General features: G+C 72.0%; 57 protein-coding genes and 1 riboswitch (2 of these 58 only partly in view). Of the genes, 24 read left to right on the top strand and 33 right to left on the bottom strand.

Translation table 11 applies throughout. The features are described from left to right. Window positions 1-8: the 5' end (the start) of an ABC transporter ATP-binding protein gene (locus tag MMF94_RS23735; protein ID WP_241039354.1), read on the bottom strand. 760 nt of this gene lie to the left of the window's left edge; the window shows 8 of its 768 coding nt (coding positions 1-8); its start codon is at window positions 6-8; the stop codon falls past the left edge of the window. Next, window positions 1-789 carry an ABC transporter permease gene (locus MMF94_RS23730; RefSeq protein WP_241039353.1) on the bottom strand — a complete coding sequence of 263 codons (789 nt, stop codon included), beginning with the start codon at window positions 787-789 and terminating at the stop codon, window positions 1-3. Before MMF94_RS23730 ends, MMF94_RS23735 begins: the two co-directional genes overlap by 8 nt. Then, window positions 786-1,826 carry an ABC transporter substrate-binding protein gene (locus MMF94_RS23725; RefSeq protein WP_241039352.1) on the bottom strand — a complete coding sequence of 347 codons (1,041 nt, stop codon included), beginning with the start codon at window positions 1,824-1,826 and terminating at the stop codon, window positions 786-788. The genes MMF94_RS23730 and MMF94_RS23725 overlap by 4 nt, the downstream gene beginning before the upstream one ends. Beyond that, window positions 1,818-1,930: riboswitch (TPP riboswitch) on the bottom strand. Its footprint overlaps the gene before it by 9 nt. 143 nt (window positions 1,931-2,073) lie before the next feature. On the opposite strand from MMF94_RS23725, the gene MMF94_RS23720 reads away from it, so the two are divergent. Then, the gene (locus MMF94_RS23720; RefSeq protein ID WP_241039351.1) at window positions 2,074-2,676 is read left to right on the top strand and encodes a DUF1989 domain-containing protein; all 603 of its coding nucleotides are present in this window, start codon (window positions 2,074-2,076) and stop codon (window positions 2,674-2,676) included. A gap of 214 nt (window positions 2,677-2,890) precedes the next feature. On the opposite strand, the gene MMF94_RS23715 is transcribed toward MMF94_RS23720, so the two are convergent. The 4 genes from MMF94_RS23715 to MMF94_RS23700 all read right to left on the bottom strand — a co-directional run bounded on the left by MMF94_RS23715 (window position 2,891) and on the right by MMF94_RS23700 (window position 7,534). Further along, window positions 2,891-4,093: an ROK family transcriptional regulator gene (locus MMF94_RS23715; RefSeq protein WP_241039350.1), complete on the bottom strand. Its 1,203-nt coding sequence runs from the start codon at window positions 4,091-4,093 to the stop codon at window positions 2,891-2,893. Further along, the gene (locus MMF94_RS23710; protein WP_241039349.1) at window positions 4,090-5,568 is read right to left on the bottom strand and encodes a sugar ABC transporter permease; all 1,479 of its coding nucleotides are present in this window, start codon (window positions 5,566-5,568) and stop codon (window positions 4,090-4,092) included. The genes MMF94_RS23715 and MMF94_RS23710 overlap by 4 nt, the downstream gene beginning before the upstream one ends. Beyond that, complete coding sequence (locus MMF94_RS23705; RefSeq protein ID WP_241039348.1) at window positions 5,568-6,341, bottom strand: ATP-binding cassette domain-containing protein; 774 nt, start codon at window positions 6,339-6,341, stop codon at window positions 5,568-5,570. Before MMF94_RS23705 ends, MMF94_RS23710 begins: the two co-directional genes overlap by 1 nt. A 77-nt stretch (window positions 6,342-6,418) precedes the next feature. Next, window positions 6,419-7,534 (bottom strand): sugar ABC transporter substrate-binding protein, encoded by a 1,116-nt coding sequence (locus MMF94_RS23700; RefSeq protein WP_241039347.1) that lies wholly within the window; start codon window positions 7,532-7,534, stop codon window positions 6,419-6,421. Window positions 7,535-7,821: 287 nt separating this feature from the next. On the opposite strand from MMF94_RS23700, the gene MMF94_RS43410 reads away from it, so the two are divergent. The 3 genes from MMF94_RS43410 (at window position 7,822) to MMF94_RS23690 (ending at window position 11,057) form a co-directional block, all read left to right on the top strand. Beyond that, window positions 7,822-8,961: a CocE/NonD family hydrolase gene (locus tag MMF94_RS43410; RefSeq protein WP_277398804.1), complete on the top strand. Its 1,140-nt coding sequence runs from the start codon at window positions 7,822-7,824 to the stop codon at window positions 8,959-8,961. Then, window positions 8,852-9,526, top strand: coding sequence for a CocE/NonD family hydrolase (locus MMF94_RS43405; RefSeq protein ID WP_277398806.1), 675 nt, complete (start codon window positions 8,852-8,854; stop codon window positions 9,524-9,526). The genes MMF94_RS43410 and MMF94_RS43405 overlap by 110 nt, the downstream gene beginning before the upstream one ends. A gap of 283 nt (window positions 9,527-9,809) precedes the next feature. After that, window positions 9,810-11,057, top strand: coding sequence for a glycosyltransferase (locus MMF94_RS23690; RefSeq protein WP_241039346.1), 1,248 nt, complete (start codon window positions 9,810-9,812; stop codon window positions 11,055-11,057). A 27-nt stretch (window positions 11,058-11,084) separates the two neighbouring features. Here MMF94_RS23690 and MMF94_RS23685 read toward each other — a convergent pair whose 3' ends face one another. The 4 genes from MMF94_RS23685 to MMF94_RS23670 form a co-directional block, all read right to left on the bottom strand. Continuing rightward, window positions 11,085-11,399: a nitrile hydratase accessory protein gene (locus MMF94_RS23685; protein WP_241039345.1), complete on the bottom strand. Its 315-nt coding sequence runs from the start codon at window positions 11,397-11,399 to the stop codon at window positions 11,085-11,087. A gap of 5 nt (window positions 11,400-11,404) precedes the next feature. After that, a complete protein-coding gene (gene nthA, locus MMF94_RS23680) occupies window positions 11,405-12,031 on the bottom strand; it encodes a nitrile hydratase subunit alpha (RefSeq protein ID WP_241039344.1) in 627 nt (208 codons plus the stop codon). Further along, complete coding sequence (gene nthB / locus MMF94_RS23675; RefSeq protein WP_241039343.1) at window positions 12,028-12,786, bottom strand: nitrile hydratase subunit beta; 759 nt, start codon at window positions 12,784-12,786, stop codon at window positions 12,028-12,030. The genes nthA and nthB overlap by 4 nt, the downstream gene beginning before the upstream one ends. Window positions 12,787-12,938: 152 nt before the next feature. After that, window positions 12,939-13,463, bottom strand: a complete 525-nt coding sequence (locus MMF94_RS23670; RefSeq protein ID WP_241039342.1) for a DUF1097 domain-containing protein — start codon at window positions 13,461-13,463, stop codon at window positions 12,939-12,941. Window positions 13,464-13,617: 154 nt separating this feature from the next. Between MMF94_RS23670 and MMF94_RS23665 the strand changes: the two genes are divergently transcribed. Both MMF94_RS23665 and MMF94_RS23660 read left to right on the top strand, forming a co-directional pair. Further along, window positions 13,618-14,571, top strand: a complete 954-nt coding sequence (locus MMF94_RS23665) for a GlxA family transcriptional regulator (RefSeq protein ID WP_241039341.1) — start codon at window positions 13,618-13,620, stop codon at window positions 14,569-14,571. 232 nt (window positions 14,572-14,803) lie between these two features. Continuing rightward, a complete protein-coding gene (locus tag MMF94_RS23660) occupies window positions 14,804-16,684 on the top strand; it encodes an AfsR/SARP family transcriptional regulator (protein ID WP_241039340.1) in 1,881 nt (626 codons plus the stop codon). Window positions 16,685-16,771: 87 nt separating this feature from the next. Here MMF94_RS23660 and MMF94_RS23655 read toward each other — a convergent pair whose 3' ends face one another. Further along, entirely contained in the window at window positions 16,772-17,647 is an 876-nt protein-coding gene (locus MMF94_RS23655) for an EamA family transporter (protein WP_241039339.1), read from the bottom strand. 287 nt (window positions 17,648-17,934) lie between these two features. Here MMF94_RS23655 and MMF94_RS23650 point away from each other — a divergent pair, with 287 nt between their 5' ends. After that, on the top strand, window positions 17,935-18,120 hold the full coding sequence (locus MMF94_RS23650) for a DUF7455 domain-containing protein (RefSeq protein ID WP_241039338.1): 186 nt from the start codon (window positions 17,935-17,937) through the stop codon (window positions 18,118-18,120). 99 nt (window positions 18,121-18,219) lie between these two features. Here the strand turns inward: MMF94_RS23650 and MMF94_RS23645 are convergent, their stop codons facing one another. After that, window positions 18,220-19,932, bottom strand: a complete 1,713-nt coding sequence (locus tag MMF94_RS23645; protein WP_241039337.1) for a DEAD/DEAH box helicase — start codon at window positions 19,930-19,932, stop codon at window positions 18,220-18,222. A gap of 259 nt (window positions 19,933-20,191) precedes the next feature. Here MMF94_RS23645 and MMF94_RS23640 point away from each other — a divergent pair, with 259 nt between their 5' ends. Continuing rightward, window positions 20,192-21,877: a PHA/PHB synthase family protein gene (locus MMF94_RS23640; protein ID WP_241039336.1), complete on the top strand. Its 1,686-nt coding sequence runs from the start codon at window positions 20,192-20,194 to the stop codon at window positions 21,875-21,877. A gap of 15 nt (window positions 21,878-21,892) precedes the next feature. Here MMF94_RS23640 and MMF94_RS23635 read toward each other — a convergent pair whose 3' ends face one another. Together MMF94_RS23635 and MMF94_RS23630 are read right to left on the bottom strand one after the other, a co-directional pair. Next, window positions 21,893-22,555, bottom strand: a complete 663-nt coding sequence (locus tag MMF94_RS23635) for a class I SAM-dependent methyltransferase (RefSeq protein ID WP_241039335.1) — start codon at window positions 22,553-22,555, stop codon at window positions 21,893-21,895. Between the two features lie 10 nt (window positions 22,556-22,565). Continuing rightward, entirely contained in the window at window positions 22,566-22,814 is a 249-nt protein-coding gene (locus tag MMF94_RS23630; RefSeq protein WP_241039334.1) for a DUF3039 domain-containing protein, read from the bottom strand. Window positions 22,815-22,824: 10 nt separating this feature from the next. Here MMF94_RS23630 and MMF94_RS23625 point away from each other — a divergent pair, with 10 nt between their 5' ends. Continuing rightward, on the top strand, window positions 22,825-23,784 hold the full coding sequence (locus MMF94_RS23625; RefSeq protein WP_241039381.1) for a pseudouridine-5'-phosphate glycosidase: 960 nt from the start codon (window positions 22,825-22,827) through the stop codon (window positions 23,782-23,784). Next, complete coding sequence (locus MMF94_RS23620; RefSeq protein ID WP_241039333.1) at window positions 23,781-24,662, top strand: carbohydrate kinase family protein; 882 nt, start codon at window positions 23,781-23,783, stop codon at window positions 24,660-24,662. Before MMF94_RS23625 ends, MMF94_RS23620 begins: the two co-directional genes overlap by 4 nt. On the opposite strand, the gene MMF94_RS23615 is transcribed toward MMF94_RS23620, so the two are convergent. The 3 genes from MMF94_RS23615 to MMF94_RS23605 form a co-directional block, all read right to left on the bottom strand. Further along, the gene (locus tag MMF94_RS23615; protein WP_241039332.1) at window positions 24,649-24,963 is read right to left on the bottom strand and encodes a DUF3099 domain-containing protein; all 315 of its coding nucleotides are present in this window, start codon (window positions 24,961-24,963) and stop codon (window positions 24,649-24,651) included. The genes MMF94_RS23620 and MMF94_RS23615 overlap by 14 nt on opposite strands. Before the next feature lie 160 nt (window positions 24,964-25,123). Continuing rightward, a complete protein-coding gene (locus MMF94_RS23610) occupies window positions 25,124-25,552 on the bottom strand; it encodes an ArsR/SmtB family transcription factor (RefSeq protein ID WP_241039331.1) in 429 nt (142 codons plus the stop codon). Window positions 25,553-25,575: 23 nt separating this feature from the next. Then, complete coding sequence (locus tag MMF94_RS23605; protein WP_241039330.1) at window positions 25,576-26,166, bottom strand: HhH-GPD-type base excision DNA repair protein; 591 nt, start codon at window positions 26,164-26,166, stop codon at window positions 25,576-25,578. A 44-nt stretch (window positions 26,167-26,210) separates the two neighbouring features. On the opposite strand from MMF94_RS23605, the gene MMF94_RS23600 reads away from it, so the two are divergent. After that, entirely contained in the window at window positions 26,211-27,713 is a 1,503-nt protein-coding gene (locus MMF94_RS23600; RefSeq protein WP_241039329.1) for a DUF7782 domain-containing protein, read from the top strand. Continuing rightward, on the top strand, window positions 27,710-28,135 hold the full coding sequence (gene dtd / locus MMF94_RS23595; RefSeq protein ID WP_241039328.1) for a D-aminoacyl-tRNA deacylase: 426 nt from the start codon (window positions 27,710-27,712) through the stop codon (window positions 28,133-28,135). The genes MMF94_RS23600 and dtd overlap by 4 nt, the downstream gene beginning before the upstream one ends. Before the next feature lie 110 nt (window positions 28,136-28,245). Here dtd and MMF94_RS23590 read toward each other — a convergent pair whose 3' ends face one another. Together MMF94_RS23590 and MMF94_RS23585 are read right to left on the bottom strand one after the other, a co-directional pair. Beyond that, window positions 28,246-28,647: a hypothetical protein gene (locus MMF94_RS23590; RefSeq protein ID WP_241039327.1), complete on the bottom strand. Its 402-nt coding sequence runs from the start codon at window positions 28,645-28,647 to the stop codon at window positions 28,246-28,248. Between the two features lie 95 nt (window positions 28,648-28,742). Beyond that, a complete protein-coding gene (locus MMF94_RS23585) occupies window positions 28,743-29,168 on the bottom strand; it encodes a helix-turn-helix domain-containing protein (RefSeq protein ID WP_241039326.1) in 426 nt (141 codons plus the stop codon). A 159-nt stretch (window positions 29,169-29,327) separates the two neighbouring features. On the opposite strand from MMF94_RS23585, the gene MMF94_RS23580 reads away from it, so the two are divergent. The 4 genes from MMF94_RS23580 to MMF94_RS23565 all read left to right on the top strand — a co-directional run bounded on the left by MMF94_RS23580 (window position 29,328) and on the right by MMF94_RS23565 (window position 33,978). Next, on the top strand, window positions 29,328-30,635 hold the full coding sequence (locus tag MMF94_RS23580) for an alpha/beta fold hydrolase (protein ID WP_241039325.1): 1,308 nt from the start codon (window positions 29,328-29,330) through the stop codon (window positions 30,633-30,635). 173 nt (window positions 30,636-30,808) lie between these two features. Next, complete coding sequence (locus MMF94_RS23575) at window positions 30,809-31,864, top strand: sigma-70 family RNA polymerase sigma factor (RefSeq protein ID WP_241039324.1); 1,056 nt, start codon at window positions 30,809-30,811, stop codon at window positions 31,862-31,864. A gap of 100 nt (window positions 31,865-31,964) precedes the next feature. Continuing rightward, entirely contained in the window at window positions 31,965-32,888 is a 924-nt protein-coding gene (locus MMF94_RS23570) for a succinylglutamate desuccinylase/aspartoacylase family protein (RefSeq protein WP_241039323.1), read from the top strand. 130 nt (window positions 32,889-33,018) lie between these two features. Then, window positions 33,019-33,978, top strand: a complete 960-nt coding sequence (locus tag MMF94_RS23565; protein ID WP_241039322.1) for an isoaspartyl peptidase/L-asparaginase — start codon at window positions 33,019-33,021, stop codon at window positions 33,976-33,978. Here the strand turns inward: MMF94_RS23565 and MMF94_RS23560 are convergent, their stop codons facing one another. Further along, window positions 33,979-35,460, bottom strand: a complete 1,482-nt coding sequence (locus tag MMF94_RS23560) for an aldehyde dehydrogenase (protein WP_241039321.1) — start codon at window positions 35,458-35,460, stop codon at window positions 33,979-33,981. It lies immediately after the preceding gene. Between the two features lie 100 nt (window positions 35,461-35,560). On the opposite strand from MMF94_RS23560, the gene MMF94_RS23555 reads away from it, so the two are divergent. Together MMF94_RS23555 and MMF94_RS23550 are read left to right on the top strand one after the other, a co-directional pair. Then, window positions 35,561-36,067, top strand: a complete 507-nt coding sequence (locus MMF94_RS23555; RefSeq protein WP_241039320.1) for a flavin reductase family protein — start codon at window positions 35,561-35,563, stop codon at window positions 36,065-36,067. Next, a complete protein-coding gene (locus tag MMF94_RS23550; RefSeq protein ID WP_241039319.1) occupies window positions 36,064-36,627 on the top strand; it encodes an NAD(P)H-dependent oxidoreductase in 564 nt (187 codons plus the stop codon). The genes MMF94_RS23555 and MMF94_RS23550 overlap by 4 nt, the downstream gene beginning before the upstream one ends. Here the strand turns inward: MMF94_RS23550 and MMF94_RS23545 are convergent. After that, window positions 36,611-37,582, bottom strand: coding sequence for a GntR family transcriptional regulator (locus MMF94_RS23545; protein WP_241039318.1), 972 nt, complete (start codon window positions 37,580-37,582; stop codon window positions 36,611-36,613). The genes MMF94_RS23550 and MMF94_RS23545 overlap by 17 nt on opposite strands. A 168-nt stretch (window positions 37,583-37,750) precedes the next feature. Between MMF94_RS23545 and MMF94_RS23540 the strand changes: the two genes are divergently transcribed. Further along, complete coding sequence (locus MMF94_RS23540) at window positions 37,751-38,959, top strand: FAD-dependent monooxygenase (RefSeq protein WP_241039317.1); 1,209 nt, start codon at window positions 37,751-37,753, stop codon at window positions 38,957-38,959. Here the strand turns inward: MMF94_RS23540 and MMF94_RS23535 are convergent. Continuing rightward, window positions 38,956-39,102, bottom strand: coding sequence for a hypothetical protein (locus tag MMF94_RS23535; protein ID WP_241039316.1), 147 nt, complete (start codon window positions 39,100-39,102; stop codon window positions 38,956-38,958). The two genes, MMF94_RS23540 and MMF94_RS23535, sit on opposite strands and share 4 nt — an antisense overlap. Before the next feature lie 404 nt (window positions 39,103-39,506). Here MMF94_RS23535 and MMF94_RS43775 point away from each other — a divergent pair, with 404 nt between their 5' ends. Both MMF94_RS43775 and MMF94_RS23530 read left to right on the top strand, forming a co-directional pair. Further along, a complete protein-coding gene (locus tag MMF94_RS43775; RefSeq protein ID WP_420852445.1) occupies window positions 39,507-39,782 on the top strand; it encodes a type II toxin-antitoxin system HicA family toxin in 276 nt (91 codons plus the stop codon). Beyond that, complete coding sequence (locus MMF94_RS23530; RefSeq protein ID WP_241039315.1) at window positions 39,779-40,402, top strand: hypothetical protein; 624 nt, start codon at window positions 39,779-39,781, stop codon at window positions 40,400-40,402. The genes MMF94_RS43775 and MMF94_RS23530 overlap by 4 nt, the downstream gene beginning before the upstream one ends. A 406-nt stretch (window positions 40,403-40,808) precedes the next feature. On the opposite strand, the gene ptsP is transcribed toward MMF94_RS23530, so the two are convergent. From ptsP to dhaK, 3 genes are read right to left on the bottom strand one after another with little or no spacing between them, the layout of a single operon-like run. Beyond that, a complete protein-coding gene (gene ptsP, locus MMF94_RS23525; protein WP_241039314.1) occupies window positions 40,809-43,322 on the bottom strand; it encodes a phosphoenolpyruvate--protein phosphotransferase in 2,514 nt (837 codons plus the stop codon). A 25-nt stretch (window positions 43,323-43,347) separates the two neighbouring features. Further along, window positions 43,348-43,989, bottom strand: coding sequence for a dihydroxyacetone kinase subunit DhaL (gene dhaL / locus MMF94_RS23520; protein WP_241039313.1), 642 nt, complete (start codon window positions 43,987-43,989; stop codon window positions 43,348-43,350). Window positions 43,990-44,018: 29 nt separating this feature from the next. Beyond that, a complete protein-coding gene (gene dhaK, locus MMF94_RS23515; protein ID WP_241039312.1) occupies window positions 44,019-45,020 on the bottom strand; it encodes a dihydroxyacetone kinase subunit DhaK in 1,002 nt (333 codons plus the stop codon). A 64-nt stretch (window positions 45,021-45,084) separates the two neighbouring features. Here dhaK and MMF94_RS23510 point away from each other — a divergent pair, with 64 nt between their 5' ends. Further along, a complete protein-coding gene (locus MMF94_RS23510; protein ID WP_241039311.1) occupies window positions 45,085-46,056 on the top strand; it encodes an aldo/keto reductase in 972 nt (323 codons plus the stop codon). Window positions 46,057-46,087: 31 nt separating this feature from the next. Here the strand turns inward: MMF94_RS23510 and MMF94_RS23505 are convergent, their stop codons facing one another. From MMF94_RS23505 to MMF94_RS23475, 7 genes are all read right to left on the bottom strand, one after another. Continuing rightward, entirely contained in the window at window positions 46,088-46,981 is an 894-nt protein-coding gene (locus MMF94_RS23505; protein ID WP_241039310.1) for a hypothetical protein, read from the bottom strand. Between the two features lie 588 nt (window positions 46,982-47,569). Continuing rightward, the gene (locus MMF94_RS23500) at window positions 47,570-48,724 is read right to left on the bottom strand and encodes a vWA domain-containing protein (RefSeq protein ID WP_241039309.1); all 1,155 of its coding nucleotides are present in this window, start codon (window positions 48,722-48,724) and stop codon (window positions 47,570-47,572) included. Continuing rightward, complete coding sequence (locus MMF94_RS23495; protein ID WP_379660495.1) at window positions 48,721-49,611, bottom strand: AAA family ATPase; 891 nt, start codon at window positions 49,609-49,611, stop codon at window positions 48,721-48,723. Before MMF94_RS23495 ends, MMF94_RS23500 begins: the two co-directional genes overlap by 4 nt. Further along, window positions 49,608-50,528, bottom strand: a complete 921-nt coding sequence (locus tag MMF94_RS23490; protein WP_241039308.1) for an XdhC family protein — start codon at window positions 50,526-50,528, stop codon at window positions 49,608-49,610. Before MMF94_RS23490 ends, MMF94_RS23495 begins: the two co-directional genes overlap by 4 nt. Beyond that, on the bottom strand, window positions 50,525-52,876 hold the full coding sequence (locus MMF94_RS23485; RefSeq protein ID WP_241039379.1) for an aerobic carbon-monoxide dehydrogenase large subunit: 2,352 nt from the start codon (window positions 52,874-52,876) through the stop codon (window positions 50,525-50,527). The genes MMF94_RS23490 and MMF94_RS23485 overlap by 4 nt, the downstream gene beginning before the upstream one ends. A 41-nt stretch (window positions 52,877-52,917) precedes the next feature. After that, window positions 52,918-53,391 carry a (2Fe-2S)-binding protein gene (locus tag MMF94_RS23480; RefSeq protein ID WP_241039307.1) on the bottom strand — a complete coding sequence of 158 codons (474 nt, stop codon included), beginning with the start codon at window positions 53,389-53,391 and terminating at the stop codon, window positions 52,918-52,920. After that, the gene (locus MMF94_RS23475) at window positions 53,376-54,278 is read right to left on the bottom strand and encodes an FAD binding domain-containing protein (protein WP_241039306.1); all 903 of its coding nucleotides are present in this window, start codon (window positions 54,276-54,278) and stop codon (window positions 53,376-53,378) included. Before MMF94_RS23475 ends, MMF94_RS23480 begins: the two co-directional genes overlap by 16 nt. A 163-nt stretch (window positions 54,279-54,441) precedes the next feature. Between MMF94_RS23475 and MMF94_RS23470 the strand changes: the two genes are divergently transcribed. Together MMF94_RS23470 and MMF94_RS23465 are read left to right on the top strand one after the other, a co-directional pair. After that, complete coding sequence (locus MMF94_RS23470; protein WP_241039305.1) at window positions 54,442-54,684, top strand: hypothetical protein; 243 nt, start codon at window positions 54,442-54,444, stop codon at window positions 54,682-54,684. Between the two features lie 17 nt (window positions 54,685-54,701). After that, window positions 54,702-54,861 carry the 5' end (the start) of an FAD binding domain-containing protein gene (locus MMF94_RS23465; protein ID WP_241039304.1) on the top strand. 707 nt of this gene lie beyond the right edge of the window, so only the first 160 of its 867 coding nucleotides appear in the window; its start codon is at window positions 54,702-54,704; the stop codon falls past the right edge of the window.

Here is a 54,861-nt window from a genome sequence, read left to right as displayed (position 1 = left end):
TCAGGCACGACGACGCTCCTTCCCGTGCCACGGGATCACCAGCCGTTGCACGAGGTAGGTGAGGACGAACAGCCCAACGGACAGCAGCGCCGTCACCACCACCGCCGCGAGCACGAGATCCGTGCGGAAGGAGTTCTTCTGCAGGCTCATGAAGATCCCGAGCCCCGCCGTCGCACCGACGTACTCGGCGAAGATCGCTCCGGTCACGGCGTAGGTGATGCCGATCCGCAGCGCCGTGAAGAACGACGGCATGGCCCCGGGCAGGCGCACGTAGCGGAACTGCTTCCAGCGCGACGCCCCCATGCTGCGCAGCAGGTTGGTGGCCTGCCGGTCGGTGGCGGAGAACCCCTCGATCAGCCCGACGGCGATCGGGAAGAACGTCACGAGCGCGATCACCAGCACCTTCGGCAGCAGGCCGAACCCGAACCAGATGATCAGCAGCGGCGCGATCGCGATGATCGGCAGCGTCTGGGACGCCACGAGGAGCGGCGTGAGCGCCCGTCGCAACCACGGGGAGAAGTCCACGGCGATCGCCAGTGCCCAGCCCAGCGCCAGCGACACCCCGAACCCGACCGCCGTGACCTGCAGCGTCGGCAGCGTGTTCTCCCACAACTGCTCGCGGAACGCCCAGCCCTGCGTGGCCACGCGCAGCGGCGAGGGCAGCACCTGTGGCCGGACTCCGGCGGCCGTGACGTACCACTGCCAGGCCACGAGCCCGAGCGCGACGAGGACGAGCGACGGCACGACGGCCGAGGCCGTGCGCCGGCCGCCCGTGCGCGGCGCGCTCATGGCTTCGCCAGGTACTGGTTGGTGAACCAGGTCGAGAAGTCCGGCCGCTGGGTGAGCGGCTTCCCGTCCGGTCCGGTGAGCACGCCGGAGTCGAAGACCCACCCCGAGAAGCCCGACCACTCGCCCAGCGTCTGCTCGCCCACCTTGCCGGACCCGTCACGGAGGAACTGATCGGCGAGCATCTGCTGGCTGCGCATGACGAGCTCGGGCTCCGTGAAGACGCCGGGGTTGGCGTCCATCAGCAGCTGGGCGGCCTTGGCCGGGTCGTCCGCGCCGAGCTGGTAGCCGCGCTGCGCCGCCTGCACGAACTTCGCGGCCAGGTCGGGGTGGGCCTGCAGCCAGGGGCTGTTGCCGATCAGCAGCACGTTGTAGGCGTCGGGGAAGCCGTAGTCGGTGTAGGCGAAGGTCTTGAGCGGCTGGCCGTGCAGCTCGGCCTCGATGCCTTCCCAGGCCATGAACGGCTCGGTGAAGTCGACCTGCCCCGCGTAGAGCGCCTCGTACGCGGAGGTGCCGAGGACCACGGTCGTGAAGTCGCCCTTGCCCCCGGCGTCGCGGATGACGGCCTGCATCTTGGGCTCCTCCCCCGGCCCGCCGAACCCGCCGTAGGTCTTGCCGTCGAGATCCTTCGGGGAAGTGATGTCGGCCCGGTCGGCCTTCACCGCGATGCGCGTGGCCCAGTGCTGCAGCACCGCCATCACCGACGTGATGTCCGCGCCTGCCGCCTTCGAGAAGGTGAACGAGTCCTGGAAGCTGATGCCGAAGTCCGCCGCTCCCGACGAGACGAGCGTGTCGGGCGAGGTGTTGTTGTACGGCAGGAACTGCACGTCCAGCCCGGCGTCGCGGAACCAGCCCTCCTGCTGCGCCACGTAGAGACCGGTGTGGTTGGTGTTGGGCGTCCAGTCCAGGGCGACCCGGATCGTCTGCCCGCCACCGGCCCCGCCCGCACCCCCGGCACCGCCGCCTGCGCACCCGGCCAGCACGAGCAGGAGCACCGCGGCCAGGACGACGGAGATCCGGTGCGAACGTACGCCGATCACGAGGTTCCTCCCTACGCCGGCATTAACCGGGTCAGGTTCGAACGGTCGGCGGCCGGTCCTGCCGCCCTCTCAGCCTCGGATCGTGGGCTCCCGCGGGTCTCCGGGATGATACGTGGCGACGCAAACCGACGCATACGACGTCCCTTCCAGGCGGTTCGTCCGTGTTCTGGCGCCGACCCGCCCCGAGCCCGATGCCTGCGGGTTCGTCCCCTCGACGTGGCCTGCGCCACGCGCTGGAATGGCAGATATGCAGGCATCACGAGAAACCTCCGTTGTCGAGGTTCCCGCAGGCACCGGCCGCGCCGTCCGTGTCGCCGCGGGCGATCGCGTGCGCGTGATCGACCCGGACGGTGGCCAGGTCGGTGATGTCTTCGCATTCACCGGCGCGGAGCACCACAGCGCGTCGCACACCCGCGCGGCGACAAGCCGGCTGTTCCCGGCTGTCGGCGAGCACTTCGTGACGCAACGGCGCCGCCCGATCCTCACGCTGGTCGAGGACGCCTCACCCGGGTACCACGACATGCTGATCGCGGCGTGCGACCCCGAGCGGTACGCGGCGCTCGGCGCGAGCGAACACCGATCGTGCGCGGAGAACCTGCGGGAGGCGCTCGCCGACGCCGGGCACGACTACACCGGGCCCACGCCGCAGCCGATCAACGTCTTCATGCGGATCCCGGTGGAGCAGGACGGGCGGTTGCGGTGGCTCGAGGCAGCGACGTCCCCAGGTGACTCCATCACCTTCGAGGCCGTGCTGGACTGCGTCGTCGCGGTCTCCGCCTGCCCGCAGGACATCGTCGGGATCAATGCGGGTTCGCTGTCGCCGCTCCTGATCGAGGTGACGTCATCGTGAGCGCGAAACATCCGTCCGGCGCGCCCGTGACGCCGGGCCGCCGAGGCGCACCGGCGCGGACGGCCTTTCCTCTCGATTCTCCCTGACCGAAGCAGGATTCGACGTCTGCACGTCGAGCGGCGTGAACGACGCGGGATCGCACGGCGCGTTCATCGGCGGGTGAACCGCCGAGCCTGGTGCCGGCCGTTGATCGCCGGGAGTGGAGAGTGCGGCCTCAGACCGCCACGAGGACCGGTTCGAAGGCGAGTTCGGCCGCGCCGACCAGCTTCGCGTCACGGCCGAGGGGGCTCGTCTCGATCCGCGTGCCTCCCACCGCCCGGCTCACGAGGCTGCGTTCGTGCACCATCGTGCGGACCTTCGCGACCACCGCCGGGGGCAGGGCGGTGAACAGGTCGCCGAGCACCACCAGCTCGGGAGCCATCATGTTCACCACGGTGATGAGCCCCGTGGCGAGCCATGTCGCGAAGTCGTCGAGCCTGCCGGGCTGCGCGGCGCCCTCGAGCGACCGGAGCTCCGCCACCACCACGCCGCGCGGGGCGTCCTCGGCGAGCCCGAGCGCCCGGCACAGCGCCGCCTCCCCCACCTCGGTCTCCCAGCATCCGCGAGATCCGCAGTAGCAGGGCCGCCCGCCGGGCCGGACCACGAGGTGCCCGATCTCGCCGACATAGCCGCGCGTGCCGCGCAGGGGACGGCCCGCGGAGATCACGCCGCCGCCCACGCCCTTGTCGGCCGAGATGTAGACCAGGTCGTCGACGTCACGTGCGTCCCCTCGGACGTGCTCGGCGAGGGCGCCGAGCTCGGCGTCGTTCGCCACCTGCACGGGGACCTTCAGCACCGCGCCGAGCCTGCGGCCCAGTGCGACGTCACGCCAGCCGAGGTTGGGCGCCTCGTGCACGAAGCCGTCGTCACTGCGGATCACACCCGGCACCGACACCCCCACGCCCTGCGCCGTGACGGCCAGCTCCTCGGAGAGCAGCTGGGCCGACTCGGCGACGTGGGTGATCACCTCGCCCGGCGTGCGGGTGCGGTGGTGCAGGTTCCAGCTGTGGCGCCCGAGCATCTGTCCACCGATGCCGACCATCGACATCGACACCTGCTCGACCCGCACGTCCACGGCCAGCACGACGGCGGCCTCCGGCTCGGGCAGCACCATCAGCGACGGGCGTCCGGCGCCGTTGCGCTGCACCGGTAGTGCCTCGGTGACCACACCGGCCTCGGCGAGGCCGTCGACCACCGCCTTGATCGTGCTGCGGTTGAGCCCGAGCTCGCTGGCGAGGGTGGCTCGCGTGCAGGGACCGTCGACGTGCAGGCGCCGCAGCAACGCTGCGCGGTTGTGCCGCCTGGCCTCGTCCGGCCGGGCGCCCGCGGTGGCGGCGGACGGACCGCCGCCACCGTCACCGCCCCAGGTGCGGTTCACCTGGTGGCGACCGCCGAACGCCGCCGCGACAGCACGTCCACGCCCGCCGCGAGAAGCAGCACGATCCCGTTGACAAGGAAGACGACGGACGCGGGCTGGCCGAGCAGGCCCAGTCCGTTGTTCACCGTGGCCAGCACCGCGCCACCGATGACCGCGTTGCTCAGGCGCCCACGGCCCCCGAACAGCGACGTCCCGCCGATCACGGCTCCACCGACCGCGAACAGCAGCGTGTTGCCGCCACCCGCGCTCGGCGACACCGAGCCGACCTTCGACGAGTAGATGATCGCGCCGATGGCCGCGAAGGCCGTGGAGATCACGAACACGGCGGCCCGGATGCGGACCACGTCGATACCGGCGCGGCGCGCGGCCTCCCGGTTGCCACCGACCGCGTAGACGTGCCGGCCGAAGCGCGTGCGGTCGAGGACGTAGGTACCGGCGACGAGCAGCACGAGCACGATCGGCACCACGTAGGGCACGCCCGAGATCACCAGCTGGCCCGGCGAACGGTTCACCGTCAGCAGGTAGGTCGCCACCGCGGCGAGCACGACCACGGCGCCGGTCTTGATCAGGACGAGGCCCGTCGGCTGGGCGACGAGACCGAGCCTGCGCCGGGAGACCTGACGGTTGAGCATGACCGCGGCGTAACCGCCCGCGGCCACGACGAACAGAATCCAGCTCCCCAGTGTCGAGAGGTTGCCGTTGGCCACGGCGTTGATCACCGGGTCGCGCAGCCCGAGCGTGCCGCCGTCACCGATGAGCTGCAGGATCACGCCCTGCCAGGCGATGAACAGCGCCAGCGTCACGACGAACGACGGCATGCCGACCTTCGCGACGAGGAAGCCGGTGAGGCAGCCGATCACGACGCCGACCAGCACGGCGAGCAGCATCTCGAGCCACGGGTTCGGGGCGAACCCGATGAGAAGGAGCAGCAGCGCTCCCGCGGAGGCCACCGCGCCCGCCCAGATCCGCAGCAGCACCGCCAGCACGATCGCGAGGACGATCACCGCGGCGAACAGCAGGAAGACGGGCGTGCCCATCGCGCCGAGCAGGTTGCCGTTGCTCACGAGGTGCAGCGCCATCACCGAAGCGGTGAGCCCGGACGCCGTGCCGGCCGCCAGGTCGATCTCCCCGGTGAGCAGGACGAACACCAGGCCCATCGCGATGATCGTCTGCCCGGCGCCCTGCTGGAGGAGGTTGGCGAGGTTCAGCAGGCTCGGGAACGTGTCCGGTGCGAGCACCGTGAACAGGATGAAGAGCGCGAGCAGGCCGAGCAGGGCCGGCAGGGCGCCCAGGTCGCCGCCGCGCAGGTTGGTCAGGTAGCCACGGATCGCCTCGCCCGTGCTCCGCGCCGTGGTGTCGATGCCGAAGTCGGCCGCGCGCGAGGAGGCAGGCGCTGCCCGCTCGGCCGCGCTCGTCCCGCTGCTCGGGGCAGCCTTTTCCGTCTGGGCCTCGGGGCCCTCGGTGGGTGCCGTCATCAGACCGTCACGCTCTCGGGTCGCTGCAGGCCGAGATCCCCGGAACGGCCCGCGGTGATCAGCTCGACGGCCTGCGTGTTGGTGATGTCCTTGGTGGGCACCTGGGCGACCATCCGGCCCAGGTACAGGGTGGCGATGCGGTCGGAGACCTCGAAGACGTCGGCCATGTTGTGGCTGATCAGCACGACACCGAGGCCTTGCTCGGCGAGTCGCCGGATGAGGTCGAGCACCTGACGGGTCTGGGCGACGCCCAGCGCGGCCGTGGGCTCGTCGAGCAGCACGACCTTGGAGTCCCAGAGCACAGCCTTGGCGATGGCGACGGTCTGCCGCTGTCCGCCGGACAACGCCGCCACCGGCATCCGCACGGAGGTCACCGTGCGCACCGAGAGCGACGCGAGGGTGCGCCGGGCGGCCTGCTCCATGTCGGCCTCGTCGAGGAGCCAGGACTTGCCGCGCTCCCGGCCGAGGAACATGTTCTGGACGATGTCGAGATTGTCGGCCAGCGCGAGGTCCTGGTAGACGACCTCGATGCCGAGCTTCGAGGCGTCGGTGGGAGCGTTGAGCGTCACCGGCCTGCCCTCGAAGAGCACCTCGCCACTGTCGATCGGGTGGATGCCGGCGACGCACTTCACGAGCGTCGACTTGCCGGCACCGTTGTCTCCGACCAGCGCGGTGACCTCACCGGCGCGGACGGTGAGGTCGACGTCGTGCAGCACCTGGACGGCGCCGAAGCTCTTGTTCACCCCGCGCAACTGCAGGATCGGATCAGTCATACGGGCACCTCCGGTGCCCGTGGGCGGATACGAGTGTCAGGGGGCCCCACTCGTATCCGCCCACGAGGGGTCGAGGGTTACTTGATGCCGAGCTGGTCGCAGGCGGTCTGGGTGGCCGCGACGCAGATCTCGGAGGCCTTGACGGCTCCGGCGTCGACCACGGACTTCACGTTGTCCTTGGTGATGAGCTGCGGGGTCAGCAGCACCGACTTCACGTCGCGGTTGCCCTTCGGGTCCTTCTCCGTCTGGGTGGCGATCGCGTCGGCGGCGGCCGTGTCGCCCTTCGCGAGTGCGGCGGCGAGCTTGGCCGTGGCCTCGGCCTCCTGGTCGATCGGCTTGTAGACCGTCATGTACTGGTCGCCGCGGAGGATGGCCTGCAGGCCGTCGGGGGTGGCGTCCTGCCCGGTCACCGGGACCTTGCCGTTGAGGCCGTATTTGGTGAGCACGGTGATGATCGCGCCGGCGAGACCGTCGTTGGCCGCGACCACGCCGTCGACCTTGCCGCCGTTGCTCGTGAGGATCTGCTCGAAGGTGGTGCCGCCCTGCTGGTTGTCCCAGTTGTCGATGGGCTGGGACTGCACCAGCTTGAGGGCGCCATCGCCGTACATCGGCTTGAGCACGTTCTGCTGGCCGTTGTAGAAGAGCGTGGCGTTGTTGTCGGTCGGTGCGCCCTCGATCTCGATGACCTGGGCGCCCTGCTTGCCGCTCAGCGCCTGGGCGAGACCCTGGCCCTGGAGCTCGCCGACCTTGGTGTTGTCGAACGAGACGTAGTAGTCGCTCGTGCCACCGAGGTTGAGGCGGTCGTAGTCGATCACGGGGATGCCCTGCGCCTTGGCCTTCGCGGCCACGGCAGCACCGGACTCACTGCTGATCGAGGCGATGACCAGCACCTTCACGCCGCTGGAGATCATGCCGTCGGCGAGGGTCGAGAACTTCTGCTCGTCGCCCTGCGCGTTCTGGATGTCGGCGTCGAGCCCCTGCGCCTGCATGGCCGCGGTGAGCAGCGGCTTGTCGAAGCCCTCCCACCGGGCGGAGCTGGCGGTCTCCGGGAGGATCACGCCGACCTTCGTCCCGCCGGTCGGAGCGGAGCTCGAGGGGGGCGCCGACGGGGCGGCGGCGTTCTGGCCGCATGCTGCGAGCGTGAGGGCGAGCCCCAGCCCCGCGGCCGCGAGCGCGGCTCTCCTGATGCGCATGGTCGTCCTTCCACATCGTCGGGGATCCCCGCCGGATGCGGGGAAATGTTGCGACGAACAACGTATGTCGCTCGATGGAGTGGCGCCAAGCACACTGGATCGTTTAAGTGATCACTGAGAGGTCACAGTTTCGTGACGGCGACCCGGATTTGTTGCGACCGTCACCGTAAGGATCTTGTTCGCGGTGACCGTCGGCTCCCTGTTGACCGCTGGCCCGCCACCGCTCTCCTGCGGTACACACGACGCCGGCCCTGCGACGGGATCACCGGTTCACCACGGGGAGAGCGATGACGACCACAGCGCAGCCGAGCCCGGTCACGAGCCCACCCGGGCGCGCCGCGCGGCTCGTCGACAGGGTCGTCTCCGCGCTGCTGCGGCGGCCGGAGGAGACGGGCTACACGGTGACCCGCGGCGTGCGCGTCCCGATGCGCGACGGCGTGGAGCTCGTCGCCGATCACTACGCGCCCACCGAGGCACCCGGGAACGGCACGGTGCTGGTACGCGGCCCGTACGGACGTGCCTCGGTCTTCGCCCTGTTCTCCGCCCGCGTGTACGCGCTGCGCGGCTACCACGTGCTCCTGCAGAGCTGCCGGGGCACATTCGGTTCCGGCGGCACGTTCGCCCCGATGCAGCACGAGATCGCCGACGGCCACGACACGGTGGGCTGGCTGCGGGAGCAGCCCTGGTTCGACGGCAGGCTCGCCACGCTCGGGCCGTCCTACCTCGGGTTCACGCAGTGGGCGCTGCTCATGGACCCCCCGCCCGAGCTCCGCACGGCCGTGATCAGCATGGGCCCGCACGACTTCCACCGCGCGGTGTACGGCGCTGGGGCGTTCTCCCTCGCCGACTTCTTCCGGTGGAGCGAGATGGTCGCCCACCAGGAGGACACCAGCTTCCCGGCCGCAGTCGTGCGGGGCGTGACTGCGGGGCGCAGGCTGCGGCCCGCGTTCCACGACCTGCCCCTCGTCGCGGCCGGGGATGCGCTGTTGAACGGCCGCGCGCCCTGGTACCGGGAGTGGGCGTCGCGGCCGGAGGCGAGCGACCCGCTCTGGGCGAACATGCGGCTCGACGCGGCGCTCGACCGGGTGCAGGTGCCGGTGCTGCTCATCGGCGGCTGGCAGGACCTGTTCCTCGACCAGCTCGACGGGTACGAGCACCTGCACCGCCGTGGCATCGACGTCGCCCTCACCGTCGGCCCGTGGACGCACACCGACCTCATGAGCAAGGGGAGCGGCACCAACGGCCGGGAGACCCTCGACTGGGCTGGGCGAGCACCTCGCCGGCCGCCCGGGCAGGCGCCGGCCCGCCCCCGTCCGCATCCACGTCGGCGGTGCCGACAGCGGGTGGCGCGGCCTGCCGGAATGGCCGCCGCCCGCGGGCGAGCAGGTGCTGTACCTGCAGCCCGGCGGGGGGTTGGGAGCCCATGAGCCGGCCCCGGGCGCGCCCGCGGCCACGTTCACCTACGACCCCGGCCACCCCACGCCTGCCCTCGGCGGCCGGATCCTCACCGGAGCGAACGGGGTACGGGACAACCGCGCCCTCGAGGCCCGGCCCGACGTCGCCACCTTCACCGGGCCGGTGCTCGAGACGGACCTGGAGGTCATCGGCCGCCCGGTCGTCGAGCTCGCGCACACCAGCGACAACCCCCACGCCGACGTGTTCGTGCGGATCTGGGACGTCGACGCCAAGGGCCGGTCCCGCAACGTCTCCGACGGGTTCGTGCGGCTCAGCCCCCCGGATCCGGTCGGGAAGGATCAGGCCGGGCAGGATCCGGCCGGGCAGGTGGTGCGGGTGAACCTCGACGCGATGGCCCATCGTTTCGCGGCTGGGCACCGGATCCGGCTGCTGGTCGCCGGCGGCGCCCACCCCCGCTTCGCGCGCAACCTCGGCACGGGTGAGCCCGCGGAGAGCGGCACCGCGCTGCGCCCGTCGCACCGGACGATCGGTGTGGACGGGCGGTCGCGGGTGGTGCTCCCGGTGGCGCCGCGCTGACTCGTCGAGCGCCACGGTATGCGGTTCCCGCATCCGCAAGTCAGCCGGGAATTCCTGAATCCGGCTGTTCGAAACGAATTCGCACACGTCCCGGATCGGCGCTGGTAGCGGCTTCGGGTGGGCGCGGCGTCGGTGTGCGTCCACAGCGGACGACGAATGAAAAGTGGAGTACCCGCCTCTTCCCACTTCAACTTATAGCTCACCGGGGGGCTTGCGGCAAGACCCTTGTCGTGCCGCAGAATCGCGCGCCGAAGCCAGAACCCAGGGAAATGCGAGTCACGAAATGCGTGTGTTGTTGATGACGTACGGGTCGCGCGGGGACGTCGAACCGATGGTGGGGCTCGCGGTGCAGTTACGGGCGCTCGGCTCGGAGGTGCGGGTGTGCGCGCCGCCGGACTTCGCGGAGTTGCTCGACGGTGTCGGCGTCCCGCTGGTGCCGATCGGCCGGCCGGTACGCCCGACGGTGAAGGGGGCGGTCACCGGGACGGCGCCGCTGCCGGCGGAGGGCCTGTCCCAGCGCGCCGCCGCGTTGGCCGCCGCGACGTACGACGCGGTCGCCGCGGCGGCCGAGGGATGTGATGCGGTGGTCGCGACCGGCTTGATCCCGGCCGGGGCCGGCGCGCGGGCGGTGGCCGAGAAGCTGGGTATCCCCTATGTGTGGGTGGCGTTCTTTCCGTCCTACCTGCCTTCTCCGCACCACCCGCCGCAGGCGTGGCCGGGCCGGCCGCTCCCACCGGAGGTGACCGACAACCGGGTGCTGTGGAATCTGAACAGCGAGAACGTGAACGGGCTGTTCGGCGAGGCGATCAACACGCACCGGGCATCGATCGGCCTGCCACCGGTGGACAACGTCCTCGACCACGTCCTCGCCGACCGGCCGTGGCTGGCGGCGGATCCGAACCTGGGCCCGTGGCTGGAGCCCGCGGACCTCGACGTCGTGCAGACCGGCGCGTGGATCCGGCCGGACGAACGCCCCCTCCCAGCAGGGGTGGAGGCGTTCCTGGACGCCGGCGCACCACCGGTGTACGTGGGCTTCGGCAGCATGCCCATGCGCGACTCGGACGGCGTCGCCCGGGCGGTCATCGAGGCGGTCCGCGCGCAGGGCCGCCGGGTACTCGTCTCCCGCGGCTGGGCCGACCTGGGCCTGATCGACGACCAGGACGACTGCTTCGCCGTCGGCGAGGTCAACCAGCAGGCGCTGTTCCGCCGGGTGGCCGCCGTCGTGCACCACGGCGGCGCGGGCACGACGACGACCGCTGCCCGGGCCGGCGCGCCTCAGGTGGTGGTGCCGCAGATGGCGGACCAGCCGTACTGGGCAAGCCGGGTGGCCGCGCTGGGCATCGGCGCGGCACACGACGGTCCGGCTCCGACCACCGGGTCCCTCTCAGCCGCGCTCGAGACGGCCCTGGCCCCCGAGACCCGCGCCCGGGCGACCGCCGTGGCCGCCACGATCCGCACCGACGGAACGAGGGTGGCCGCCACGCTGCTGCTCGCCGCGGTCAACCGGGAAAGCCCGCCCGTGCCCGCGTGAGCCACACGGATCGTCACGCCGGGCCTGCTAGGCACGGGAGTCGCGGTCCTCCGGGTTGACGTAGCCGTCCTCGAGAATGCCGTGCTCGCGCACCACGGCACCGAGTGCGGCCACCCAGTGCTCGTAGTACTCCCACCGGCCGCGGGCGTCGGCGGGTGCGTCCTCCCACGCTCCGATCTTCGTGATCAGCTCCTGCTGGAAGTCGGCCCACGGGTAGTGGCCGAACTCCGACAGCGCGACCGCCAGCCCGAACGCGCGCCGCTGCCATTCCTCGTCGAACACGGGCTGGTTGAGATCGGTGACACAGGACGGGTGCAGCGTCACCGGGCTCACGTCGGTCATCCCGCTCACCTCCCGGCCGGGGAGTCGGCGAGCGCGACGCCGATCATCGACTCGGTGGTCACCAGTTCGGCGAGCTCGGCCTCGGACATCCCCTCCGTGCCGGCCGGCCGCTCCGGCACGACGAACCAGCGGGAGTGGCCGCTGGAGTCCCACACGCGCACCTCGGTGTCCTCGTCCAGTGCCACGCCCAGCTCCGTCAGCACCTTGCGTGGTTCCCGCGCTGCGCGCGCCCGGAAGACCGGGTCCTTGTACCAGTACGGCGGCAAGCCGAGCACCGGCCAGGGGAAGCAGGAGCACAGCGTGCAGATCACGAGGTTGTGGATCCCCGGCTCGTTGACGACGGCGGCGATGTGCTCGCCCTCGGCACCCGCCATGCCGTCAGGCAGGTCGAGCTCGGCGACGGCGGCGGGGGTGTCGGCGGCGAGCCTGCGGGCGAACTCCGGGTCGGTCCAGGCCCGGGCGACGATCTTCCGGCCGTTGAGCGGGGTCATCTCCGACTCGAAGTAGCCGAGCACCTTGTCGACAGTGCCGCTGGTGATGACGCCCTTCTCGATGAGGAGCGCCTCCAGCGCACGCACCTGCGCCGCGCTGGTCTCCTCGCGGTCACTCGGGTAGCCGAACTGCGCGGTCACTGCTGTCCTTCCTGGTCGGCGGGGGCGAGGTAGGTCTCGTAGAGCTCGGCGTACAACCGGCCCCCGGTGGGTTCGGCGGCGGTGCCCCACACCTGCGCGGGATCGAAACGGACGATGTAGACCGCCATCGGCTCGCCGAGGCCGTCGGGGCCGGTCGAGCGGAAGTAGCGGTAGCTGCCCTCGAAGACCCGCTCCACGGTGCCGCCGCACCCGCGCAGGTATCCCGGCAACCGGGTGTGGGCGACAGCGGGCGGGTTGCGGACGGTCACGTGGGCTCCCACGGCGAAGGCCGGGTCGGCCGGACCGCGCCGCGGCGAGTCGCCCTCGCGCAGGTACCGGACGACCTGGGCGTCGACGGCGGGGTTCTCGCCGGACGGCAGCGGCGCGGCAGGATCCTCCCGGAAGCGATTCGTCGCGGCGTCGAGCTCCTCGGGGGTGAGGTATCCCGTGTCGAGCAGGTAGGCGGTGATTCCGCCCAGCCACTTCTCGTAGTAGCGGTACTGGAAGTAGGCGAACGGGTTCATCGCCTCAGCGCCGCTGCGCAGATCTGCCCAGGTCCAGGCGCTGGCGAACGCCGTCGGAACGGCGTCGATGTCGTAGTCGGGCAGCGCGTCGCGCAACGAACGGGACAACCCCATCATCGCGGCATGGATGCCGAATATCCGCTTCTCCCATTCCTGGACGAACACCCGCTTCTCGAAGTCCAGCGGACCGTCGAGGCCTTCCAGCCCGCCCAGTTGGTGCTGAAGCTTCACATGCACCCCATTTCCGTTTCTGTATTCCCATCACAGGCAATCGTTTCACGCCACAAGGAGGCGGGAGGTCGCTTCGCCGGACGTGATCGGCGCAGATCCGGCCACGACGAAACGCCGGTTCGTCGAGTCATATCCGGGAATCTGGCGCTGCGTCATCCGGAGATCTCCGGTGACGGCTCCGCCCTGTTCGCCGGCTCCGCCGAGAGCACCTGCGCCACCCGCTCGGACACGATCCCGAACAGGCCACCGAGCACGAGGGCCACCGCGGCCATGACCGCCGGGTTTCCGATCGAGGCGGTCAGGACCCCGCGTCCGGTCACGGCGACGGTGCCGACCGTGGAGGCGAAGCCCCAGACGATCGCCGGAATCGTCCCGAGCAGCGATGCGCGCGACACCAGAACCATGGCCGCGCTGCCCGCCCCCACCGCCACGGCGGTGAGCACGAGGCCCATGCCGAGGCCCTGGCTGACCATCAGGGTGACCGTCGCGATCACCAACCCGGTCAGGTTGCTCACGACGGAACGCACGAGCCCGTTCATGCCTCCACCGAGGATGAAGAACGACGCCCACGCGATGAAGACCACCCATACCGGAACGAGCACGACCGCGCCGGTGAACAGCACCGCGACGGCGCCGAGCACCCCGATGCGGGGCGCGAGTGCATTCTTCCCCGACATCCGCACTCCCCTTTTCCTCGTCGCCGCGATCGTCGGAAACAGCCGTTTCATCCACGTGACGAGAGCGCAACGGTCGTCGCCGCGATGGCCAGGAATGCCTCAGATCCGGCCACGGCCGGTCGGGGGATCACCGATCCCTGCATAGTCTTTCGCCATGCCCATCACCCCGGCCGACCGGCGGCGCACGGTCGTCGTCCTGGTCTTCGACGGTGTGCGGCTGCTCGACGTCACCGGCCCGCTCGAGGTGTTCGACGTGGCCCGGTCGATGGGAGCGCCCTACGACGTCACCGTGTGCTCGCCGGACGGCGCGGACGTCACCACGTCCGGCGGGCTGCGGCTCGGAGTCACCTGCCCGGCACGCGCGGCCGGCCCCGTCGACACGCTCGTGGTGCCCGGCGGGGAGGTCCTGGTGGAGGCCGGGGCGCCTGCCGGGTTGCTGGATGCGATCCGGCAACTCGCCACGGGCGCCCGGCGCGTGACGTCGATCTGCGCGGGCTCGTTCGCCCTCGGCACGGTCGGGCTGCTGAACGGGCTGCGGGCCACCACCCACTGGCGCCACACGGCGACCCTCGCACGCCGCTTCCCCACCGTCGCCGTGGACGAGGAGTCGATCTACGTCCGCGACGGCCGCGTCCTCACCTCCGCGGGCGTGTCCGCCGGGATCGACCTCGCGCTCGCGCTCGTGGAGGAGGACGAGGGTGACGCCCTCGCCCACCGGATCGCACAGGACCTCGTCCTGTTCATGCGCAGGCACGGAGCACAACCGCAGATGTCGGTGCCTGCCCGTACCACCCGGCCGCGGCGCAGCCTGCTCCGCGACCTGTGCGATCGCATCGCCGCCGATCCCGCCGCCGACCACAGCCTCGCCGCCCTCGCCCGGCACTCCGGACTGAGCGTTCGGCACCTGAGCCGCCGGTTCAAGGCGGAGGTCGGCTGCACGCCCGCGGAGTACGTCGCCTCCGTACGGGTGGAGGCGGCCTCGGCGCTCATCCTCTCCGGCGAGAGCATCGCCGGCGCGGCACGGCGCAGCGGCCTGGGCAGCGAGGAGACACTGCGGCGGGCGCTGCGCCGCAAGCAGAGCGCACCGCGGCTCCGCTCGACGCTCTGAGCTCCGCTCGATCCTCCGTTCGGCTCACCGTCCGGCCCGGACCGTGGTGACACTCGGCACAGCAGACCGCCCGCCGGGCCGCCGACCTGGGGCATCGCCGTCACCGCGCCCGTATCGGACGGGCCCGGTGAACAGAGGTCCCCGCCCCGGCCGTAGTGCCGATGAGGGGCCGCGTGGCGCGCACCACTGGTGGGGGCGGGTGCGTCGCGCGAGAACGGGGAGGGACACGACAGTGGACCCAGCACTGAGATTCGCCCTGCTCGGGCAGGTGCGGGCGTGGCGGGGCGATGTGGAGGTCGATCTCGGGTCCCGCCAGCAGAGGGCCGTGCTCGCGGTACTGCTACTGCGCGAGGGGCAGCCCCTGCCGGTCGACGAGGCCGCGCGCGAGCTGTGGGGCGACGACGTCCCGCGGGGAGCGGCGAGCACGATCCGCACGTACGTCTACCGGCTGCGGCGGATCCTCGGCGGCGGCGGTCCCGGCCTCATCACCTCCTCCGGAGGCGGCTACGTGCTGGCGGTGGACCCGCTCGCGGTGGACGTCGGCCTCTTCCGCCACCACATCCACAAGGCGCGGGAAGCCCTCCGCAGCGGCGACACGTCGAGCGCCGCGGCCGGGCTGCGGGCCGGGCTGGCGCTGTGGCAGGGCACACCGCTCAGCGGCGCGGTCGGGCCCGGCTCCACCGCCCACCGCGTGCGACTGGAGCAGATGCGCGCGGCGGCGGTGGTGGACGAGCTGGCGGTGTCGATCGAGCTGGGCTGCCACGTCGAGGCGGTGTCCGAGCTGACCGCGCTCGTCTCGCGGCACCCGCTGCGCGAGCGGCTGTGGGAGCTGCTGATCCTGGCGCTGTACCGGTCCGGGCAGCGGGCCGAGGCGCTGGCGGCCTACCGGGACATCCGGCGGCTGCTGCGCGACGAGCTCGGTCTCGAGCCGGGCGCGGGCCTGCGCGAGCTGCACGCCCGCATCCTCGCCGACGACGGGTCTCCCACAGCCCCGATCACGGAGCCGGTCGTCACGCCGACGCCCGCGCAGCTGCCCGCGGACACGGCGGACTTCGTGGGGCGCTCCCCCGAGATCACGTGGATCACCGACCGCCTGCTGTGCCCGGACGGCCCGGCGCTCGTCGGGATCACCGGCTTCACCGGCATGGGGAAGACCGCGCTGGCCACGCACGTCGCGCGGTCCGTGCGCCACCACTTCCGCGACGGGCAGCTCTTCGCGACGCTGAGCACGCCGGGCGGGCCACCCGTCGACCCGGGCGAGATCCTCGCCGGGTTCCTGGCGGCGTTCGGGATCGGCCGGGATCGGCTGCCGGCCGCGGTGGGCGAGCGCAGCGCGCTGTGGCGCACCCTGCTCACCGAACGCAGGATCCTGGTGGTCCTCGACGACGCCGACAGCAGCGAACAGGTGCTGCCGCTGCTGCCCGCCGCGCCGTCCTCCGCCGTGATCGTGACGAGCTGGCGGCGCCTGATCGATCTTCCCGGTCTGCGTTCGGTGGCAGTGGGCCCACTCGCCGACGAGGACGCGCTGACGCTCATGGGACGGCTCGCGGGTCATGAGCGCCTGCGGGCGGAGCCCTGCGCCGCGGAGGGGATCGTCGCCGAGTGCTCCGCGCAGCCGCTCGCCGTGCGGATCTCGGCCGCGCGGCTGCTCGCGAGGCCGCGCGAGACGGTGCACGAGGTGCACCGGCAGATCCGCGAGGACTTCGCGTCGCCGGTGGTGCTCGACGAGGACCGCAGGGCCGCGAGCACCCGGTTCGAGTGGGCGATGAGCAGGCTCGCCCCCGAGCTGGCCGCGGCCTGCCGGCGGATCGCGCTGTGCGACCACGACCTGCTGGACGTCCCCGCGGTGGCGCCGCTGCTCGGCGTGGAGGGCACGGAGGCCCGCCGGATCCTGGAGGCGCTGGTCGGCGTGCACCTCCTGGAAGCGGTCGGCGGAGGCCGGTACCGGTTCCTCACGCTCGTGCGGGCCGAGGTCCGGCGGCACGCCCTGCGCCCCTCGGGCGTGTCGCCGCGAGCCCCGGCAGATGACTTCCCTGCTGCGCACGCCGCTCCCACGGCTGCTTCATCTGCTGGCGCGCTGCCGCTCACCGCTGCACGGGCGTGTCGTCCATGATTCATCCATTCGGCGGCTGATCACGCGAAACTGGACAAACCGGTCACGCTTGGTTACCGTTCGGCGATTCACTCTTTGTAACCGAAATCAGCCACCGCCGACCGCTGCCGGTTCGTCACCTTCCCGTGACCGGAGCGCGACCGCCAGGATCACCGCAGCGATACCGAGCAATTCCTGGATGCCCGGAATCTGGCCCAATCCGACCAAGCCCACGACCGTGGCGGTGGCAGGCAGTAACGCCAGCAGCACCGCGAACCGGGCTCGCCCCAGCCTGCGCAGCACCACCTGATCGAGCACGTAGGGCACCACGCTGGCCAGCACTCCCACCCCGAGACCGAGCACCAGGACCACGGGGTCGAGCAGTGCTCCGGGGCCTTCCGGACCACCGAGCAGCAGGAGCGGAGAGAACGCCACAGCGGCCACGGTGAACCCCACCGCGAGGTCGTCGAGGCCGTTGCCGGACCTCGCCACCCGCTTGCTCAGCAGGATGTAGGTGGCCCACAGCGCCGCGGCCCCGAGCGCCCACAGCACCCCCGCAGGGCCTCCTGACCAGCGCACATCCGCGATGAGCAGCACACCGGCCGCCGCCAGCACCACCGCACCGAGATCACGGGCGCCGCGCGACGCCACCGCGGCGACGGCCACCGGTCCGCAGAACTCGATCGCCACCGCGGTGCCGAGGGGGAGCCGGGCGATCGCCTCGTAGAATGTGACGTTCATCAACGCCGTGGCCGAGCCGAGCGCAACGGCCTGGCGAAACCGCGGCCCACGCCATGCGCCGAGGCCCGGGCGGCGCCAGGCGAGAAGCACCGCCGCGGCCCCGATCATCCGTAACATCGCGACAGCGGACGGCGACAATCGGGTGAACAGCCCCACCGCGAGGGCTGCCCCGACGTACATCGAGAGGCCCCCGACGACGAACAGTGCTGGCGCCGGCACCCGGTTGCGCACACTGGACGTCATGTGCAGAGAGTAACCGCCACGCCAAGAGTGTTAACAGACGCCATCTTGCGGTGTCACGCCGGGCACCGCATCATTCACTCCAAGTCAACTGAATCTGCGGTAGTCACCGAGGCGCCACCGCTAGGACCACTCGACCGACCACGCTCGGTCACGTGACTTCTATTGCGGGGCAATCGGGGAACACGTGCAGGGTGCAGTACGTCTGAGAGTGTGGACGCACCGCGCGAGCGGTCGTCACAGCAAGCGGCGCCGGAGATCATCCGGCGTCGAGACGGAGGGAGACCGCTATGCAGCCAGGAACCCTGACCCGGCCCGAGTTGACCGCCGCTGACCGCTGTGACCGATGCGGAGCGGCCGCAAAGGTTCGGGCCGTGTTGCCGTCGGGCGGCGAGTTGCTGTTCTGCGGTCACCACGCAAGGGCGCACGCCGACAAGCTCCGCGAGCTGGAGATCGACGTGCAGTCAGGCAGTTGACAGGGGCCGGCTCCGCCGGCCCTTTCAACAGCGACCTACAGCGGGGCGGGAACTTCAGGTTCCCGCCCCGTTGTCGTGTCCCGGGCGGCCCGTACCCCGTCACCGCCAGGATCGCAGCGTGGCGATGCGCTCCTCGAGCTGCTCGATGCTGGCCATCGCCGTGGGCGGTCCGCCGCACAGCTTGCGGAGCTCGTTGTGGATCATGCCGTGCGGCTTGTTCGTGCGGTGGTGCTGCAGCGCGACGAGCGTGTTGAGCTCCTTGCGCAGGGCACCCAGCTGCTCCCGTACCGACAGCTGAGGCCGCTCGGCAGGCGGGGCGGGCGGAGGTGGCGGAGCGGCCGCCTGAGCGCGCTGGGAGCGGGTCAGCCATTCCTTCTGGCGCTGGCTGAGCAGCGTGCGCACCTGCTCGGGCTCGAGCAGCCCGGGCAGGCCGAGGTAGTCCTCCTCGTCGGCCGAGAACGAACGGCCCTCGTAGATCAGCTGGTCGAGCTCGGCCTCCGCCCCGAGCGCGGTGAACGCCTTCTCGTCCTCCCCCGGCTCGTCCTCCTGGCGCTGCGCCTGGGCGAGCAGCTCGTCGTCCCACTGCTCGTCGGCGCGATGCGGCTTGCCGAGCACGTGGTCGCGCTGGGCCTCGAGCTCGCTCGCCAGCCCGAGCAGCACCGGGACGCTCGGCACGAACACCGAGGCCGTCTCCCCCTGCCGCCGGGACCGGACGAAGCGACCGACGGCCTGGGCGAAGAACAGCGGGGTGGACGCGCTGGTCGCGTAGACGCCGACCGCGAGCCGCGGGACGTCCACGCCCTCACTGACCATGCGCACGGCCACCATCCAGCGGTCGTCCGACTCCGAGAACCGGGCGATCCGGGCCGAGGCTCCTTGCTCGTCGGACAGCACCACCACGGGCGGCGTGCCCGTCACGTCGGTGAGGATGGCCGCGTAGGCACGGGCGGTGGTCTGGTCGGTGGCGATCACGAGCCCGCCTGCGTCGGGCATCCCGCCGGCCCGGTGGCCGGTCAGCCGCTTGTCGGCTGCGGACAGCACGGCCGGGATCCACTCGCCGCCGGGATCGAGCGCGGTGCGCCACGCCCGCGCGGTCTGCTCAGCGGTCATCGGCTCGCCGAGCCGCGCGGTGATCTCCTCCCCCGCGCTGGTGCGCCAGCTCGAGACGCCCGAGTAGGCCATGAAGACCACGGGCCGGACCACGCCGTCGGCGAGCGCCTCCGCGTACCCGTAGGCGTGGTCGGCCCGGCTGCGCAGGGCACCCTCGGCGTCGGGCAGGTAGTCGACGAACGGGATCGGGTTGTCGTCGCTGCGGAACGGGGTGCCGGTGAGCGTGAGCCGGCGGGTGGCCGGGTCGAACGCCTCCTTGACCGCGTCACCCCAGGACCGGGCGTCCCCGGCGTGGTGCACCTCGTCGAGGATGACGAGCATGCGGCGGTTCTCCGTGCGGGCCCGGTGCAGCAGCGGGTGGGCCGCCACACCCGCGTAGGTGACCGCGATTCCGGTGTAGTCCGAGGACGTGGCACCGGTCGAGTTGCGGAAGTCGGGGTCGATCGCGATGCCGACCTGGGCCGCCGCGCCAGACCACTGGTGCTTGAGGTGCTCGGTCGGCGTGACGACCGTCACCGCGTTGATCACCCGGTCGGCGAGCAGCTCCGCGGCCACCCGCAGCGCGAAGGCCGTCTTGCCCGCGCCGGGCGTGGCGACCGCGAGGAAATCACGAGGTGCCGAGGCGAGGTACCGGGCGAGTGCGCTGCGCTGCCAGGCCCGGAGCGGGCGCGAAGAAGGAGCGATCTGCTGGGCCTGGGACACACAACTCCCTCAACGTCGCGCACGCTGTGCTCGGGATCGGCCCCGCACGGGCCCCCGCGTCGGCGCGGGCCCCAGGGCGGGGATCACGGCGGGTCCGGCCGCCGACGGTCTTGGTCAGCGTAACGGGGCGGAGCCGCGCGACGCGCCGTGCCCCGCGCCGTGTCGGCGCCCGCGCGCTCGACGGTCGCCCGGGTGGTCCATCCTGTGTTCGCGAGCCACCAGCCGGGACCAGGGCACTGCAGAATCACGAGGGGTGCAGATGACCAACGAGCATCGCGGCGTCGGCCAGGCGCGCCTCGACGCCGCCGAGGCCGCGCTCGGACTCGAGATGTTGTTCGCCGACGTCGCGTCCGGCCCGCTACGCCCGGATCTGCTCGCTCCCGCGGTGCGGATGGCGGCGGCGCTCGCCGGACGTCCGCTGACCGTGGCCCGCCGGGGCGCCGGACTCGCCGCGGAGCTCGCCCGCATCGGGCTGGGCCGCTCCACCCTGGCCCCGTCCCCGCGCGACGAGCGCTACGCCGACCCCGCGTGGTCGGACAACCCGCTGCTGCGCCGCTTCGTGCAAACCCACATCGTGGCCGGTGCCATCGCCTCCGACCTCATCGCGGACGCCGGGCTCGACGGACCTGACGACGAACGGATCCGCTCGGCGGTCACCGCACTCGTCGATGCGCTCGCACCCAGCAACACCCCGCTCAACCCGGCCGTGTGGCGGGCCGCTCTCGGCGGTGAGAACGCGGTGCGCGGGGTGGTCCGCCTCGCAGGCGATCTCGCGACGCCGCCCCGCGCGGCGGCCTCGCCGGGGGCCCGATGCGGGTTCGATGTGGGCACGGACGTCGCCGCCACTCCCGGTGCCGTCGTTCTCCGCACGCCCGTGGCCGAGCTGATCCAGTACCTGCCGCAGACCGAGGAGGTCCGCGACCTGCCCCTGCTGGTCGTGCCGCCGCTGGCCACCCGGTACTACCTGGCCGACCTGGCGCCCAGGCGCAGCATCGTCGAGCACCTCGTCCGCGGTGGCCAGCAGGTGTTCCTCCTGTCGTGGCGCAACCCGGGCCCCGAGCACGCCGTCTGGGACCTCGACACCTACGGCCGGGCCGTCCTCGACGCGATCGACGCATGTGAGCACATCACCCGCACCTCCGGAACATCGCTGATGGCCTTCTCCTGGTCGGGCGGCGCCATCACGGCGATGCTGCTGGCGCACCTCGCGGCCATGGGCGCTCAGCAGCGCGTGGCCTCGGTGACATTCGCGGCATCCATGCTCGACCACGAGGGCCACGGCCCTCACGACACCGACGCGGCGCGGGGCGCCGTGGCGGCGTCGGCACGGCGGGGCTACCTCGACGGCAGCGGGCTCGTGGCGGCGCTGGCCCGGCGGCAGCCGGACGACCTCCGGCCCAACCGGGCGCCGCACCACGGCACCGGCCGGTCGGCCGCACCGGCGCCGGAGGTGCTGTCGTGGCTCGCCGACACGGTTCGCCTTCCCGCCGCCCTGCACCGCGCACTGGTGGACGTGGCACAGGACAACTCGCTGGTGACGCCCGGGGCGGCCGCGATGCTCGGCACGGCAGTCGATCTGTCGAAGATCGACCGGGACACCTACGTCGTGGCCGGATCCGGCTCGGACACCTGGCAGTCCTGCTACCGCACCACGGAGCTGCTCGGCGGCACCAGCCGGTTCGTGCTGTCCACCGGCGGCCGCGCGGCCTCGGTGGTGTGCCCGCCCGACGACCCCGACGCCGAGTTCCACGTCGCCGAGACGACTCCGCCCGACGCGGGGCGCTGGCTGGCCGCGGCACGGCCCGTGGCCGGCTCCTGGTGGGCGGATCACCTCGCATGGCTCGGCGAGCGCAGCGGCCCCCTGCGCGACGCGCCGCCGGAGCTCGGAGGGCGCGGGATGCACGCGGTGGCACCCGCACCCGGGGAGTACGTGTTGCAGCGGTGAGTCGGCACGAGCGGCTCAGGCCGCCGTGCACCCCCGGCCGTCGGTGTCGTCACCGATCCTCGCCACCGCGAGCCGGTAGGACGAGTGCCTGGTGCCGCTCAGCGTGATGAGCTCCATCAACTCCACACCGGCATCGGCGAACGCCTTGCGGAAGTCGTCCTCGTAGGTCACCCGTCCGAAGTGGATCGTCGTGATGTGGCGGACGAGGGGCTTGGCCCGCTCCAGCAGGCGGGAGCGGCGGTGGTGGAAGGTCTGTGTGGCGAACAGCCTGCCGTCCGGGGTGAGCTGCGACGCCACGTGCGCGATGGCCGCGACCGGGTCGGGCAGCAGCATGAGACTGGCGCTGAAGTACGCGGCGTCGTACGGGCCGCCGCGGTGGTCGTACACCGACGACAGCACCGGGGAGACCTGCTCGGACAGCTGTGCGTTCGCCATCTCGGTGCGGCACCGCGAGAGGTAGTCGGGGTCGATGTCGAGCCCGACGACGTCGAGCCGCTTGGCCCGCACGAGATCCGCGCACCGGGCCAGCGCCGCGCCGGTACCGATGCCCACGTCGAGCAGGCGCGCACCGTCGGGTAGTCGCGACAGAACCGCGCGATACCAGTCAGTGGTCATTCCCGCCACGAGGCGGTCATACAGCCATCCGCGCAGAACGCTGCGCACCGGCACCGTGCTCACCGCCGACCGATCAGGCGTCGCCGCCGGGCCGCAATGTGTCATAGATCTTCTTGCAGTCCGGGCACACGGGAGACCCCGGCTTGGGCGATCTCGTGACCGGGAACGTCTCGCCGCAGAGCGCCACCACCATGTTCCCCAGGACCGCGCTTTCCGCGATCTTGTTCTTCTTCACGTAGTGGAACATCTTGGGCTCGTCGTTGCCCGTGGTGTCGGTGCCCTCTGGGCGGGTCTCGACGTCGGGCAGCACCTGGGTGGCCATGTCGTCCATGATGCCGCACGTGCCGGTTCCCGTCTCCCCACCCGCCCCACCGCCCGCACCCGTCGCGTTGGCGGCGGAGGTCGCCGATGCCGTCGCCGGCGGGCGTCCCGTCGTCGCGCTGGAGAGCACGCTGCTCGCGCACGGGCTGCCGAGCCCGCAGAACCGGGCCGCCGCCGACGATCTCGAGGCTGCGGTCCGTCGCCACGGCGCTGTACCTGCCACGGTCGCCGTGCTCGACGGGGTGCCTCGCGTGGGGCTCTCCCCTGCCGAGCTCGACCGGGTGTGCGGCGGCGGGCTCGTCAAGCTGTCGGTCCGCGACCTCGGCGTGGCCGTCGGCCTGCGCCGGGACGGCGCCACCACGGTGGCGGCCACGGCGGCGCTCGCGCACGCGGTGGGCGTGCCGCTCTTCGCCACCGGGGGCCTGGGCGGGGTGCACCGCGGCGCCCGGGACAGCTGGGACGTCTCCGCGGACCTCGCCGCTCTGGCCGGCACGGGCGTGCTCGTCGTCTGCTCGGGGGTGAAGTCGATCCTGGACGTGCCCGCCACGCTCGAGGTGCTGGAGACGGCGTCGGTACCCGTGCTGGGCTACCGCACCGACATGTTCCCCGGGTTCTACCGGCGCGACTCCGGGCATCCCGTGCCCTGGCGCGTGGACACCCCCGCCGATGCCGCCGCCGTGTGGAGCGCCCACCGCGCACTGGGGTCGCCCGCCGGGATGGTGCTGGCCCAGCCCGTACCTCCCGGCGACGAGCTCGACGCCGGCCTGCACGACCGGCTGCTGGACGAGGGCATGGCGCTCGTGGCGCGGCGCGGGATCAGCGGCAAGGACGTCACGCCTGCGCTTCTGGAGCATTTCCACGCCGGCAGCGGCGGGGCGAGCCTGCATACGAACCTCGCGCTCGTGCGGGCGAACGCGGAGCTGGCCGCGCAGGTCGCCGTCGCTCTCGCCTCCGCCGGGCGGCACCCGTGAGCAACGCGCGCCGCCCACGGATCGTCGTGGTCGGCGACATCGCCGTCGACGTGCTCGTGGCACCGCGCACTCCGGCCGTCACCGGGGCGGACGTGCCGGCGCGGATCCGGACCGAGAGCGGTGGCGCCGGAGCGAACACCGCGGCCTGGCTCGCCCACCTCGGTGCCGAGGTCACGCTGGTCGCACGGGTGGGTGCCGACGCCGCAGGCCGAGCGGCCGTGGCAGAGCTGGCCGCGGCCGGGGTGCTGCCCGCGGTGGCCGTGGACCCGGACGAGCCGACGTGCACCGTCGTGGTGCTGGTGGAGAACGGCGATCGCACCATGCTGTCGGACCGGGGCGCGGCGGCCCGCCTGCAACCGGCCGACCTCCCCGCCCTGGGCGAAAACGACCACCTGCACCTGTCCGGCTACGTACTGCTCGACCCGGCGTCCCGCCCGGCAGGGCTCGCGGCACTGGCCGCCGCCCGCACGGCTGGGATGAGCACGTCCGTCGACCCGCAGGCGGCACCCGCGATCACCGCGGAGTTCCGGGAGTGGGTGCGCGGAGTCGACCTGCTGCTGCCCAACGCCGACGAGCTCGACGCACTCGGCGGCTCCGCCGCGGATCTGGTCACGACGGGCACGGCGCGGGCTGTCGCCGTGACCGACGGGGCCCGCGGTGCCCGCTGGATCGACGACGCCGGCCGCTGGCACGCGCCTGCCCAGCAGGTCGACGCGGTCGATCCGACGGGCGCGGGCGACGCGTTCGACGCCGGGCTGCTCGTCGCGTGGCTGGGCGGCGCGGACCCCGCCGAGTCCCTACGGGCGGGCTGCGTGGCCGGAGCGGCCGCAGTGCGCCACGACGGGGCCCGTCCCCCGACTGCGGTCAGCCCTCGATGACCGGGTGGTCACGCGCCTCGACCTGGCGCCGCTCGGCCTTGTACCTGTTGACGGACTCCGTCTTCCTGGGCAGGCGGTCGTTGGCGATCAGGACGGCGATCCACGGCAGCGGGATGGACAGCACGAGCAGCGTGACCGCGAGCCACGGAATCTGGTAGAAGACGGCCGCCAGCACCATGCACGGGATGCGCATCCCCATCATGATCTTGTAGCGGCGCTTGCGGGTGGCCAGCTCCTCCTCGTAGGAGAGAGCTGCGTCGGTGATCAGGACCGGCTCCACCGCGCGGTGCGGATCTGCCACGGGTACTCCCTCATTGGCCGAGACGGCGCCGGCGCCCGGCGGTGCTGACACTGAGCGGTGGCCCGGCCGCTGGCCCTTCGTCCGCCTCCACGAGCCATCGTGCCACTCACGCGATCGGCGCGCCTGTCGACCCGCGCCGCGTCCTGACGGCTGCGGCCGGTCAGTCGCTGACGGCGGGCACGGCGTCCAGATGCGTGCCCGATCCGCGGTGCGCGTGCAGTTCGACGTCGCCGACCACACCTTCCGACACGACGTCGAGCAGCCGTGTGGTCAGCTCGCCGACCACGCGGTATCGGACCAACCTCCCCTGACGCTGCGCGGTGACCATTCCGTGCGCCCGCAGCAGCCGCAGCGCGTGGGACACCGAGCTGTCGCTCATCCCGACCGCGAAGGCCAGGTCGGACACGCAGAGGTCGCCGGCGTGGTGCAAGGCCAGCAGGATGCTCAGCCGGTGCACGTCGCCGAGCGCGTCGAGGACGGCCGCGGAGTGCTGCAGCTGTTCACCGTCGGCGAGCACGGCCGCGGCGTCGCACACCTGGTCGGGGTCGACCACGCGGACGTCGCGGAGTGCAGGGGGCACCTGGTGCACGGTTCGATGCTAGTGCCCCGGCGTCAGCCCTTCGCCGGAGCCACTCCGCTCTTTGCCGCGGCCTTGGCCGCCTGCTTGAACTCGCGGACCCGGACGAGAGAGGCGGGGTCGACGACGTCGGCGACCGAGCGGTACGAGCCGTCGTCGCCGTAGCTACCGGCCGCCTCACGCCATCCCGGCGGCGTCACCCCGCGCTGCTTGCCGAGCAGCGCGGTGAAGATCTGCGCCTTCTGCTTGCCGAACCCGGGCAGGGCGGCGATCCTGCCGAACAGCTCGTGGCCGTCCTGGACGTCGCGCCACAAGAGGGTGACGTCGCCGTCGTACTGCTCGACCACCGACGCGGCCAGCGCCTGTACGCGTCCGGCCATCGATCCCGGGTAGCGGTGCACCGCGGGCGGCCCCCGGAAGATCTCGACCAGTGCGGCAGGGTCGTAGGCGGCGAGCTCGCGCGGGTCGAGCTCGGTGCGGCCGAGGCGCTGCGCGAGCAGGGCCGGGCCGGCGAAGGCACGCTCCATCGGGAACTGCTGGTCGAGCAGCATGCCGACCAGCAGCGCGAACGGGTCCCGGTCGAGCAGTGCGTCGGCGTCGGCGTCCTGGCTCAGGCGAATGGGCACGGCGGAAGAGTAGCGCCGCAACCGCGGCTGAGAGGATTTCTGCCGTGCTTCCCCACCTCTCACCCGCCTCCGCCGACGCATTGCGCACCGCACTGCTCCGGACCGGCTACACCACCGACGGCGTCCGGGCACTGCTCGGGGCCGCGGCGCATGCCGCACTCGGGCGGGGAGAGGTGGAGCCCGCCTTCCGCGCGACCCGCGACGGCGGGGAGCTCGGCGTGCTCGTGCGGCTGCTGCTGCTCGGCGCGGTCGAGCCGGACGCGGCCGTCGCCGCCGCGCTCGCCCCGCTCACCCCGGCCGACGCGGCCGCGGCCGGGCTGCTCCGGGAGGATCCGGGCGGCTGGGCGGCCGAGCTCGACCTGCGCCCCTACGGCGACACCGACGGCGACTGGTGGGTGTTCTCCGACCTCGACCAGCGCCGCCAGGAACGCGACCACGTCACCGGGGTGGGTGCCGCGTCCTTGACGCTCGCGGCGGCCACCGCCCGCCGCCCGGTGGGGTCGCTGCTCGACCTCGGCACCGGATGCGGGGTGCAGGCCCTGCACGCCACCCGGCACGCCCGCAGCGTCACCGGCACCGACGTCGCCCCGCGGGCCCTCGCGATGGCCCGCGCCACCTTCGCCCTCAACGCCCTCGACGTCGAGCTGGTGGACGGGCCGTGGCTGGAGCCGGTGGCCGGGCGCCGGTTCGACCAGATCGTCTCCAACCCGCCGTTCGTGCCCGGCCCGGCCCGCGTGGACTACGTCTACCGCGACTCCGGGCAGAGCGGCGACGCAGCGCTCGCCGCGCTGATCCGGTCCTTGCCCGAGCACCTCGAACCGGGCGGCGTGGCGCAGCTGCTCGGCTCGTGGCTGCACGTCCGCGACGAGGACTGGCCCGAGCGGGTGCGCTCGTGGCTGCCCGACGGGATCGACGCCTGGGTCGTGCAGCGCGAGGTGGCCGATCCGGCCCTGCACGTCGGCACGTGGCAGCGCGACTCGGGGATCGACCTCACCTCACCCGCAGCCCGTGAGGAGGCCGGCGCGTGGCTGGACTGGCTGGAACGCGAGCGTGTGGAGGCCGTCGGCTTCGGCTTCATCACGCTGCGCCGCCCGGGCGGCAGCCGTCCCGGCGGCGATCCCGTGGTGGTGTTCGAGGACCTGCCCGGCGACGTGGACGACCCGCTCGGGCCGGAGGTCGAGGGCTGGCTGGACCGGGTGGACTGGCTGCGTGAGCACGGCGGTGACGCGGCGCTGCTGGCGGAGCGGCTGACCGTGGCGCCGTCGGTGCTGCTGGAGACCTACGCCGAACCCGGCGCGGAGGGCTGGACGGAGGTGGGCTCCGCCGTCGCCCGGCGGGACGGCCCACGGTGGCGCCACGAGGTCGACGGTCCTGCCGCAGCGCTGCTGGCCGGGTGCCAGGGAGTACTGCCACTGAGCGAGCTTCTGGAGCTGCTGTCGTTCGCCCACGACCGGCCGACCGGCGAGCTGGTCACCGCGACGCTCCCCGCGGTGCGGGAGTTCGTGCGGCACGGCGTGCTGGTGCCCGCCGGGGAGCAGGCTCGGTGAGGGCGGTGGCCGCGCGCGTGAGCCGGGCCGAGGTACGTGTGGACGGGGCGGTCGTCGGCCGGATCGACGGGCCGGGGCTGCTGGTGCTGCTCGGCGTGGCCCGTGCCGACGGCCCCGACGCCGCGCCCGTCATGGCCCGCAAGCTGCACGAGCTGCGCATCCTGGCGGACGAGCGGTCGTGCGCCGAGCTGGACGCGCCGCTGCTGGTGGTCAGCCAGTTCACGCTGTACGGGGACACGCGCAAGGGACGGCGACCGTCCTGGTCCGCGGCCGCCCCGCCGGAGCAGGCCGAGCCGCTGGTCGATGCGGTGGTGGCGGCACTGCGGGAGCGCGGCGCCACCGTTGCCACGGGGGTGTTCGGCGCCATGATGGAGGTCGAGTCGGTGAACGACGGGCCGTTCACCGTGCTCGTGGACGTCTGAGCCGGGGGCAGGCGACGGCTGCGACGGAAGCCCCGTCCGGACGGACCGGGCGGGGCTTCTTCTGCCGTCGAACGGTGTGCTGCTGCGGCACCGGGCGCGCCGCTGTCAGCTCACTTGTCGGCGGCGTTCCGGGCGGCGCGAGCCGTGGCGGTGGTCTGCTCGGCGGCGGCCTTGCCGACGTCGGCGGCCTTGTTGACCGCGGTCTCGGTGGCGCTGGCGGTGCGCTGGGCCACCGTCTCCGCAGTGCGTGCGGCCTGCTCGGTCATGGTCTCCGCAGCCTGGGCACCGGCGGTCAGCACCGTCTTGGCGATGCGGCGCTGGCTCTCCAGGATCTGCTCGGCGAAGTCGAAGTACCGGTCGACGGCGCCCTGAGCGTTGGGCAGCGACGGGCGGGAGCCGGTGACGCTCCCGGTGAAGGTCTGAACGGTGTCCGCCCACGTACGCACGGCCGTGGTGACGGCCTCCTGCGTGCGGTTGGCGATCTCGATGAACTGGTCGGTCGGAGCGCTCATGGCTCGGTGCCTTTCGTGCTCGGTGACGTCTGGCGCTACCTAGACTGCGCACCGGTGATAAGTATGTCAAGCAAGGTGGGTGTGATCCCGCCCTCTCAACCCGAGGCGCCGTTGACGAAGCTGCGGTAGACACCCAGCAGCGCTGCGCGCTGTTCCGGAGTGAGCCGCGGGTCCTTGCGGATCGCCTCCTCGGTGCCACCCGAGTCGGCCGAGCCAGTCGACGCGGACGCCGTTCCGGTGACCCAGCCGGCCTGCGAGAGCAGTTGCTCCGTGGAGAGTTGCAATGCATCGGCGATCGAGCGCAGGACTTTCAGTGACGGCTGGTGCAGGCCGCGTTCCACCTGGCTGAGATATGCATTGGAGACGCTCGTCATCGACGCCATCTCCCGCAATGACAGATTGGCCAGCTGCCGCTGAGCCCGGATGAACTCTCCCAGCGCGTTCATCTGGGCGACCCATGGCGTGGCGGCCGGCGGGCCGTCGTCCGTCGAATCGTCGGGTCCCGCCTGCGCTGCGCTCATACACCCATCATCGCCTTTCGCGCCCCCCGCCGCGAAACGCCATCATCACTCGATGTTGCCGGGCCGGACAGACGGAGCTACTGTCTGGTAACTCGATTGTCGGAAGCCAAACGACTCGAGCCTTCCTCCTCACCCCCTCACTGTTGATGGGAGTTCGCCATGTCCGCGATCTCGAGTACTGGCACGCAACAGAACGGGCCGGCCGACCTCGTGGCCGCCCTGGCGCACCTCACCGGCTACAACACGGCAGCGGCCGCAGGCGGCCTCGCCGAGCTGACCCGGGCAAGCGGTGCGCTCTGGGGCGATGCCCTTGCCCGCTCAACGAGCCCGTTCGAGCTGGCCGACCGTAGCCTGCGCTGGTGGCGCGCCATGCGCGACCGCAGTGTCCCCGGCTGGCACCTGCCCAACAAGATCGTTCTCAGCACGCCGTTCGCGCACCTGCGCGACTTCAGCGACCCACCCGCCGACACCGGCAAGGCCGGAGTCGTACCGACACTGGTGCTGCCGCCGCAGGCCGGGCACTCCTCCAGCGTGGTCGACTTCTCCCCCACGCAGAGCCAGCTCGCAGTGATCAAGGCCTCGGGCCTGACCCGCCTGTACGTGCTCGACTGGCGTCCCGCGACCTCGGAGACGACCGGCGTCACCATCACCGACTACCTCGACGTGATCGAGCGGTCGATCGAGCTGATGGGCGGGCGCGCCAACCTCATCGGCGACTGTCAGGGCGGGTGGCTCGCCACCATCTACGCCGCACTGCACCCCGAGCGCGTGAACACCCTCACGCTGGCGGGCGCGCCGATCGACTTCCACGTGGGCGAGTCAGTGATCGCCTCCTCCACGCGGACACTCACCAGCGCGTTCGGCCTCGCCCCCTACAAGGCGCTCGTCGCGATGGGCGGCGGCAACATGCCCGGCAAGGCCGTGCTGTCGAACTTCATCGCGATCCAGCCACAGTCCGAGATCTCCCGCCAGCTGCAGCTGCTCGAGCACATCGACGACGCCAAGCACGTGGAGCGCTACCGCGTGTTCGAGGACTGGTTCAAATACACCCAGGACATCCCGGGTGCCTTCTACCTGTGGCTGGTGGAGCACCTGTTCTGGGGCAACGAGCTCATCTCCGGCGATCTCGTGATCGACGGCAGGCGGGCCGATATGACTGCCATCACATGTCCGCTGTTCCTGCTCGCCGGCTCGACCGACCACATCACGCCGCCCCCGCAGCTGTTCGCTGCCGCCGACGCGGTGGGCACGCCACGGCAGGACATCCAGGTCCGCACCGCCACCGGCGGCCACCTCGGGCTGTTCATGGGCCGCGACGCGTTGCGGAAGGACTGGCCGCCTCTCATGGAGACCGTGCACGAGCTGTCGGTGCCGCGGCGGGCGGGGTCGGTCAGGGGCCGCGGCCGGAACCGGGCCGAGGACGCCGTGGCGGACCCGGGAGCTACCCCGCGGGTGCCTGCTCCCTGATGTCCGATTCGGGGACGCCCGGTCCGCGGGTGCCCAGTCTGAGGGGCCGCTGAGAAAGCGCTGTGCGCCACAGTGCTGCGGGAACGTTCTGTCGCATGGACGCGTTGAAGCTGCTGAGAACCCCGGCGAAGGCGACCGACAGCGCCCCGCCGGGTGGCGGCAGGGGAGGATAGATGACAGCGCCCACGAAGAACGGGCCCACGAACGCAGCCGGTCCAACCATCCCAACGCAGCGTACCGACTCCGACCACTCCGAGGCCACCTCGGAACGTCCGGAGCTGTCCGCGGAGGACCTGGACGCTCAGAGCCCGGCTGCCGATCTGGTGCGCGTGTACCTGAACGGGATCGGCAAGACGGCGCTGCTTTCCGCGGCGCAGGAGGTCGAGCTGGCCAAGCGGATCGAGGCCGGGGTGTTCGCCCAGCACGTGCTCGACTCGGCTGCCGAGGAGGGCACGGAGCTGGAGGCCCGGTACGCGGCCGACCTGCGTTCCGTGGTCCGCGACGGCATGCGGGCGCGTAACCACCTGCTGGAGGCCAACCTCCGGCTCGTGGTCTCGCTCGCGAAGCGCTACACCGGCCGCGGGATGCCGCTCCTGGACCTGATCCAGGAGGGCAACCTGGGCTTGATCAGGGCGGTCGAGAAGTTCGACTACGCCAAGGGCTTCAAGTTCTCCACCTACGCCACCTGGTGGATCCGGCAGGCGATCACGCGCGGCATGGCCGACCAGGCCCGCACGATCCGGCTGCCCGTCCACCTCGTGGAGCAGGTGAACAAGCTGGCCCGGATCAAGCGCGATCTGCACCAGAAGCTCGGACGCGACGCCACTCACGAGGAGCTGGCGGCCGAGTCCGGCATCGCCGAGGAGAAGATCTCCGACCTGCTGGACCACGCTCGCGACCCGGTGAGCCTGGACATGCCGGTGGGGTCCGAGGAGGAGGCGCCGCTCGGCGACTTCATCGAGGACGGCGAGGCCACCGACGCCGAGACCACCGTGATCTCGCACCTGCTGCACGACGACCTGCGGCGCGTCCTGGCCACCCTGGACGACCGCGAGCAGCAGGTCATCCGGATGCGCTACGGCCTCGACGACGGTCAGCCGTGCACGCTCGACCAGATCGGACGCCGTTTCGGGCTCTCCCGGGAGCGCGTCCGCCAGATCGAGCGCGAGGTGATGGCGAAGCTCCGCATCGGCGAGCGGGCCGACAGGTTGCGCGCTTACGCGAGCTGAGCTTCACCCGCCCGCCGACGGGCTCCGTGAGTGGTGACGCCACCCACACCCGCGGCGGGACGGTTCCCTCGACAGCGGCCCGACGCGCAACCTGCACGTTGTGCACGAGTTGATCGTCCCTCTCCCCGACGGCGCACTGGCCGTTCCCTACGTCGAGGTGGCCGGGAAGTCGGCCGGCCCGCATCTCACCGTGATCGCTGGCGTCCACGGCGCCGAGTACACCTCCATCGCCGCGGTCCGCGAGTTCGCCCGTGCCCTCGACCCCGCGTGGGTCCACGGGCGGATCACCGCGGTGCCGGTCGTGAACCTGCTGTCCTTCTGGGAGCGGTCCGCGTTCGTCGTCCCGCTCGACGAGAAGAACCTCAACAGGAGCTTCCCCGGCGATCCGGGCGGCACGTTCACCGAGGTGCTGGCGCACCACATCACCGAGGCCTTCATCCGGCCGACGGACTACCTGCTCGACCTGCACGCGGGTGACCTTCCCGAGGCACTCGAGCCGTTCGTGCTCTACGACGAGTCCCCCGTGGAGGAGCAGTCCCGCCGGCTGGCCCACGCGTACGGGCTCGGCCACGTCGTCCGGCAGGCCCGCGCCGGGCGCACCGTCGGGGGCAGCACCTCCGCCGTGGCCGCCGACCTCGGTGTCCCGTCGATCACCGCGGAAGCGGGCCAGAACGGCATCCTCGACCGGGCGAGCGTCGACCGCCATCTCACGGGCCTCGCGAACATCACCCGCCTCCTCGGGATCGACACCCGCCCGTCCACTGGCACGGCCGTGCCCGCTCCGCCCGTCGAGCACGACGGCTGGGTGTGGTTGCGCACGACCACAGCAGGGTGGTGGGAACCCGCTGTGGCACCCGGCACCGACGTGGACGCCGGCGATCTGCTCGGCACGGTCAGTGGCCTGCTCGGCGACGACCGGACCGAGATCCGCGCCCCCGAGGCGGGCGTACCCCTGTTCGTCACGAGCAGCCCCGCCGTCACAGCCGACGGCCTGCTGATGGGCCTGGCCCGCGCGTCCGCTTGAGCCCCGGATCCGGCCCATGTACGAACGGCCCCGCCGTCCAGATCTGGGGAACGGCAGTGCCGTTTCGATCACGTCGCCGCCTGCCGGCACCCCGAACGACCCACGACCCCACGGCGAAAGGACATGCCCGGTGACCGAACCGGTGATCATCGGTAGCGAGCGCAGCGAGGCGGGCCTGCCCGCCGGGATGGCGGTGCTCCTGGGCGGTGGATCCGCGCTCGACGCGGTGGAGGCGGCCCTGCGGCTCTGCGAGGACAACCTCGCCGACCACTACGTCGGCACAGGGGGCCTGCCCAACGCGCGCGGAGAGGTCGAGCTGGACGCCTCCGTGATGGTCGGTTCCACCCGGGCATTCGGGGCTGTGGCCGCGCTCCACGGCTACCCCCATCCGATCTCCGTCGCCCGCGCCGTCATGGAACGCCTTCCCCAGCATGCGCTGCTCGTCGGTGAAGGCGCCGAGCTCTTCGCCGACGAGTGCGGGTTCGGCAAGGCCGAGCTCCTCACGGACGAGGCGCGCAGTCAGTGGAAGGAGGCGCTGTCGGTCACCGGTGAGTCCGTGGAGGGCGAGAACACGCAAGGTGTCTCCGGGGACATCGCCTACCGGCTCGCGGCGCTGGAGCTCGTGAAGCGGCTGGCCCCGCACGACGGGCCGTGGGGCACGATCAACGTCCTGGCCCTGGACGGCAGCGGCGAGCTGGTGGTCGGCGTCTCCACGAGTGGCTACCCGTGGAAGTACCCCGGCAGGGTCGGCGACTCGGCGATCGCCGGCGCAGGCAACTACTGCGACGTGCGCTACGGGGGCGCGGCGTGTACCGGCCGGGGCGAGCTGGCCATCCGGGCCACCGGCGCCCGTGCCGTCGTCGACCGGCTGGCTGCCGGGGACGACCCGGAGTCCGCGTGCGCAGCCATGCTCGCCGACGCCGCCACGCTGCCCGACGAGTTCCGCGCGGAGCTGCGGGTGCTCGCCCTGACCCCCGACGGCCGCCACGGCGGTGCGTCCGGGCAGAGGGGTTCGACGTACTGCGTCATGACCGGCCGCGACCCGCAGCTCCGGTTCACCCCGCGACGCGTCCTGGCCCCACGGGCGTGATCAGCCCAGCGTGAACGGATCGCGGGTGCCGCCGGTGAGCTCGACCCACACCGACTTGTTCTCCAGGTACTCGTCGAGCCCGGCCGCTCCGTTCTCCCGGCCGAGGCCGCTGGCGCCGAACCCGCCGAAGGGCACGCCCGGCGAGACCACGCGGTAGGCGTTGATCCAGACGGTGCCGGCGCGCAGCCGCGCGGCCACCCGGTGGGCGCGGTGCACGTCCTTCGTCCACACGGCACCGGCGAGCCCGTAGGGGGTGTCGTTGGCGAGCTTCAGCGCCTCGTCCTCGTCGGTGAAGGTGAGCGCGGCGAGCACCGGGCCGAACACCTCCTCGCGTACCACCGTGGAGCCCGGTGTGACGTCGGTGAGCACGGTCGGCCGGACGAACAGCCCGCCCAGCCCCTCGTCGGCGGCACCGCCGTAGGCGATCGTGGCGCCCTCGGCCCGAGCGGACTCGAGGAATCCGAGCACCTTCTCGTACTGCGGCCGGTTGGCGACCGGACCCATCTCGGTGCTGGGGTCGTTCGGGTCGCCGAGCCGGATCCGCGCGGCGCGCTCCGCGACGAGGCCCACCAGCTCGTCGTGGACGTCGGCGTGCACGATCAGCCGGGACCCGGCCATGCACGTCTGACCGGTGGCAGCGAACACGCCTGCGACCAGCCCGTTGGCCGCTGCCTGCAGGTCGGCGTCCGGGAAGACGATCTGCGGGGACTTGCCGCCCAGCTCGAGCGTGACCTTGTTGATGTTCTCCGCAGCAGCCGCGGCGACCGCCCTGCCGGTGGCGGTGGACCCCGTGAACGCCACCTTGTCCACGCCGGAGTGGGCGGCGAGCGTGGCTCCCACCTCCCGGGAGAGGCCCGTGACGACGTTGACCACGCCCGCCGGGAAGCCGGCCCGCTCGACCAGCTCGACGAACGCGAGCGTGGACGCGGGCGCGTGCTCCGACGGCTTGACGACGACCGTGCAGCCCGCCGCGAGCGCGGGGGCCAGCTTCCAGGTCATCAGCAGCAGCGGAGAGTTCCACGGGGTGATCGCCGCGACCACCCCGACCGGCTCGCGGCGGGTGTACACGAGGTAGTTGGGATTGCCCGGGGGAATCTGGCGGCCCTCGATCTTGTCGGCGAGCCCGGCGTAGTAGTGGAACCAGGTGCCGATCCCGTTCAGCTGGCCGATCATCTCGCGGTAGAGCTTGCCCGAGTCGTTCACCTCGAGCCGGGCCAGCCGCTCCGCGTTCTCCGTGACGAGGTCGCCCAGGCGTCGTAGCAGCGCCGCTCGCGCGAAACCGGTGAGCCCGGACCACTCCTCGCTCTCGAAGGCCGCCCGCGCAGCGGCCACCGCCGTGTCGACGTCCTCAGGTCCCCCGTCGGGCACCACGGCCCACGACTGCCCCGTGTAGGGGTTCTGCGACTCGAATGTGCGGCCGGACAGTGCGTCGACGGCTTTCCCGCCGATCGTCATCCGGAAGTGCTCGAGCTCGGTAGCCATGGCCCGACCGTACGAGCGCCGGCCGGTGCGGTCCACGCCCGATGTGGGCTCCCCCACGCCGACATCACCGCGAAAGCCATCGGCGATTTACGCTCGATTCATGAGCGCACCGCCCGGTCCCGTCTCCCCGGCCGTCATGCGGGAGGTGCTCGGCCATTTCGTGTCCGGCATCGTGGTCGTCACCGCCACCGGCCCCGACGGGCCTATCGGGTTCACGTGCCAGTCCTTCGCATCGCTGTCGCTCGATCCCCCGCTGATCAGCTTCGCACCGGCACGCTCGTCGTCGACCTGGCCCCGGATCCGCGAGCTCGGCGCGTTCTGCGTCAACGTCCTCGCCGCCGACCACCAGGAGATCAGCAACGGGTTCGCCCGCTCCGGTGTGGACAAGTTCGCCGGGGTCGGCTGGCAGCCCGCCCCGTCCGGCACGCCGATCCTCGACGGAGTCACCGCGTGGATCGACTGCGCGTTGTGGAACGAGTACGACGGCGGTGACCATACGATCGCCGTCGGCCTCGTGAACGACCTCGGTGCCGATCCGGCACGCCTGCCCCTGCTGTACTACCGCGGCCGCTACAGCGTCACAGCCGACCCGAAGGAAACCCCATGACCGAGCGCTCATCCGGATCGCTGTCAGTGCTCGGCATCGCTGGCGGCCCGGAGGCCGGGGGACGCACCAGCACCGCGATCGCCGGCATCCTCAGCGGCGCGGCCGCGGCAGGTGCTGCCACCACGCTCGTCGAGCTCGCCTTCACGCCGCACTCGGAGGTGGTCGCCGCGATCGAGACCGCCGACGCCGTGGTGCTGGGCAGCCCGGTCTACCGGGCCACCTACAGCGCTCTGCTGAAGGGGCTGCTCGAGGGCACCGAGCGCGGCAAGTGGGGCGAGACCACCGCTCCGCTGCAGGGCAAGGCGGCGGCCATCGTGCTCACCGGCGCCAGCGCCCACCACTTCCTCGCCCTCGGCGACCTGCGCAACGTGCTCGCGAACTTCTTCGCGGTGCAGGTGCTGTCGCCGGGACTGTACTTCGACCACGGCGGATTCCTCGATCGCAGCACCCTCACCGAAGGCAGCGCCGCCATCGCCGCGACGCACGGCTCGGCGCTGGTCGACCTGGCCGCCGCCGTGCGCTCGTCGAAGACCCTGAGCGAGATCACGCCGCAGGTGTAGGGATCACGAGGGCGAAGCCGTCGAGGAGGCGTTGCAGGCCGAACTCGAAGAGGACGTCCAGGTCGAAGTCGTACGGGGTGGAGAGCACGCGCTCGAATGTCGGGAAGCGGCCGTCGCCGAGGACCGAGCGGATGGCTGCTTCCTGGGTGTCCATCCACTGGTCGGGGTTGAGCCCGGTGGCCGCCTCCGCCTCCGCCTCCGGTTCGAGGTTCACCCCCGTTCCCCGCACGTAGTTGACGAGCGTGAGGTAGGCCGTCATCACCGTGGTGTGGTCGGCACCGCTGCCGTCGAGCGCGGCCAGCGTCCACTCGGACAGGGCCAGCCCTCCGGCGACGGCCTGCGGCCGTGTCATCGACATCGCCGGGGCGAGCCACGGGTGGCGGCGGAACAACGCCCAGAGCGTGCGCCCCGCGATCTCGAGCCGGGGCCGCCATCCGTCCGGGGCGTCGACAGGCGCCCGCCACTCGCCCAGTGCGGCGTCCAACATCCGCAGCACGAGGTCGTCCTTGTCGACGACGTGCCGGTAGAGGGCCATCGTGGCCGCCCCCAGCTCCGCGGCCACCCGTCGCATCGACAGGCCGTCGAGCCCTTCGGCGTCGGCGACGGCGATGGCGACGGCGACGATCCGCTCGGGGGTCAGGGCGGCGTCGGGCGCGGGGCGGACGCGGGGCCGAGCCGGTTCGGGGGAGGCTTCCGATGCCGCCGGGGGTACGACCGTGCGGGGCGGCGTCGCACTCCGGCGGGTCTCCACCACGGTGCCCGAACCGGGCACAGCACGTACCAGCCCCTCCTGGCGCAGCACGCCCAGCGCTTTGGTCGCGGTCGCCATGGCGACGCCGAAGCTCCGGGTGATCTCCCGGGTGGACGGCACCCGGTCGCCGGGCGCGAGCTCACCCGCCTCGATTCGCCTGCGCAGCTCGGCGACGATCCGCGCATAGGGCGGACTGCTCTCCACGATCCCCTCCGTACTAGTGCACTTCAGCTCCGGCTGAGGGTAGCCATTCCCCCGGTGACCCGTCGAGGCAGGTCGGCCCCGGAAGACCCGTACTAGTGCACTTGATCCTCGTATCTCTGCAGCTAGATGGCTTGATCTGAAGTGTATGTACGTCGTACGCTGCCGCACATGCACAACACGAACATCCTCATCTCCGGAGCGAGCATCGCCGGGCCCGCGCTTGCGTACTGGCTACGCGAGAACGGCTTCACCCCCACGATCGTCGAGCGGGCACCCGCGCCTCGGCCCGGCGGCCAGGCCGTCGACCTGCGGGGCGCCGGACGCACCGTCGTGGAGCGGATGGGACTCATGGACGACGTCCGGGCCGTCACCCTCGACCAGCGCGGCATCGCGTACGTCGACGACAAGGGCCGGATCAAGGCCCGGCTGGGAGCCGACGCCTTCGGCGGCGAGGGCATCGTCTCGGAGATCGAGGTTCTGCGCGGCGACCTCGCCGAGGTCCTGCACCGCGCGACCCTCCCGGGCACCGAGTACCTGTTCGACGACACGATCACCGGAATCGACCAGGACGACGACGGCGTCACGATCACCTTCGAGAAGGCGGCGCCGCGCCGCTTCGGGCTGGTCATCGGCGCTGACGGACTGCACTCGACGGTCCGGGCGCTCGCCTTCGGGCCGGAGTCGGCCATGGTCCGTCCGATCGGCGGCTACACCGCCTGGTTCACCGCGCCCGCCGACATCGATCTCGACGGCTGGTACCTCATGCTCAACGCCCCCGGCGGGCTCGTGGCGTCGGCCCGGCCCGGCCGCCTCCCGCACGAGCTCAAGGCAGGCCTCAGCTTCCGCTCGCACCCGATCTCCTACGACCGCCGGGACATCGCCCAGCAGCGGGACATCGTGGCCCGGCGCTTCGCCGGCGTCGGATGGGAGGCTCCGCGGCTCGTCGCGGCGATGCACGACGCAGCGGACTTCTCGTTCGACTCGATGGGTCAGGTGCACCTCGACCGCTGGTCGGCCGGCCGGGTCGCGCTCCTCGGCGACGCGGGCTACTGCCCGAGCCCGCTCACCGGCCTGGGCACGAGCCTCGCCCTCGTCGGCGCCTACGTGCTCGCCGGGGAACTCGCCGCCGCCCACGGCGACCACCGCGTGGCGTTCGCCCGCTACGAGCAGATCATGCGCCCCTACGTGACGGAGGGACAGAAGCTCCCGCCCGGCGGCATCAGCGGGTTCGCTCCGAGCAGCCGCCTCGACATCGCCGTCCGGACGGCATCGATGCGGTGGATGACCCGCTGGCCGCTGCGTCCCCTGATCGCCGCCCAGTTCGCGAAGGCCGGGAACATCACCCTCCCCGACTACGGGCAGCGGGTCGGGGTCTAGGCGTATCGGCCGTGCAGGAGCTGCACCATGAAGGCCTCGATCTCCTCCATGCTCGAGAGCCGTCTGTCTCCGGCTCGGGCGAGTTCGCCCTCGCCGGGGCTCCAGCCATCGAGGTACTCGACCAGCACCTCGGGCACGTCCACGGCTTCCCCGGTGGCCGGTTCGCAACTGGCGACGACAACGACCCCGCGGACGTCTGGGATGTCGAAGCCGCAGTCGCGGCACAGGGCGATCGCGCGGAGGTTGTGGTCGCGAGTCGTCGAGGAGGCTCTCCCCTCGGATCCAGACGCGGGGCGGGCCCCATGGAGTGCGGAAGGAGCTGTGGTCGATCCGCTACACCCCGATCTCCCGCCGCAGCAGATCGGGCAAGGATTGGTTGTCAGCATCGACGGAGCGCACGCGTTGTCTGCCGTGCTCGACGGGGATCACGATCATGTTTGCCAAGGGGTCATCCGCCGGTGCGGGGTGCCGGGGTGGCGGGGTGGCGGGGGCGGCGTGATCGTCCCGTTGGTCAACGAGGACGGCAAGGTCGACAGCTGTGCCCCAGATGCCCGTTCTGGTGATGGCGCCGCTAACCTCCGCGACGATGGGGGAACAGTGGCCGAGCCTGCGAGGCAGGCGGATGCGAGCCATCCTGGAGCGCCTCTGCGGTGACCCAGTCAGGCGAGAGGGGTCGCACTGCACCTTCCGTAGCCCGAAGACTGGCGAGCTGTTCACATTCGCCTACCACGACAATCGTGAGATCCGCGGCCACATGGTTCGCCGTATCCTGGTGGTCGACGTGGGCCTGAAGACCGAGGAAGCACGGCGGGAGGCGCGATGAGCAACCTGCACGTCATCTACCGCCAGGACGAGGGTGAAGGCGGCTCCGAGGAGTGGTCTGCATACTCCTACCCGCACAGCATCTACGCCGCCGGTTTGTCCGTGGATGAGGCCCGAGCCGAGTTCCGCGAGGCGGCTAAGTTCGCGCTCGGCGACCTCGACCAGATAACCCTGGTCGAGCACATCGAGCGCCCGCTCGTGCCCGGGGCCTACATCCGGGTTGCCGTCGACCGCCGGATGCTCGACCGTGACGAGACGGCGAAGGTCATGGGGACGTCCCTGAAGTACAGTCACCAGCTCAAGGACTTCGAGGTGACGATGCCGCTCGCCGCAACCGGGGATGCCGTTGTCATCGCGTGCGTTCCGAGCGACCAGCTCGGCTGGATCTTTGAGCAGATGAACGACTACGACGCCGTCGCTGTCTGCGCGCTGGGACCGACCGTCGGGAACATGCAGTCGGCGTGGTGGTCGTACCTAGCGGGGCCAGAGGCCATCGTCCCGGGTGACCGCCCTCAACAGAGCCTCGCAGCTGGTGGTCTGTCCTCGAAGTCGACCATCAGTGATTTCATGCGAGCGAACGCTACTGCGACGGGGCGGACTCTCGTCGGAGCTGCTGGCTAGCGAATCAGCCCTCACAGCCAAGATTCTTGTGGCTATCTCATGTAGAGGGACACGGCCCGGCTGGGGGATTGCGGTCAGTCTCGTCGCCATCTAGTGGGCCGCCCGCTTGGTCCGCGCTCTCGACGCCGACGTCCGGGCCTGGAACGACACCCGTGCACCGGCTGGCCGCCGGCGGTGATCGTCAGTGCTGCCGAACCGCCGTATGCCTCCCGGATGGGCGCGGGCAGCCGCCCGGCTGAGGCGGGGTCGGTCGGCTCGTCTGTCCGGTGATGATCGTCGTTCGGGGCCTCGCAGCCGTGTATCGCCCGGTTTCCGACCCCGATCTGCCGATCATGGTCGAGTGGCAGTCCAGCCGGGCGTTCTCGCGGCCGTCACCGGACGGGAGAGCCTCCCTGTGGAGTAGCGATCAATGGCGGACCTCGGACGGGCCGCTCGCGGTCAGGGCGGCCGCTGCCCGCTCCGCCGCACGGGCCGACTCGACCTCCCGCACCACCTGCTTCACCCCGGCCACCGCGGGCGCCGCCACGCTCAGCTCCCGCACCCCGAGCCCCACCAGCAACTGCGCCGCGAGCGGGTCGGTCGCCGCCTCGCCGCAGACGGCCACGAGCACCTGCTCCCCCGCCGCCCGGCACACGGCGTCGACGAGCCGGAGCACGCCCGGATCGAGGGGATCGGCCACGGTGGCGACCGCCGGATTGCCCCGCTCGGCAGCCAGCGTGTACTGGGTGAGGTCGTTGGTGCCGATGCTGAAGAAGTCGACGTGCGGCACGAACGCTGCCGCCTTCAACGCCGCCGCCGGCACCTCGACCATGATCCCCACCTCCAGGCCGGGCGGGGTGCCCCGGCCCTCGCGGGCGACCGCCTCGTCCAGCGACCGGCGGGCGGCGAGAAGCTCCTCGACGGTGGCGACCATCGGGAACATCACGCTCACCGGCGTGTCGTGGGCGACCCGGACCATGGCCAGGAGCTGGTCGGCCAGCAGCTCGGGGAACGACGTGGCGAGCCGGATGCCGCGCAGGCCGAGGAACGGGTTGGCCTCGGCGGGCAGCGGCAGATACGGGAGCGGCTTGTCCCCGCCGACGTCGAGGGTGCGCAGCGTGATCCGCTTCCCACCGAGGGCGGTGGCGACGGCGCGGTAGGCCGCCTCCTGCTCCTCGACGTCGGGGGCGGCGGCCCGGTCGAGGAACAGGAACTCGGTGCGCACCAGCCCGACGAGGTCGGCACCTGCGGCCGCGGCCGCCGTGGCGTCGGCCGGGGATCCGACGTTCGCCCCGACGAGGACACCGACGCCGTCGCGCGTGACCGCCGGGGCGGACGAGCGCTCACGGGCCTCCAGCTCACGTTCCGCCTGCGCGGCGGCGCGATCGCGGAACGCCGCCACGGCGTCGGGGCCGGGGTCGACGAGGAGCTCGCCCGCAGCGCCGTCGAGCGCGAGCAGCGTGCCGTCCCTGACATCCAGGATCGCCGGACCGGCGCCGAGAACCGCGGGCACACCGCGGGCCCGCAGCAGGATCGCGCTGTGGGCGGTGGGGCTCCCGCCGGCGAGCACCACTCCCGCCACACGCGCAGGATCGAGCGCCGCGGCCCGCGCCGGGGTGAGGTCGGCCGCGACGAGGACGGGTGGTGGCCCGTCCCCCGGATCGTCCAGGGCGTCCGGCACCCCGACGAGAGTGCGGAGCACCTGTTGCGCGACGGCACGGACGTCGGCGGCGCGGGCGGCGAGGTAGGGATCGGGCAGCGCGTCGAACTCCGCGGCCGCCCGCGCGGTGGCGTCGGACCAGGCCTGCGGGGCCGACGCCCCCGCCGCGACGGCGGCCCTGGCCTCCTCGACCACATCGGGGTCGTCGAGCAGCAGGAGATGCGCGTCGAAGATCGCCGCCTCGGCCGCTCCCAGCTCGCGGGCGGCCGTGTCGCGACCGTCGCGGATCTCGCCCGCGACCGTGGCGATCGCCGCCTCGAGCCTGCCCTGCTCGGTGGCCGGGTCGCCGCCTGGCTCGTCCGGCACCACGACGGGGGCGGGGACGTCCGCATGCTTCGGGCCGATCGCGATCCCGGGCGAGGCGGGAAGGGGCCCGCCGGGCCGGGGCGACTCGACCGCGGGAACCGGCCGGCTCGCGGGGAGACGGGGTGCGGGTTCGGGGGTTGCGGTGCCCGGTGCAGCGATCTCGTCGAAGCCGCGGGCGGCCAGCTCCAGCACGGCGTCGACGATGTCCTGGGCGCGCTCGCCCGAGGCAGCGACCTCGACGCGGTGGCCGCGCAGCGCTCCGATCGTGGTGACGCGGGCGAGGCTCGTGGCAGGCGCCCAGGGCGAGCCGGTGGTCGCGTTGCGCAGCCGCACGCCGGAGCCGTCCAGCTCGCGGACGAGCGCGACCAGCCGGGCCGCCGGCCGGGCGTGCAGGCCGTGCGGGTTCGCGACCTCGAAGCTCTCGACGATCTCCGACTGCTCCGCGGGCGCGGGGGGCGCCTCCGCCTCCGGTGCCGTGGTGACGGGTGCGGCCGGTTCGTCCGCCGCGAGCTGCGCGAGCTTCCCGTCGAGCGCCCCGGCGGCCTCCGCCGCCACCTCCGCCCGGTCGGCCCCGCCCGATGCCGCCACCGCGGCGACGACCAGCCCTTCCACCAGCGGAGCGGGGCAGAGCAGCACACGGTCGCGCGCGTCCGGGTCGTCGAGCAGTTCGAGCGCGAGCTCCGCGGACAGCACGGCGCTGCCGAGGTCCATCAGCACGACCACGCCCGACCCGGTGTCGGCGGCGCCGATCGCGCCCGCGATGGCCACGGCATCGGTGCCGAGCCCGCCGTCGGCCACCCCGGCGGCCACCTCGATCGGCAGGTCCCCCGGTGCCATCTCGCGGGCCAGCTCCACCGCCGCCGCCGCGAGCGCGGCGCTGTGCGAGACGACGACCAGGCCGACCGGCGCCGTCACGAACCCTCCCGCGCCGAGATGCAGCTCATGCCAGCGTGTCCGCCGCCGCGGCGATCAGCAGAGCCGCCGAGGTGGCGCCCGGGTCCTGGTGGCCGATGCTGCGCTCCCCGAGATAGCTCGCCCGGCCCTTGCGGGCCTGCAGCGGGATGGTGGCGTCGCGCCCGGTGGCAGCCGCGGCGGCGGCAGCCCGCAGCGCGGCCGGGAAGTCCTTGCCGTCCAGCGCGCCGTCGAGCGCGTCGACGGCGGGGGCGAGTGCGTCGAACATGGTCTTGTCGCCCGCCTCGGCCTTGCCGCGGGCGACGATGCCGTCGACCCCGGCCCGAAGCGCCGCGGCGAAGCCGGCCTGGTCGAGTGACTCGGTGGTTCCGGCCGCGGTGGCCATCCGCAGGAAGAACGTGCCGTAGAGCGCCCCGCTCGCGCCCCCCACCGAGCTGACGAGCGTCATCCCGGTGAGCTTCAGCAAGGCGGCCGGGTTCTGCGCGGGGCTCCCGTCGAGCTTCGCGAGCACCGCTTTCATCCCGCGCGCCAGGTTGGACCCGTGGTCGGCGTCGCCGATCGCGGCGTCGAGCCGGGTGAGCATCTCCGCGTTCTCGGCGACCGCCGCCGCGAACGCGCGGATCCAGCGGTCCATCAATGCGGCGTCGATCGTCGCGGTCGAGTCGGCCATCACGCTCCCGTCCTACACGCTCCGGCGCGTCAGACGCCCCACCGCAGCCCGGGGGTACGGACCGGCGCGTCCCAGAGCCGCAGCAGCTCGTCGTCCAGCTTCAGCAACGTCACCGAGCAGCCCGCCATCTCCAGGCTCGTGATGTAGGGCCCCACCAGCGACCGGGCGACCGTCACGCCGGACCTCGCGAGGATCGCCGCCACCTCGTTGTACATGAGGTACAGCTCCAAGAGGGGCGTGCCACCCATCCCGTTCACGAAAGCGAGGACGCCGTCGCCGCCGGTGAAGTCGAGGTCGGCGAGGATCGGCTCGACGAGCATCTCGGCCACCTCGCGGGCCGGCGCGGCAGGCACGCGGCGCCGTCCGGGCTCCCCATGGATGCCGATGCCGATCTCGATCTGGTCGTCGGGCAGGTCGAAGGTCGGATGCCCGGCGGCGGGAACGATGCACGAGGTGAGCGCCATGCCCATGCTGCGGCCGTTGGCGTTGACCTTGCGGGCGACCTCGGCCACGCCTGCCAGATCGCGCCCCTCGTCGGCCGCCGCACCGGCGATCTTCTCCACCGCGACGGTGATACCGACCCCGCGCCGCCCGGCGGTGTAGAGGCTGTCCTGCACGGCGACGTCGTCATCGGTGATCACGGCCTCGACCTCGACGCCCGTCTCGGCGGCGGCGAGCTCGGCCGCCATCTCGAAGTTCATCACGTCGCCGGTGTAGTTCTTGACGATGTGCAGCACGCCTGCGCCGCCGTCGACGCCACGGGTGGCCGCCATCACCTGGTCGGGTACCGGTGAGGTGAAGACCTCACCCGCGCAGGCCGCGTCGAGCATGCCCGGCCCGACGAAACCCCCGTGCAGCGGTTCGTGGCCGGACCCGCCGCCGGACACCAGCGCGACCTTGCCCTGAACAGGCGCGTCGGCCCGGTAGACGATCTTGTTCTCGTGGTCGATACGCAGCTCGGGATGCGCCGCGGCCATGCCCAGTAGCGCTTCGGAGACGACGTCGGCCGGATCATTGATCAGCTTCTTCACGGCGGCACCTCTTCGACGATCATCGGTGAACGTGCAACAACCTGCGGGCGTAAGCTACGCCGCTGTGGGTGCAGGCACTACCGATCCGACCCGGCCGGTGGGTGTGGGCATCGGGCTGGCCGCTGTCGGGCGGCCCGCGTACATCAACTCCGGACGGGCTCACGACCTGGGCGCACACCGCGCCGTGGATGAGCTGCGGGACCGTACCGCGGCAGTGCTCGACGCGGCCTACGCCGCCGGTATGCGCTACCTGGACGCGGCGCGTTCGTACGGCCGGGCGGAGGAGTTCCTCTCCGAGTGGCTGGCTGCGCACCCCGAGATCGACGACGTGGTGGTCGGGTCGAAGTGGGGCTACCGGTACGTGGGTGAGTGGCGCCTCGACGCTCCCGTGCACGAGGTGAAGGACCACTCGCTGGCCGCGTTCACCGAGCAGTTGGCGGAGACCGAGGCCCTGCTCGGATCCCGGCTGGACGTCTACCACGTGCATTCGGCCACTCTGGACACCGGCGTGCTGGACGACGTCGAGCTGCACGAGGCCATGGCGGCGCTGCGCGACCGTGGAGTGCGGGTGGGGGTCTCCACCTCGGGACCGGCGCAGCCGGAGGCGGTGCTCAAGGCGTTGGACGTGGAGGTGGGCGGCGCCCCGCTCTTCACCTCGATCCAGTCCACCTGGAACCTGCTCGAACCCTCCGTCGGCCCCGCACTCGCCGAGGCCGCCGCCCGTGGCGCGCGGGTGATCGTCAAGGAGGCGGTGGCGAACGGGCGCCTGACCCCCGGCGCGCCCGACACCCCGCCGCGCGTGGTGCAGGTCGCCGAGCGGCTCGGCATCCCCCTCGACCAGCTCGCGATCGCCGCCGCGCTGGCCCAGCCCTGGACGTGGTGCGTGCTCTCCGGTGGGGTCGACCCTGCACAGGTCGCGAGCAACGCCGCCGCCCAGCAGGTACAGCTGTCGGCCGACGTGCTGGCCGAGCTGAGCGAGCTCGCCGAACGACCCGCCGACTACTGGTCGGAGCGCTCGGCGCGCGCCTGGAGCTGACCGGAGCCTTAGCCGATATCCTCTGTAAGTCTCAGCTCTCCGTGCTCTGGGAGTCCATTGGCCCACAGAGCATCCGAATGTCCTCGTCAAGAGTACTGTCAATGATCTTGTGACCACTGGCAAAGCTCTTCAGGACCGTCGAAGAACCATCTGGTAGTCGGTCGGCGTAGAAGACCTCCGCGTGTCTGCAAATCTCACAGGGGCGATAGACGATAAATGGCGTCAGATCAAGTGGTTCTTGGTCGCGCACCAAGACGTAGAAACGGTCGTCAGCGAGCGGCACCGCCGAGGTAAGCCTTCGGCGCTCGAACTCAGGGTGGTCGGCCATGGCATCGGATGCGATGACTTCGAACTGCCGAGTCCGGACGTTGTAAGAGCTCGACTGGGTGAGGACCCACGGTACGTCGACGAGGAAGGCTGCTCGCTCCAACGCACCTTCCAGGACCGGCAGCAGGCGCTCCAATCGTTGGGCGGCCTCGGCTCCCGTACGTGGCGCCGAACCGTGCGCCCAGAGGTTCCGCTCCTTGACGAGTTCCGCAAGGTGAACCTGCAGTTTCTTGGCCGCAGCTCCGGCTGGCATCCCCGGGAACGCTGCTCCTGCACCTGATACGGCAGAGGCCCGGCGTGTGATGGAGTTCCAGGTACCCTGTGTTACTCCGCGCTCATATGCAGTCCGGAGTTGCGCGAGGCCGGCGTCATCGCCGCCGCCAGCGCGGAGCCATGCCGCGGCCGTGGCGCCGAGCGTGACGCTGAGAGCATCCGCGGCCTCGAGTAGCGCCTCGTACTGTTCCTTCGGCTCTTGCGCACGCTGCAGAGCGCGGGCCGCGCGGGCAATCGGATATTGCATTTGGCGCGCTTTCCGCAACACATCCGAACCCGCGATCGCATCGTCGGGGAGAGGCGGGTGGGCACTGATGATCGGCACAGCAGCGGGACCCGGCTCTGCCCGCCGGATGGTCTGTGGTCGGTCCTGCACGGGACTGGGCTGCTCGGCGGGCGCCAACGGTATCTGCTGAGTCGTCGGCTCGATGTGTGGCGACTGCGCTGGAGACCATGCGTTCGCCGATGGGTTCCTGGACACCGATGTATTCCGGGGCGGCGTAGGGTAGGAGACGAAATTCGCCGGCGGAGAGCTGATCCCGGGCGGCGCGATGTGAGACTGTGGCACGGTCTTCCGCGAACGTCTGCGCCAGACCAAGCGTCGCACCTGCAACCTAATTATCGCCGGCAGGACAGCAAACAGGAACGTCATCACGACGGTGCCCAGCGTGATGTTGAGCCACTGCGGAATTCCCGTCGTTGACTGCCCAGTCGCCAACGATGCGACCACAAGCACTGCAAATACAACAGTCCACCATGCAAGCGGGTCACGCTGAAGCGGCGCGTCGTAGAGCCGGAGTAACAGTGCGTTACGCCTGCGCGGGCGTGGGGGCGGGGGCTGATTCCACGCGTCCGGGGGAAAACCGCTCACACAGGGCATTCTGCCGTATCCGCTCCGTGCCTGGCGATCGGTTCATGTCCCACTCAGCGCGGCGACCAGCTCGCCGAGCGCGTCGAGGCTGTGTGCGCTGACCACCTCGTCGCAGTACGGCCACGCGGCCGCCATGCCACCTGCGAGGGGGCGGTAGTCCGGGTGCCTGGTCCGGGGGTTGGCCCAGACGATCCGGTACGCCACCTGCCGCAGGCGCGCCATCTCCCGGCGCAGCAGCTCCGGGTCACCGGTCTCCCACCCGTCGGACAGGACGAGCACCACCGCACCACGCGCCAGTCCGCGCCGGCCGTACTCGTCGTTGAACCGGCGCAGCGCCTCCCCGATGCGGGTGCCGCCCGACCAGTCCGGTGCGAGCCGCGCCGCCCGGTCCAGCGCGACGGCGGGGCTGGAGCGGGCCAGCGCCCTGGTCAGCCTGGTCAGGCGGGTGGCGAACGTGAACACCTCGGCCCGCTCGGCGCCCGCCGCGCAGTACAGGAGCTGGATCAGCGCCCGGGCGTAGGGCGCCATCGACCCGGAGATGTCGCAGAGCACGACGAGCCGTCGCGGCCGCATACGACGGCGACGGCGGGCGAGCGCCACGGGGTCACCCGCGGTGCGGCGGGCCGACCGCAGGGTCCGGCGAAGATCGAGCCGGTCGCCGTGGGCGGCGCCGCGGGTGCGGCGTGAGCGGCGTACCGGCGTGGCGAGGCGCAGCGCGCGCATCGCCTCGGCGAGCCGGGCGAGCTCGACGGGCGACAGCGCGTCGAACTCACGCCCGCCGAGCCGCTCGATGGCCGAGGCGAGAGCCGGCACGGGCACCTCGGACGGCGCCGCATCCGACCCGGACGAGGTACCACCCCCGACCCGCGCAAGCCCACCGGCCGCCTCCCCTGCGCGGGCAACGGACGCGACCGGCGGATCGTCACGGAGCGGCGCAGCGTTGGGATCCCCGCGGAACACCGGCGGGTCGCTGCCGCGGAAGACCCTGTCGAACACGGCGTCGAGCACCGGGATCTGCGCGGGATCGGACACCAGCGTGGCCAGCGCGCACCAGTAGAGCCGCTGTGTGGTGGCAGGGGACACCTCGACGACGGCACGGGCGAGCCGCTGCGCCCGCTCCGGCCCCACCGGCAGGCCTGCGGCGTGGCACTCCGCGGTGAAGCGCGCCACGAGCGCCGGGAGGTCGCCGGGGGTCATCCAGCACCGCTGATCAGGGTGTCGAGGCCCGTCGCGTGCGCGAGCCGGACGTCCTCCTCGTACTTCAGCACCGCGCCGAGGGTGTGTTCGGCCGCCACCGCGTCCAGCTGCTCGACGCCGAGGGCGTCCAGTGCCCTCGTCCAGCTGATCGCCTCCGCCACACCAGGTTGTTTCTGCAGGTCCAGGCTGCGTAGGCGCTGCACTGCACCCGTCACCTGCGCCGCCAGCCAGCCCGCCGCCTCCGGCACACGGCGCCGCACGATCTCCTCCACCCGCTCGCCGTCGGGATAGCCGATCCAGTGGTAGAGACAGCGGCGCTTGAGGGCGTCGTGCAGGTCACGGGTGCGGTTCGAGGTGAGCACGACAACCGGCGCGACGGTGGCGCGGCGCGTCCCCAACTCCGGGATCGTCACGGCCGACTCGGCGAGCGCCTCGAAGAGGAACGCCTCGAACTCGTCGTCGGCGCGGTCGATCTCGTCGACGAGCAGCACCGCGGGGCCCGGGCCCGGATGCGTGATCGCGGCGAGCAGCGGGCGGGCGAGCAGGTAGTCCTCGGTGAACAGGTCGGCGTCGGCGAGATCGGTGCCGCGGGCCTCCGCCAGCCGGATGGCCAGCAGCTGGCGGGGATAGTTCCACTCGTAGAGCGCCTCGGCCGCGGTGAGGCCCTCATAGCACTGCACCCGCAGCAGCGGCGTGTCGAGCGCGGCCGCGAGCGCCACGGCCGCGGACGTCTTGCCGACCCCCGGCTCGCCCTCCAGCAGGATCGGCTGGCGCATCCGCACGGCCAGGAACAGCGCGGTGGCGAGTGCTTCGTCGGCGAGGTAGGCGGTGCGGTCGAGCGCGGCGGCCAGGCCGTCGACGTCGGTGATCGCGCCCCCGTCGCTCACCGGGCGAACCGCTGCGGATCGTCGAGGAAGGCCTGCCGGCAGCCGGTCCCGCAGAAGTAGGCCGTCTCGCCGTCGTGCTGGGCGGAGACGCTCGCCGTGGTCACGGCCACCTCCATCCCGCAGACCGGGTCGATCGCCACCGCGGGCTCCCCGGACGCGGGAACGTCCGCGGGACCGCTCGCCGGCAGCACCACCCGCGGGCTCTGTGCAACGATCTCCGCGAACACCGACAGCGCGATCTCCGGGGCCGTCCGCGCCCCGATGTCCAGGCCTGCGGGGGCGTGGATCCGCTCGCGCTGCCCGGCGGGCACCCCCTGCGCCGCCAGGTCGTCGAGCACTCCCGCCGCTCGGCGCCTGCTCGCCACCAGCGCCACGTAGGGCACCTCCGCGCGGAGCGCCGCACGCAGCACGGGTGCCTCGCCACGCCCGTGCGAGGCGACGACGACGGCGGCGGTGTCCGGGGCGATCGGTGCGTCCGGATCGACGCCCGTGCGCACGTCCCAGTCCAGGGCGTGCCCGACCCGCACCAACGCTCTGGCCACCGGCGCCTCCCCGTGTACCACCACCAGGACGGGCGGGATCATCGCCTCCAGGAAGATCTCCAGCGTGCCGCCGGACAGGCACGGGTTGCCGACGGTGCGTACGCCTTCCTCGGCGGTACCGCCCTCCCCCGCGCGCGGGGTGATCCGCAGCAGCCCGGACTCCCCCGCCTGCAACAGCCGCAGGCTCTCCAACCGCACGGTCGACTCGGCGCAGGCGCCGCCCACGAAGCCGTCGATCGTGCCGTCGGCCAGCACCAGCGCGCAGTCCCCCGGTTTCGCGCTCGTCGGACGCTCGGCCCGCACCACCGTGGCCAGCACGAAGGGGGTGCGCCCGGACCGCAGCCCGTCCACCCGGGACAGCAAATCGGCTCTCATGATCGCTCTCCGATCGCCAGATCCGTCCGCAGCGGGGTGCCCTGCATCGCCCGCCACACCTGCGCCGGGGTGAGCGGCATGTCGGCGTGCCGCACCCCGATCGCGTCCAGCACCGCGTTCACGACGGCCGCGGGCGAGCCGACCGTGGCCGACTCCCCCACGCCCTTGGCCCCGATGGGGTGGTGCGGCGACGGCGTCACCGTCTCCCCCAGCTCCCAGGACGGGCACTCCATGGACGTCGGGAGCAGGTAGTCCATGAACGACGCTCCGAGATGGTTGCCGTCGCGGTCGAACGCCATGAGCTCCATCAGCGCCATGCCGATCCCGTCGGCCAGGCCGCCGTGCACCTGCCCCTCGACGATCATCGGGTTGATCCGCACACCGCAGTCGTCCACCGCGACGAACCGGCGGACCTTCACCTGCCCGGTGCCCGGGTCGACGTCCACGACGCAGACGTAGGCGCCGCACGGGAATGTCAGGTTCGGCGGGTTGTAGACGCACGTGGCGTCCAGGTGTCCCTCGACGCCGTCAGGGAGATCGAGGTCGGAGTGGGCGGCCAGCGCGATCTCGCGCATCGTGACGCAGGCGGCGGGGTCGCCGCGCACGTGGAACCGGCCCTTCTCCCACACCAGGTCGTTCGCCGCGACCTCCAGCACCGCCGCGGCCACGAGCCGGGCGCGCTCGCGCACCTTGCGCGCGGCCAGCACCGCCGCCGCTCCCGAGACGGGCGTGGACCGCGAGCCGTAGGTGCCCAGCCCGAACGGTGTGCGATCGGTGTCGCCCTGCACGACCTCCACCTCGTCGGGAGGAATTCCCAGCTCCTCGGCCACGATCTGCGCGAACGTCGTCTCATGGCCCTGGCCCTGCGACATGCACGACAGCCGCAGCACCGCCGAGCCCGTCGGGTGCACCCGCAGCTCGGCGCCGTCGGCCATGCCGAGACCGGCGATGTCCATCAGCTTGCGCGGCCCCGCGCCGACGGCCTCGGTGAAGAAGCTGATCCCGACGCCCATCAGCGTGCCGTTCCCGGTCTCCGCATGCTCGTGGCGCCGCTGCGCCTGCTCGCGTCGCAGCTCGTTGTACCCGGCGAGGTCCAGGGCCAGCTCGAGCGTGCGCGGGTAGTCGCCGGAGTCGTACTCCCAGCCCGTGGCACATCGGTAGGGGAACTGTTCGGGGCGCAGCAGGTTGCGCCGCCGGACCTCGGCAGGGTCCAGCCCGAGATCGTGGGCCAGCACGTCCACCAGCCGCTCCACCAGGTAGGACGCCTCGGTCACGCGGAACGAGCAGGCGTAGGCGACCCCGCCGGGCGCCTTGTTCGTGTACACGCCGGTGACCTGGCAGTGCGCCGCCGGCACGTCGTAGGAGCCGGTGAAGATGTGGAAGAACCCGGCCGGGAACTTCGACGGCTGAGCCGTGCCGTTGAACGCCCCGTGGTCGGCGAGCACCCGCACCCGCAGGCCCAGGATCCGCCCGTCCTTCGTGGCCGCGATCTCGCCGCTCATGTGGTAGTCGCGGGCGAAGGACGTGCTCATGAGGTTCTCCGAGCGGTCCTCCGTCCACTTCACGGGCGCACCGGTGAGCCGGGAGCCGACCACCGCGCACAGGTAGCCGGGGTACATCCCGACCTTGTTGCCGAACCCGCCGCCGATGTCGGGGGCGACGATCCGGATCTTGTGCTCGGGGATTCCGGCGATCGTCGAGTACAAGGTGCGGTGGGCGTGCGGCGCCTGCGTCGTGCCCCAGACCGTGAGCTTGCCGCTCACCCGGTCGACGCTCGCCACGGTGCCGCACGTCTCCAGCGGCGCCGGGTGCACCCGCGGATAGAGCAGGTCGAGAGCGCTCACGTGCTCGGCCGCGGCGAAGGCCGCGTCGGTGGCGGCGGCATCCCCGGACTCCCAGTCGAAGACACGGTTGTCCGCGCGGCCGTCGATCTCGTCGCGCACCAGCGGCGCGCCGGGATCCAGCGCACGGCGGGCGTCGATCACCGGAGGCAGCGGCTCGTACTCGACGTCGATCAGCGCGAGGGCATCGCGTGCGGCGTACCGGTTCTCCGCGACGACGAACGCCACCTCCTGGCCCTGGTAACGCACCTTGTCGGTGGCGAGCACCGCGGCCACGTCGTGCGAGAGCGTCGGCATCCAGGCCAGGCCCCGCTCCGCGAGCAGGTCACCGGTGATCACCGCGCGCACCTTCGGGTGCGACTCGGCCGCGCTGGCGTCGACCGACAGGATCCGGGCGTGGGCGTACGGGCTGCGCAGCACGGCTGCGTGCAGCATGCCGGGCAGCTGCACGTCGTCGACGAACTGGCCACGCCCCCTGATGAACCGGGCGTCCTCCTTGCGGAGCATGCGCCCGTGCCCGATCGGCGAGGAGTCCGCCGGAAGCGCGCTCACGACGCCCTCTCCGCTTCCGCCTCGGCCGCGTGCCGCACCGACCGCACGATGTTCTCGTAGCCGGTGCACCGGCACGTCTGCCCGGAGATCGCCTCACGGATCTGCGTGTCGGTGGGGTCGGGGTTGCGGTCCAGCAGCCACCGCGCGGTCATCAGCATCCCGGGTGTGCAGAATCCGCACTGCAGCCCGTGGCAGGCCATGAACGAGACCTGCAGCTGGTCGAGCCCGAACGGCGTCTCCAGCCCCTCGACGGTGTGCACGTCGCGCCCGTCGGCCATCACGGCGAGAACGGTGCAGGACTTCACGGGAATCCGGTCCATCCAGACGGTGCACGCCCCGCAGTTGGACGTGTCGCAGCCCCAGTGCGTGCCGGTCAGGCCGAGCTCGTCGCGGAGCAGGTGCACGAGCAGCAGCCGCGGTTCGACCTCCCGCGTGTGCTCCTGCCCGTTGACGGTCACCGTGATCTCCACTTCACCCCCCGGCCCGCGCGGGCCACCGCCCGCTCCAGCGCTCGCGCGGTCAGCTCGCCCGCCAGGTGCCGCTTGTAGTCGGCAGGGCCACGCTGGTCGTCGGCCGGCGAGCAGTGCTCCGCGGCGATCCGGCCTGCCTCCGCGAAGTGCTCGGCCCGAGCCGCGCGGCCGCGCAGGTACTCCTCCGCCTCCAGCGCCACGAAGTTCCGCGCCCCGACGGCGGTGAGCCCGATCCCCACGTCGGTGACCGTGTCGCCGTCGAACCGCACCACTGCGGCCGCGGCAGCGACCGCCCAGTCCCCCGACCGGCGGTCCACCTTGACGTAGGCGCTCCCGGCGTCCGGGAAGATCGGCACCTGCAGCTCCACCAGCAGCTCGGCGTCCGCCACCACCGTCTGGTACGGGCCCGTGAAGAACTCGCGCATCGGCACCGTGCGCGTGTACGCCTCGCCCGCGTTCGAGCATCCCCGGATGACGGCCACGGCACGCAACGCGCAGAACGCGCCGGAGAGGTCCTCGGAGGGATCGGCCTGGCACACCGAGCCGCCGACCGTGCCGCGGTTGCGCACGACGGGGTCGGCGATCACGCGTTCGGCGTCGTGCAGCATCGGGCACAGCAGCCCGACCTCGGGTGAGGCCAGCAGGTCGGCGTGCCGCAGCAGCGCACCCAGCCGCAGGGTGCCCTCCTGGAAATGGAGCTCTGCCAGCTCGGTCAGGTCGTTGATGTCGATCAGCATCTCGGGCTGCGCGAGCCGGAGTTTCATCATCGGGATGAGGCTGTGGCCGCCGGCCACCACACGCGACTCGGGCCCGTGCCGGTTCAGCAGCGCGATGGCGTGCTCGACGCTCGTGGCGCGCTGGTACTCGAACTGCGCAGGCACCTGCATGTCGCTCCCGACGCTGGGTGCGAGCCATCGTGTCTCCCGTCACATGACCGGGCAAGACCTCTTAAGCCTTCGCTTAGGCCAGGGGCGCCGGATGCGCCGATCGGGTGCAGCATGTCCGCACTTGACAGACCGGCACTTCCCGCAACGAGGCGAGTGAGGACGGATGGCGATCGAGTCGAGTGGGCACAGTCAGGACAACCCGCGCATGTACGAGCTGATCGAGGGCGCACCGAAGACCGGGAAGAGCCCGACGATCTGGGCCTGGCCGCAGATCACCGAGTACCTCAAGATCGCGGGCCAGCCCGTGGCCGGGCCGTGGCCGCCACACCAGGAGCCGCGCCCCGACCCCGTCGACGAGTCCCTCCCTGTCGCCGTGGCCGAGCCCGACCGCCGTCCGCGCCCGTAGAGCCGCAGGAGACGCCGTTGTATCCGTCCCGTTTTCGCTACGAGGCCCCCCGCTCCCTGGACGAGGCACTCGCGCTGCTGCAGCAGTCCGGTGACGAGGCCAAGGTGCTGGCCGGCGGGCAGAGCCTCGTGCCGCTGCTGAAGCTGCGGTTCGCCTCGCCCGACCTGCTCGTCGACA

Source organism: Pseudonocardia alaniniphila (assembly GCF_022524485.1).
Classification (GTDB): Bacteria; Actinomycetota; Actinomycetes; order Mycobacteriales; family Pseudonocardiaceae; genus Pseudonocardia; species Pseudonocardia alaniniphila.
Note: the sequence above shows the minus strand (reverse complement) of the source record. Positions and strands in the feature narration are given on the sequence as shown.

What these genes read in the sequence shown, in the direction of transcription:
- MMF94_RS23730 (WP_241039353.1), bottom strand. Translation starts at nt 789, where the DNA reads ATGAGCGCGCCGCGCACGGGCGGCCGGCGCACGGCCTCGGCCGTCGTG.
- MMF94_RS23720 (WP_241039351.1), top strand. Translation starts at nt 2,074, where the DNA reads ATGCAGGCATCACGAGAAACCTCCGTTGTCGAGGTTCCCGCAGGCACC.
- MMF94_RS23710 (WP_241039349.1), bottom strand. Translation starts at nt 5,568, where the DNA reads ATGACGGCACCCACCGAGGGCCCCGAGGCCCAGACGGAAAAGGCTGCC.
- MMF94_RS23705 (WP_241039348.1), bottom strand. Translation starts at nt 6,341, where the DNA reads ATGACTGATCCGATCCTGCAGTTGCGCGGGGTGAACAAGAGCTTCGGC.
- MMF94_RS23700 (WP_241039347.1), bottom strand. Translation starts at nt 7,534, where the DNA reads ATGCGCATCAGGAGAGCCGCGCTCGCGGCCGCGGGGCTGGGGCTCGCC.
- MMF94_RS43410 (WP_277398804.1), top strand. Translation starts at nt 7,822, where the DNA reads ATGACGACCACAGCGCAGCCGAGCCCGGTCACGAGCCCACCCGGGCGC.
- MMF94_RS23690 (WP_241039346.1), top strand. Translation starts at nt 9,810, where the DNA reads ATGCGTGTGTTGTTGATGACGTACGGGTCGCGCGGGGACGTCGAACCG.
- MMF94_RS23685 (WP_241039345.1), bottom strand. Translation starts at nt 11,399, where the DNA reads ATGACCGACGTGAGCCCGGTGACGCTGCACCCGTCCTGTGTCACCGAT.
- MMF94_RS23670 (WP_241039342.1), bottom strand. Translation starts at nt 13,463, where the DNA reads ATGTCGGGGAAGAATGCACTCGCGCCCCGCATCGGGGTGCTCGGCGCC.
- MMF94_RS23665 (WP_241039341.1), top strand. Translation starts at nt 13,618, where the DNA reads ATGCCCATCACCCCGGCCGACCGGCGGCGCACGGTCGTCGTCCTGGTC.
- MMF94_RS23655 (WP_241039339.1), bottom strand. Translation starts at nt 17,647, where the DNA reads ATGACGTCCAGTGTGCGCAACCGGGTGCCGGCGCCAGCACTGTTCGTC.
- MMF94_RS23650 (WP_241039338.1), top strand. Translation starts at nt 17,935, where the DNA reads ATGCAGCCAGGAACCCTGACCCGGCCCGAGTTGACCGCCGCTGACCGC.
- MMF94_RS23640 (WP_241039336.1), top strand. Translation starts at nt 20,192, where the DNA reads ATGACCAACGAGCATCGCGGCGTCGGCCAGGCGCGCCTCGACGCCGCC.
- MMF94_RS23630 (WP_241039334.1), bottom strand. Translation starts at nt 22,814, where the DNA reads ATGGCCACCCAGGTGCTGCCCGACGTCGAGACCCGCCCAGAGGGCACC.
- MMF94_RS23625 (WP_241039381.1), top strand. Translation starts at nt 22,825, where the DNA reads ATGCCGCACGTGCCGGTTCCCGTCTCCCCACCCGCCCCACCGCCCGCA.
- MMF94_RS23590 (WP_241039327.1), bottom strand. Translation starts at nt 28,647, where the DNA reads ATGAGCGCTCCGACCGACCAGTTCATCGAGATCGCCAACCGCACGCAG.
- MMF94_RS23585 (WP_241039326.1), bottom strand. Translation starts at nt 29,168, where the DNA reads ATGAGCGCAGCGCAGGCGGGACCCGACGATTCGACGGACGACGGCCCG.
- MMF94_RS23580 (WP_241039325.1), top strand. Translation starts at nt 29,328, where the DNA reads ATGTCCGCGATCTCGAGTACTGGCACGCAACAGAACGGGCCGGCCGAC.
- MMF94_RS23575 (WP_241039324.1), top strand. Translation starts at nt 30,809, where the DNA reads ATGACAGCGCCCACGAAGAACGGGCCCACGAACGCAGCCGGTCCAACC.
- MMF94_RS23560 (WP_241039321.1), bottom strand. Translation starts at nt 35,460, where the DNA reads ATGGCTACCGAGCTCGAGCACTTCCGGATGACGATCGGCGGGAAAGCC.
- MMF94_RS23555 (WP_241039320.1), top strand. Translation starts at nt 35,561, where the DNA reads ATGAGCGCACCGCCCGGTCCCGTCTCCCCGGCCGTCATGCGGGAGGTG.
- MMF94_RS23550 (WP_241039319.1), top strand. Translation starts at nt 36,064, where the DNA reads ATGACCGAGCGCTCATCCGGATCGCTGTCAGTGCTCGGCATCGCTGGC.
- MMF94_RS23540 (WP_241039317.1), top strand. Translation starts at nt 37,751, where the DNA reads ATGCACAACACGAACATCCTCATCTCCGGAGCGAGCATCGCCGGGCCC.
- MMF94_RS43775 (WP_420852445.1), top strand. Translation starts at nt 39,507, where the DNA reads ATGCCCGTTCTGGTGATGGCGCCGCTAACCTCCGCGACGATGGGGGAA.
- MMF94_RS23530 (WP_241039315.1), top strand. Translation starts at nt 39,779, where the DNA reads ATGAGCAACCTGCACGTCATCTACCGCCAGGACGAGGGTGAAGGCGGC.
- dhaL (WP_241039313.1), bottom strand. Translation starts at nt 43,989, where the DNA reads ATGGCCGACTCGACCGCGACGATCGACGCCGCATTGATGGACCGCTGG.
- MMF94_RS23500 (WP_241039309.1), bottom strand. Translation starts at nt 48,724, where the DNA reads ATGACCCCCGGCGACCTCCCGGCGCTCGTGGCGCGCTTCACCGCGGAG.
- MMF94_RS23490 (WP_241039308.1), bottom strand. Translation starts at nt 50,528, where the DNA reads ATGAGAGCCGATTTGCTGTCCCGGGTGGACGGGCTGCGGTCCGGGCGC.
- MMF94_RS23485 (WP_241039379.1), bottom strand. Translation starts at nt 52,876, where the DNA reads ATGCTCCGCAAGGAGGACGCCCGGTTCATCAGGGGGCGTGGCCAGTTC.
- MMF94_RS23475 (WP_241039306.1), bottom strand. Translation starts at nt 54,278, where the DNA reads ATGCAGGTGCCTGCGCAGTTCGAGTACCAGCGCGCCACGAGCGTCGAG.
- MMF94_RS23470 (WP_241039305.1), top strand. Translation starts at nt 54,442, where the DNA reads ATGGCGATCGAGTCGAGTGGGCACAGTCAGGACAACCCGCGCATGTAC.